This window comes from Aeromonas sp. R1-2, assembly GCF_040908505.1.
Taxonomy (GTDB): Bacteria; Pseudomonadota; Gammaproteobacteria; order Enterobacterales; family Aeromonadaceae; genus Aeromonas; species Aeromonas veronii.
In genome coordinates, this window is record NZ_JBFODU010000038.1 from 1 (window position 1) to 44,276 (window position 44,276).

Annotated in this window: 38 protein-coding genes and 1 pseudogene; 21 read left to right on the top strand and 18 right to left on the bottom strand. The window is 59.6% G+C overall.

Annotated features, from left to right (window positions below):
- Nucleotides 1-416 precede the first annotated feature (416 nt).
- Nucleotides 417-1,292 carry a TIR domain-containing protein gene (locus tag AB5Y76_RS14685; RefSeq protein ID WP_201946631.1) on the top strand — a complete coding sequence of 292 codons (876 nt, stop codon included), beginning with the start codon at nucleotides 417-419 and terminating at the stop codon, nucleotides 1,290-1,292.
- 391 nt (nucleotides 1,293-1,683) lie between these two features.
- Entirely contained in the window at nucleotides 1,684-2,169 is a 486-nt protein-coding gene (locus AB5Y76_RS14690) for a GNAT family N-acetyltransferase (protein WP_263719147.1), read from the top strand.
- Nucleotides 2,170-2,292: 123 nt separating this feature from the next.
- Here AB5Y76_RS14690 and eno read toward each other — a convergent pair whose 3' ends face one another.
- The 5 genes from eno to rlmD form a co-directional block, all read right to left on the bottom strand.
- Complete coding sequence (gene eno / locus AB5Y76_RS14695) at nucleotides 2,293-3,594, bottom strand: phosphopyruvate hydratase (protein WP_005335583.1); 1,302 nt, start codon at nucleotides 3,592-3,594, stop codon at nucleotides 2,293-2,295.
- 89 nt (nucleotides 3,595-3,683) lie between these two features.
- A complete protein-coding gene (pyrG, locus tag AB5Y76_RS14700) occupies nucleotides 3,684-5,321 on the bottom strand; it encodes a glutamine hydrolyzing CTP synthase (RefSeq protein ID WP_005343329.1) in 1,638 nt (545 codons plus the stop codon).
- A gap of 141 nt (nucleotides 5,322-5,462) precedes the next feature.
- On the bottom strand, nucleotides 5,463-6,260 hold the full coding sequence (gene mazG, locus AB5Y76_RS14705) for a nucleoside triphosphate pyrophosphohydrolase (RefSeq protein WP_021229536.1): 798 nt from the start codon (nucleotides 6,258-6,260) through the stop codon (nucleotides 5,463-5,465).
- 73 nt (nucleotides 6,261-6,333) lie between these two features.
- Entirely contained in the window at nucleotides 6,334-8,547 is a 2,214-nt protein-coding gene (gene relA / locus AB5Y76_RS14710) for a GTP diphosphokinase (RefSeq protein WP_005335588.1), read from the bottom strand.
- 311 nt (nucleotides 8,548-8,858) lie between these two features.
- Nucleotides 8,859-10,181 (bottom strand): 23S rRNA (uracil(1939)-C(5))-methyltransferase RlmD, encoded by a 1,323-nt coding sequence (rlmD, locus tag AB5Y76_RS14715; protein WP_100652875.1) that lies wholly within the window; start codon nucleotides 10,179-10,181, stop codon nucleotides 8,859-8,861.
- Between the two features lie 153 nt (nucleotides 10,182-10,334).
- On the opposite strand from rlmD, the gene barA reads away from it, so the two are divergent.
- From barA to galE, 7 genes are all read left to right on the top strand, one after another.
- Nucleotides 10,335-13,052, top strand: coding sequence for a two-component sensor histidine kinase BarA (gene barA / locus AB5Y76_RS14720; protein ID WP_263719146.1), 2,718 nt, complete (start codon nucleotides 10,335-10,337; stop codon nucleotides 13,050-13,052).
- Between the two features lie 88 nt (nucleotides 13,053-13,140).
- On the top strand, nucleotides 13,141-13,620 hold the full coding sequence (locus AB5Y76_RS14725) for a DUF1456 family protein (protein WP_058059656.1): 480 nt from the start codon (nucleotides 13,141-13,143) through the stop codon (nucleotides 13,618-13,620).
- A gap of 34 nt (nucleotides 13,621-13,654) precedes the next feature.
- A complete protein-coding gene (locus AB5Y76_RS14730; protein WP_263719145.1) occupies nucleotides 13,655-14,542 on the top strand; it encodes an N-acetylmuramoyl-L-alanine amidase in 888 nt (295 codons plus the stop codon).
- Between the two features lie 155 nt (nucleotides 14,543-14,697).
- Complete coding sequence (locus AB5Y76_RS14735) at nucleotides 14,698-15,165, top strand: Dps family protein (RefSeq protein WP_005362843.1); 468 nt, start codon at nucleotides 14,698-14,700, stop codon at nucleotides 15,163-15,165.
- Between the two features lie 289 nt (nucleotides 15,166-15,454).
- A complete protein-coding gene (hcp, locus tag AB5Y76_RS14740; RefSeq protein WP_263719149.1) occupies nucleotides 15,455-17,104 on the top strand; it encodes a hydroxylamine reductase in 1,650 nt (549 codons plus the stop codon).
- A gap of 111 nt (nucleotides 17,105-17,215) precedes the next feature.
- On the top strand, nucleotides 17,216-18,205 hold the full coding sequence (locus tag AB5Y76_RS14745) for a hybrid-cluster NAD(P)-dependent oxidoreductase (RefSeq protein WP_263719144.1): 990 nt from the start codon (nucleotides 17,216-17,218) through the stop codon (nucleotides 18,203-18,205).
- A 116-nt stretch (nucleotides 18,206-18,321) separates the two neighbouring features.
- On the top strand, nucleotides 18,322-19,335 hold the full coding sequence (gene galE / locus AB5Y76_RS14750) for a UDP-glucose 4-epimerase GalE (protein ID WP_368177746.1): 1,014 nt from the start codon (nucleotides 18,322-18,324) through the stop codon (nucleotides 19,333-19,335).
- A gap of 69 nt (nucleotides 19,336-19,404) precedes the next feature.
- Here the strand turns inward: galE and AB5Y76_RS14755 are convergent, their stop codons facing one another.
- Nucleotides 19,405-20,106, bottom strand: coding sequence for a phosphatase PAP2 family protein (locus AB5Y76_RS14755; protein WP_236353956.1), 702 nt, complete (start codon nucleotides 20,104-20,106; stop codon nucleotides 19,405-19,407).
- 258 nt (nucleotides 20,107-20,364) lie between these two features.
- Here AB5Y76_RS14755 and mpl point away from each other — a divergent pair, with 258 nt between their 5' ends.
- A complete protein-coding gene (mpl, locus tag AB5Y76_RS14760; RefSeq protein ID WP_108573515.1) occupies nucleotides 20,365-21,735 on the top strand; it encodes a UDP-N-acetylmuramate:L-alanyl-gamma-D-glutamyl-meso-diaminopimelate ligase in 1,371 nt (456 codons plus the stop codon).
- A complete protein-coding gene (locus AB5Y76_RS14765; RefSeq protein WP_263719143.1) occupies nucleotides 21,732-22,343 on the top strand; it encodes a flavin prenyltransferase UbiX in 612 nt (203 codons plus the stop codon). Before mpl ends, AB5Y76_RS14765 begins: the two co-directional genes overlap by 4 nt.
- Before the next feature lie 72 nt (nucleotides 22,344-22,415).
- Here AB5Y76_RS14765 and AB5Y76_RS14770 read toward each other — a convergent pair whose 3' ends face one another.
- Nucleotides 22,416-23,030, bottom strand: coding sequence for a TetR/AcrR family transcriptional regulator (locus AB5Y76_RS14770; RefSeq protein WP_042079938.1), 615 nt, complete (start codon nucleotides 23,028-23,030; stop codon nucleotides 22,416-22,418).
- Nucleotides 23,031-23,231: 201 nt separating this feature from the next.
- Between AB5Y76_RS14770 and hpt the strand changes: the two genes are divergently transcribed.
- From hpt to AB5Y76_RS14785, 3 genes are all read left to right on the top strand, one after another.
- Nucleotides 23,232-23,762, top strand: coding sequence for a hypoxanthine phosphoribosyltransferase (gene hpt, locus AB5Y76_RS14775; RefSeq protein ID WP_005335618.1), 531 nt, complete (start codon nucleotides 23,232-23,234; stop codon nucleotides 23,760-23,762).
- Nucleotides 23,763-23,873: 111 nt separating this feature from the next.
- Nucleotides 23,874-24,791, top strand: coding sequence for an ABC transporter ATP-binding protein (locus AB5Y76_RS14780; protein WP_100652864.1), 918 nt, complete (start codon nucleotides 23,874-23,876; stop codon nucleotides 24,789-24,791).
- On the top strand, nucleotides 24,788-25,561 hold the full coding sequence (locus AB5Y76_RS14785; RefSeq protein ID WP_019445351.1) for an ABC transporter permease: 774 nt from the start codon (nucleotides 24,788-24,790) through the stop codon (nucleotides 25,559-25,561). The genes AB5Y76_RS14780 and AB5Y76_RS14785 overlap by 4 nt, the downstream gene beginning before the upstream one ends.
- A gap of 59 nt (nucleotides 25,562-25,620) precedes the next feature.
- Here the strand turns inward: AB5Y76_RS14785 and AB5Y76_RS14790 are convergent, their stop codons facing one another.
- Nucleotides 25,621-27,723 carry a hypothetical protein gene (locus AB5Y76_RS14790; protein WP_263719142.1) on the bottom strand — a complete coding sequence of 701 codons (2,103 nt, stop codon included), beginning with the start codon at nucleotides 27,721-27,723 and terminating at the stop codon, nucleotides 25,621-25,623.
- A 246-nt stretch (nucleotides 27,724-27,969) separates the two neighbouring features.
- On the opposite strand from AB5Y76_RS14790, the gene AB5Y76_RS14795 reads away from it, so the two are divergent.
- The 3 genes from AB5Y76_RS14795 (at nucleotide 27,970) to AB5Y76_RS14805 (ending at nucleotide 29,448) form a co-directional block, all read left to right on the top strand.
- The gene (locus AB5Y76_RS14795) at nucleotides 27,970-28,377 is read left to right on the top strand and encodes a hypothetical protein (RefSeq protein WP_263719141.1); all 408 of its coding nucleotides are present in this window, start codon (nucleotides 27,970-27,972) and stop codon (nucleotides 28,375-28,377) included.
- Between the two features lie 119 nt (nucleotides 28,378-28,496).
- On the top strand, nucleotides 28,497-28,916 hold the full coding sequence (locus AB5Y76_RS14800) for a MauE/DoxX family redox-associated membrane protein (protein WP_100645144.1): 420 nt from the start codon (nucleotides 28,497-28,499) through the stop codon (nucleotides 28,914-28,916).
- 4 nt (nucleotides 28,917-28,920) lie between these two features.
- Nucleotides 28,921-29,448, top strand: a complete 528-nt coding sequence (locus tag AB5Y76_RS14805; protein WP_263719140.1) for a rhodanese-like domain-containing protein — start codon at nucleotides 28,921-28,923, stop codon at nucleotides 29,446-29,448.
- 81 nt (nucleotides 29,449-29,529) lie between these two features.
- Here the strand turns inward: AB5Y76_RS14805 and AB5Y76_RS14810 are convergent, their stop codons facing one another.
- The 10 genes from AB5Y76_RS14810 to thpR form a co-directional block, all read right to left on the bottom strand.
- Entirely contained in the window at nucleotides 29,530-30,897 is a 1,368-nt protein-coding gene (locus tag AB5Y76_RS14810) for a cation:dicarboxylase symporter family transporter (RefSeq protein ID WP_263719139.1), read from the bottom strand.
- Nucleotides 30,898-31,046: 149 nt separating this feature from the next.
- Nucleotides 31,047-31,397, bottom strand: a complete 351-nt coding sequence (locus AB5Y76_RS14815) for a putative quinol monooxygenase (protein ID WP_247823444.1) — start codon at nucleotides 31,395-31,397, stop codon at nucleotides 31,047-31,049.
- A 24-nt stretch (nucleotides 31,398-31,421) separates the two neighbouring features.
- Nucleotides 31,422-32,279 (bottom strand): pantoate--beta-alanine ligase, encoded by an 858-nt coding sequence (panC, locus tag AB5Y76_RS14820; protein ID WP_005335639.1) that lies wholly within the window; start codon nucleotides 32,277-32,279, stop codon nucleotides 31,422-31,424.
- A gap of 201 nt (nucleotides 32,280-32,480) precedes the next feature.
- Entirely contained in the window at nucleotides 32,481-33,275 is a 795-nt protein-coding gene (panB, locus tag AB5Y76_RS14825; protein WP_005335640.1) for a 3-methyl-2-oxobutanoate hydroxymethyltransferase, read from the bottom strand.
- The gene (folK, locus tag AB5Y76_RS14830; RefSeq protein ID WP_263719148.1) at nucleotides 33,272-33,781 is read right to left on the bottom strand and encodes a 2-amino-4-hydroxy-6-hydroxymethyldihydropteridine diphosphokinase; all 510 of its coding nucleotides are present in this window, start codon (nucleotides 33,779-33,781) and stop codon (nucleotides 33,272-33,274) included. Before folK ends, panB begins: the two co-directional genes overlap by 4 nt.
- A gap of 11 nt (nucleotides 33,782-33,792) precedes the next feature.
- A complete protein-coding gene (pcnB, locus tag AB5Y76_RS14835; RefSeq protein ID WP_139462070.1) occupies nucleotides 33,793-35,259 on the bottom strand; it encodes a polynucleotide adenylyltransferase PcnB in 1,467 nt (488 codons plus the stop codon).
- Nucleotides 35,260-35,516: 257 nt separating this feature from the next.
- Nucleotides 35,517-36,425, bottom strand: coding sequence for a tRNA glutamyl-Q(34) synthetase GluQRS (gluQRS, locus tag AB5Y76_RS14840; RefSeq protein ID WP_263719138.1), 909 nt, complete (start codon nucleotides 36,423-36,425; stop codon nucleotides 35,517-35,519).
- A gap of 111 nt (nucleotides 36,426-36,536) precedes the next feature.
- Complete coding sequence (dksA, locus tag AB5Y76_RS14845) at nucleotides 36,537-36,986, bottom strand: RNA polymerase-binding protein DksA (RefSeq protein WP_005335644.1); 450 nt, start codon at nucleotides 36,984-36,986, stop codon at nucleotides 36,537-36,539.
- A gap of 119 nt (nucleotides 36,987-37,105) precedes the next feature.
- Nucleotides 37,106-37,849 carry a DNA/RNA nuclease SfsA gene (sfsA, locus tag AB5Y76_RS14850; protein WP_263719137.1) on the bottom strand — a complete coding sequence of 248 codons (744 nt, stop codon included), beginning with the start codon at nucleotides 37,847-37,849 and terminating at the stop codon, nucleotides 37,106-37,108.
- Nucleotides 37,846-38,388 carry an RNA 2',3'-cyclic phosphodiesterase gene (thpR, locus tag AB5Y76_RS14855; protein WP_263719136.1) on the bottom strand — a complete coding sequence of 181 codons (543 nt, stop codon included), beginning with the start codon at nucleotides 38,386-38,388 and terminating at the stop codon, nucleotides 37,846-37,848. Before thpR ends, sfsA begins: the two co-directional genes overlap by 4 nt.
- A gap of 178 nt (nucleotides 38,389-38,566) precedes the next feature.
- On the opposite strand from thpR, the gene hrpB reads away from it, so the two are divergent.
- From hrpB to AB5Y76_RS14875, 4 genes and pseudogenes are all read left to right on the top strand, one after another.
- Nucleotides 38,567-41,014: an ATP-dependent helicase HrpB gene (gene hrpB / locus AB5Y76_RS14860; RefSeq protein WP_263719135.1), complete on the top strand. Its 2,448-nt coding sequence runs from the start codon at nucleotides 38,567-38,569 to the stop codon at nucleotides 41,012-41,014.
- Nucleotides 41,015-41,087: 73 nt separating this feature from the next.
- The gene (gene mrcB / locus AB5Y76_RS14865) at nucleotides 41,088-43,406 is read left to right on the top strand and encodes a penicillin-binding protein 1B (RefSeq protein ID WP_263719134.1); all 2,319 of its coding nucleotides are present in this window, start codon (nucleotides 41,088-41,090) and stop codon (nucleotides 43,404-43,406) included.
- Between the two features lie 58 nt (nucleotides 43,407-43,464).
- Nucleotides 43,465-43,866: a VOC family protein gene (locus AB5Y76_RS14870; RefSeq protein WP_005362902.1), complete on the top strand. Its 402-nt coding sequence runs from the start codon at nucleotides 43,465-43,467 to the stop codon at nucleotides 43,864-43,866.
- 123 nt (nucleotides 43,867-43,989) lie between these two features.
- Nucleotides 43,990-44,276: pseudogene (locus AB5Y76_RS14875) on the top strand (IS3 family transposase); the annotation flags it as partial.

Genomic DNA, 44,276 nt, shown 5'->3' on the forward strand with positions numbered 1-44,276 from the left:
GTGTGGCTTGTTTTGTTTGGCGACTAATCAGATCGCACAAACTGGACTGAGTTCCCTTCCTCCAGTGATCTACTATTCGGAACAGTTATTTAGTACTGAACATAGTTCCAAGACTACCTCTTAAGTTAAGAGGGGCGAAGTGTCTGGATCTTCAAGGGGCCAATCTAGCGCTTTCCAAGACTGCGCTGAGCTCTATTTTTTCATACCGTAGTAACGGTGGCGAAAAAAGAGGAAGTTAAGCGAATACGCCCAGCATAAGAAGCAAACGGGTAACATTATGATTTAATAATTATTTTCACTTGGTGGCGATGAAAATGTTACGGAGTTATATGGAATTCTCTGCTAACGGATTAATGCCGCCTTCCATCTAATCACTGTTATACACTAAGAGTGAAATTTAAAGTACGAGGAAAATAATGACTCAAAAACCAACAGTTTTTATAGCTTCTTCAGTTGAGGCGATCTCAGTTGCAGAGGCTGTCAATATTAAAATGGAATACGATGCTCAAGTTAAGCAGTGGGATAATGCTTTTGATTTGTCGTCAATAACAATTATGTCATTGATCGAAAGAGCAAAGAAAACAGACTACGGTATATTTGTATTTCACCCAGACGATAAAACTACAATACGGCAAAATGCATATAGTAGCGTTCGCGATAATGTTCTCTTCGAGTTAGGTTTATTCATTGGCGCTCTTGGGATAGAGAGATGTTTCGTCCTAATCCCAAAATCCACAGAAAGCTCATTCCGAATGCCAACTGATTTAGCGGGTGTCACCACTACTACATACGATGATTCATTAAATGATATGGTTGATGCAGTTACGACAAGTTGTGCAAAAATAAAGCAAGCGATTAAAAAATTGGAGCAAAGCAAGCCTAGTTCTACTCTAAATCCAGTTGACGATTCATTAGTGACTAACCTCCAAACTCAATTAAGCGCTTCACAGTCAAAGATATGGAGTATGGGGCATGAGCTGGAACGAAGTAAGGAAAATGAAGCTCAGTTATTAGAATCAATTAAAAGTCAATTCTTCTCAATAGCAAAACCAGCTACACCAGCAGAAATTAAAAGGTGGGAAGATGGGGCAAAAGAAAGTTATTTACAGGAAGTAAAGATAGATTCACATAATGCTTATTATGTAGATCAAGATATCGTTCTTCCTCCACTTTATGGAGCATCCTCTCTTTCAGTTATTGTAGAAAAAGGCGTAAAAGTACACGGTTTAGGAAAAAATTCACATAATAACATTTACTATTTGGATGGCTTCCGTACCGATAGGCGTGTATAACAAACGCTTCAAGAGGGACAGCCAACGCGCGGCATTTTTACTATGCTTTGGTTTTTGTGGTTATGGTGTTATGCGGAAAGTTGGTAGTAGCGTTGGCAGCCCCTTAAGCGGGCGTTAGGGCAACCCATGCCGTGCGACTGCGCCAATTTATCCAGCTGCGTTAGCTATGGAGAGTCAGAAAAAGACTTTTGTAGCAGTTTTCACCTTATTTCGGAGCGCCCATGGTTGCGTCTACTCGTAGGTTCGAATAGCCCGTAGATTAGCGAAGCGTAATCGGACGTTCGCGGTCACAATATTTCGTGATAGCACCAATTGCCTTTAGAGACCGGCTTTCACGCTGTCTCATTTTTTACCTGTATCTTTGCTGGCGTAACACTCCCCAAGGAGATTTATGAAGCCCGACTTAACCGGCACTCGGATTGTGCTGCGCACCATTGGCCCGCAGGATGCTGCCGATCTGTTCGAGATTTATGGCAATCCGCTGACCATGGAGTTTGCCTCTGATCCCTGCTTTACCTCTCCCGCCATGGTGGCGCAGATGATGGCGAGCGTGGTGCGGCTGGAGCAAACGGGTGAGTCGCTGGAGTGGGCGATTGTCGAGCGGAAGGGCAACAAGGTGATCGGCACCTGCGGCCTGCACAGTTTCAGCGAGGCGGGTCACAGCTGCGAGGTGGGCTGCCTGCTCAATGCGGCCTATTGGCGAAGAGGGTTTATGTCGGAGGCGCTGGGATTGCTGTTCGCCCACGCCACCACACTGGGAGTCACCTGCCTCACCGCAGATATCGATGCAGATAACGTCCGCTCTATCGCCCTGTTTGAAAAACTGGGCTTCCAGGCGCATGCAGGGCGCTATCAGCGCACGCTCCCCTTTGTCTGACCCGACACCAGAGGCATAACCCCCTCGCCTCTCAGGGCGTTGTGGCAAGGATCAGGCATAAAAAAACCGGAACCCAAGGGTTCCGGTTTTTTTCATTCCAGCCGAGGCTGGCAAACCAGCAAATTAAGCCTGGTTTTTAACTTCTTTCAGACCGCGGAAAGGAGCTTTGGCACCCAGAGCTTCTTCGATACGGATCAGCTGGTTGTACTTGGCAACACGGTCAGAACGGCTCATGGAACCGGTCTTGATCTGGCCAGCAGCGGTACCAACAGCCAGGTCGGCGATGGTCGCGTCTTCGGTCTCACCGGAGCGGTGGGAGATGACGGCAGTGTAGCCAGCGTCTTTGGCCATCTTGATGGCAGCCAGAGTTTCGGTCAGGGAACCGATCTGGTTGAACTTGATCAGGATGGAGTTGGCGATGCCGTTGTCGATACCGCGCTTCAGGATCTTGGTGTTGGTTACGAACAGGTCGTCACCCACGATCTGGATTTTCTTGCCCAGTTCAGCAGTCTGGTAGGCGAAGCCTTCCCAGTCAGATTCGTCCAGGCCATCTTCGATGGAGACGATCGGGAACTTGGTGGTCAGGTCAGCCAGGAAGTCGGAGAAACCGTTGGAGGTGAAGACACGACCTTCGCCTTTCAGGTTGTACTCTTTCTTCTCTGCGTCGTAGAACTCGGAAGCAGCGCAGTCCATAGCCAGGGTGATGTCGGTGCCCAGTTTGTAACCGGCAGCGGCAACGGCTTCAGCGATAACTTCCAGCGCTTCGGCGTTGGATTTCAGGTTCGGAGCGAAACCACCTTCGTCACCAACTGCAGTGTTGTAGCCCTTGGACTTCAGCACTTTGGCCAGGTTGTGGAACACTTCTGCGCCCATGCGAACGGCTTCTTTCAGGGTCTTGGCGCCAACCGGCTGGATCATGAACTCCTGGATGTCGACGTTGTTGTCGGCGTGCTCACCACCGTTGATGATGTTCATCATCGGCAGCGGCATGGAGTAAACACCCGGGGTGCCGTTCAGCTCGGCGATGTGGGCGTACAGCGGCATGCCTTTGGCAGCAGCGGCAGCTTTGGCGTTAGCCAGGGAAACAGCCAGGATGGCGTTGGCGCCGAACTTGGATTTGTTCTCGGTACCGTCGAGGTCGATCATGATCTGGTCGACAGTGGCCTGGTCCTTGGCATCTTTACCCAGCAGAGCTTGAGCGATCGGGCCGTTTACGGCTTCGATGGCTTTCAGCACGCCTTTACCCAGGAAACGGCTCTTGTCGCCGTCACGCAGTTCCAGCGCTTCGCGGGAACCGGTGGACGCGCCAGACGGAGCGGCTGCCATACCAACAAAACCACCTTCCAGGTGAACTTCGGCCTCAACGGTCGGGTTACCACGGGAGTCGATGATTTCACGACCGATCACTTTAACGATCTTGGACATGTGTATTTCCTCAGGTTTCGTAAAAAAACAACAAAAATATGCCAAAAAAAGCGGCTGTGGCACAGTGCCCCAACCGCATTTATTTTCAATTACTTCAAATTACGCTTCTGATACTCGCCTGCCGCCTTCACAAAACCGGCGAACAGAGCGTGGCCATCACGAGGAGTAGAGGTGAACTCCGGGTGGAACTGCGCAGCCACGAACCAGGGGTGATCCGGGATCTCGATGATTTCCACCAACTTCTTGTCGGCGGAGAGACCGGTCACTTTCAGACCTGCCGCTTCAATCTGCGGCAGCAGCTTGTTGTTTACTTCGTAACGGTGACGGTGACGCTCGTAAATGGTCGGGCTGCCGTACATCTGACGCACTTTGGAATCTTCGACCAGGTGGCAGAGCTGGGAGCCCAGACGCATGGTACCGCCCAAATCGGACTTCTCGGTACGGGTCTCGATATTGCCCTCTTCATCCACCCACTCGGTGATGAGGCCGACGACCGGATACGCGCAATCTTTCTTGAATTCGGAGGAGTGAGCCCCTTCCATGCCCGCCACGTTGCGAGCGAATTCGATCATGGCAACCTGCATGCCGAGGCAGATACCCAGGTAGGGGATCTTGTTCTCGCGGGCATACTGGGCAGCCAGAATTTTGCCTTCCACACCGCGCTCACCGAAGCCACCCGGCACCAGGATCGCGTCCAGACCTTCCAGCAGCTCGGCGCCACGGGTCTCGATGTCCTGAGAGTCGATGTACTTGATGTTGACGGAGTGACGGGTCTTGAGACCACCGTGCTTGAGCGCCTCGTTGACGGACTTGTAAGCGTCCGGCAGGGAGACGTACTTGCCGACCATACCGATGGTCACTTCACCAGTCGGGTTGGCCTCTTCGTAGATAACCTGTTCCCACTCGGACAAATCAGCTTCTTTGCACTCCAGACCGAAACGCTCGGTGAAGTAGGAGTCCAGATTCTGGGACTTGAGCAGTGCCGGGATCTTGTAGATGGAGTCGACGTCTTTCATGGAGATGACGGCGCGCTCGGGCACGTTGCAGAACAGGGCGATCTTGGCGCGCTCGTTGGCCGGAATGGCACGGTCGGAGCGGCAGATCAGCACATCCGGCTGGATACCGATGGAGAGCAGCTCTTTGACGGAGTGCTGGGTCGGCTTGGTCTTCACTTCACCGGCAGCAGCCAGGTAAGGAACCAGCGTCAGGTGCATGAACATGGCGTTGTTGCGGCCCACTTCGGCAGCCAGCTGACGAATGGCTTCGAGGAACGGCAGGGACTCGATGTCACCTACGGTACCGCCCACTTCGACGATGGCAACCTGATGGCCTTCGGCACCGGCAATCACCCGCTCCTTGATGGCGTTGGTGATGTGCGGGATAACCTGAATGGTGGCGCCCAGATAGTCACCACGACGCTCTTTACGCAGTACGTCGGCGTAGATACGGCCGGTGGTAAAGTTGTTGCGACGGGTCATCTTGGTGCGGATGAAACGCTCGTAGTGGCCCAAATCCAGATCGGTTTCGGCCCCGTCCTCGGTTACGAACACTTCACCATGCTGGGTCGGGCTCATGGTGCCCGGATCCACGTTGATGTACGGGTCCAGTTTCATGATGGTCACATCCAGACCACGGGCTTCCAGAATGGCTGCCAGAGAAGCTGCGGCAATGCCTTTGCCGAGGGATGAAACAACGCCACCAGTAACAAAAATATATTTGGTCGTCATGCTGAACCTGAAAGAAGTTTAGGGAATTTTAAGGGGTGCTTCGGGGATGAAGCAGGACGGGGAAACAGTATACCAAAAACCCCTCTCCCAAACAATGAGCAAAAATCTATCAGGCTCACCGCCCCCCCATCTTGCGCCAAATCAACTTTGCTCGGTTTCCTTCGCCTTATCCCAGGCGGCATCGAGCTTTTCGAGGGTGCAATCGGTCATTTTCAAGCCTTCCGCGGCGATTATCTGCTCAACCTGACGAAAACGACGTTCGAACTTGGCATTGGCGCCGCGCAGTACCTGCTCCGGATCCTTGCCCAGATGGCGCACCAGATTGACGGTGGCAAACAGCAGGTCACCGAGCTCATCGCTCACCCGCGCCTCGTCCACATCGGCCATCAATGCCTCTTCCATCACCTCGTCGATCTCCTCGTGGATCTTGTCCACCACAGGCCCCAGCGTCTTCCAGTCAAAACCGACGGTGGCGCAGCGTTTCTGAATTTTGGCGGCGCGAGTCAGGGCAGGCAGCGCCTGCGGGATATCGTCCAGCACGCTTTCTTTGTCGAGGGCCGCCCGCTCTTTGGCCTTTTCCGCCTCCCAGTTCGCTTTTACCGCCTGCTCGTTGGAGAGATCTGCATCGGAAAAAACGTGGGGGTGACGACGAATGAGCTTTTCACTCACCGTATCCACGATATCGGCAAAGTCGAACAAGCCCCGCTCTTTACCCAGCTGGGCGTAGAACACCACCTGAAACAGCAAATCCCCCAGCTCCCCTTTCAGCCCCTGCCAATCTTCGGTCTCGATGGCATCGGCCACCTCGTAGGCCTCTTCCAGGGTGTGCGGCACTATGCTCTGGAAGTCCTGTTTCAGATCCCAGGGGCAGCCGTTTTGCGGGTCACGCAAACGAGCCATGATGTCGAGCAGTTGAGGCAGATCGTAACGTTGAGACATGAGATATTCGCTTTCGATTCGTTCAAAAAGGGTCGGAAATGCAGACCGGCCACTGGGGCCGGTCGGTTCGATATCAAAGCCGCTTGGCGCTGATCACGTCGTTAAGCTGACTGAGCTTGGCCAACGCCCGGTTGAAGGCGTTGATGTTGTAAATCTCCAGCTCCATGTCGATCTCGGCGGTCTGCTCGCGCACGTTGGAGCGTGAGCGCACCCCCATCACATTGATCTTCTCGTTGGCCAGCACGGTCGTGATATCACGCAGCAAGCCGGAGCGATCGTTGGAGATGATCCGGATGGTGAGGCCGTAGCCGCCGGAGTAGTTCTCCCCCCACACCGCATCGATCAGCCGCTCCGGATTGCGCCGTGACAGCTCCTTGAGCTGCTCGCAATCTTCCCGGTGAATGGACACCCCGCGCCCCATGGTGATAAAGCCCTGAATGGAGTCCCCAGGGATCGGCTGACAGCAGCGGGCGATATGGGTCATCAGATTGCCGACCCCTTCCACCACTATGTGGTCTTTGGGCTTGTGGCGCATCGGCGCATTGGCCTTCTGCTCCAGCTTCTCCAGCAGGCGGCGATCTTCCTCTTCCGCCGTCGGCTTGTTGTAACAGGTGTCGAGATAGTTGAGCACCTGATTGATGCGGATATCGCCGCTGCCGATACCGGCCAGCAGATCGTCGGTGCTCTCCAGATTGAAGCGACGCAGCATGTTGCCCTTGTCGATCTTGGACATGCTGAGGTTGTGGCGATCCAGCTCCTTCTCGAACAGCTCGCGACCGGCCACGATATTCTTGTCCCGATCCAGTTTTCTGAACCAGGTCGCCACCTTGGCCCGCGCCCGGCTGGAGCGCAGGAAGCCGGCGTTGGGGTTCATCCAGTCGCGGCTCGGGTTCGGCTCTTTCTGGGTGATCACCTCCACCTGATCGCCGGTCTGCAGCGCATAGGTAAACGGCACGATGCGGCCGTCAATCTTGGCGCCGATGCAGCGGTGACCGATCATGCTGTGGACGTGATAGGCAAAATCGAGCGGGGTTGCGCCTGCCGGCAGGTCGATGACATCCCCTTTCGGGGTGAATACGTAGACTCTGTCCTCGAACACCTGACTGCGCAGGTCTTCCAGCAGGGAGCCGCTCTCGGAGAGATCCTCCTGCCAGGCGAGCAGCTTGCGCAGCCACTCGATCTTGTCTTCGAAGGTGTTGGCCTTGCCGCCAGCCTGCGCCCCTTCCTTGTAGCGCCAGTGCGCCGCGACGCCGAGTTCGGCATCCTGATGCATCTGGTCGGTACGGATCTGGATCTCGACCGTCTTGCCCTCAGGCCCCACCACTACGGTGTGGATCGACTGATAGCCGTTGGGTTTGGGGTTGGCGACATAGTCGTCAAACTCGCGAGGAATGTGGTGGAACTGGGTGTGGACTATGCCGAGCGCCGCATAGCAATCCTGCAGCCGCTTGGTCACTACCCGCACCGCGCGCACGTCGAACAACTCGTTGAATTCGAGGTGCTTCTTCTGCATCTTGCGCCAGATGCTGTAGATGTGTTTCGGTCGGCCGTACACCTCGGCGTCAACTCCCGCCTCTTTCAACCCATTACGCAGGGATTGCACAAACTCGCGGATGTAGCGCTCGCGGTCGAGCCGCTTCTCGTCGAGCTGCTTGGCGATCTGTTTGTAGGTATCCGGGTGCAGGTAACGGAAGGCGAGATCTTCCAGCTCCCACTTGAGCTGGCCGATGCCCAGACGGTTGGCGAGCGGCGCATAGATATTGGTGATCTCCTGGGCCATCAGCACCCGGGTCTCTTCATCTGCCGTCTTCGCTTCCCGCAGGCAGGCGATCCGCTCCGCCAGCTTGATCACCACGGCGCGCACATCCTCGACCATGGCAAGCAACATGCGACGCACGTTGTCGACCTGCTCCGGCGAGGTTTCGCTGCGATGGAGGGTCTGCAGGGAGCGGATGGCTTCCATCTCCAGCACCCCTTCCACCAGCTTGGCGATCTTGGAGCCGAAATCCTCGTCCATCCGCTCCTGGCTGATGAGACCGGCTTCGACGAAGGGGTAGATGATGGCCGCTTTGAGGGTACCGATATCCATGCTGAGCATCTGCAGGATGCCCACCATTTCTATGCCGCGTACCAGCAGCTTGCTGGTCAGCGCCTCGTCACCGAGCGTCAGACAATACTGGTAGACGGTTCGCAGCTGATCCTTTTCACTGTCACTCAAGGAGAGCGAGCTGACCCACTCTTCCAGGGTGAAGTTGTCTTTCAAATGAATATCGCGAACCGCAACCATGGTATCAATCCTTTAAATTATCGGGCCGAAAGCTGTCACTTTCTCCCCTCATGAGATTGCCTCAAATGGGGATATCCAGCGCACTTTTCAAGGCATATTGTCCAGAAAGACAATAGAGCGCGCCAACAGGCCCTGCCGAACGACGAGGGTCTAGATTACCCCAATCACATCAGCTCAAACAGACGCAGACATGCCAGATTACACATCCGCATCGCCGTACCGATGAGCAGGATTACTTCATATACACACCAGCTCAAAGAGTAACGAACATGCCGGATGACCTATCCGGCATCGCCGAACTGATGAGTCATTTACTCCCGTTCAAACAGCGCCATGGACTCCAGATGACCGGTGTGAGGGAACATGTCGAGCATGCCGAGGCGCACCAGACGGTAACCCCCTTTCACCAGTACCTGACTGTCCCGCGCCAGGGTGACCGGGTTACAGGAGACGTAGACCACCCGCTTGGGTGAAAGTTTCACGACGTGTCCCATCACTTCCAGCGCGCCGGGGCGAGCCGGATCCAGCAGCACCAGATCAAACCCTTCCCGCGCCCAGGACATGCCGACGATGTCATCGCTCAGGTCGGCCTTGTAGAAACGGGCATTGGTGATGCCGTTGCGACGGGCGTTCTCTTCGGCCCGCTGCACCATGGCCAGTTCACCTTCGACACCCACCACTTCGCGAGCCTGACGGGCCAGCGGCAGGGTGAAGTTGCCGATACCGCAGAAGAGATCGAGCACCTTGTCATCCTTGCTCGCCCCGAGCCATGTCAGCGCCTGCTCAACCATGCTCTGGTTGATGGGGCCGTTGACCTGAATGAAATCACCGGGAGCAAATGCAAGAGACAGGCCATCCAGCGAGTAGGATGGGGAAAATTGTTGCTGCAGCGCTTCGATGCGATCATCGGCAGCCTGCAGATAGAGGTCGATCCCCTGCGCTTTTGCAAACTCCACCAGCAGGGCGCGATCCGCCTCATTAGGGCGGCCGGTGTGACGCAGCAGCATCATGATCCCCTGCTCGGCCTGGATTAGCTCCGCATGGCCCAGCTCGCGCTGGCTCTTGAGGCGATTGAGGCATTCACGCAGCGGGGCAATCAACGCAGAGAGCGGCTCAGCCAGCACAGGGCAACCGTCGATCTCCACCAGATCGTTGCTGTTGCGGCGGCGGAAACCGACCCGGGTGCAGCGACCGTTCTTGTCAAATTTGATGGCCAGACGACAGACCCGGCGGTAGGCACGATCTTCACCGGTCAGTACCGGCTCCAGCGCCGGCGCCTTGATGTTGCCCAACCGCTCGAACAGGCTGACCAGTCCGGCCGCCTTGGCGGCTTGCTGATCGGCAACCGACATGTGCTGGGCACTGCAACCGCCGCACTCGCGATAATGGCTGCAAAAGGGAGCGATACGATTGGCCGCCGGGGTCACCACCTGTTGCAAGGCGGCGTGACCATACTGTTTTTTCTCTTCGGTGATGCGTGCCTTGACGGTCTCGCCGGGCAGTGCCCCTTCGACGAAGATCGCCTTGCCCTGATGGCGACCGATACCGACGCAGTGGTGATCGAGGGTGTCTATCGTAAATTCAATGCGTTGGAGCTGGGTGGACTTCTTTTGGGGCTTGAAAAACTGGGCCATAAAACTTGGTGCCTATAGGTGGCTATGTCATGATTGTGGAATCTGCTGCCGGGTATTGTCCCACAAGAATAATAGTATGACCAAATACGGCCACAGAGCCCGTGTATTGCCATCAACCCTATCGCCAACCCTGTTCACTGGTGGCCTGTTCGTATGACCAAATATGGCCTGAGAGCACGCGTTCTCGCCTTCACCATCCTGCCGACCCTGATCATCGGTGGCCTGATGGCCGGTTACTTCACCTTCCACCGCTACCAGCAGCTGGAAAACAACCTCATTGATCAGGGGATCAACATCATCGAACCGCTGGCGATCGCCAGTGAATACGGGATGACCCAGCACAGTCGCGAATCCCTCAAGCGGCTGATTGGCCTGACCCATCGCAAGAACTCCCCCTTCATCAAGTCCATCGCTGTCTTCACCCAAGACAACCAGCTGTTCGTTACCTCGAACTATCACCGGGATTTCACCCGACTCAGACTGCCCGATGGCGAGCCCATTCCGGATCTGACCAGCGTGACGTTTCAGGGGGACGACATCATTTTGCGCACCCCGATCCAGGCTGAAACCAGTCTGGATGGCTTCCCGCTGCCCAGCGATGTAGAGCCGCCGATGATCGGCTACATCTCGATGCAGATGGCGACCGACAGGGCCATGTTACTGCAGTACCGTGACACCTTCTTTGCGGTGATCATGGTGCTAATCGGGGTGGCCTTCAGTACCCTGTTTGGCTTCCGGCTGGTCAAGAGCGTAACCCAGCCCATCACCAACATGGTGCAGGCGGTGCACAAGATCAGGGAGGGGCGGCTCGATACCCGGGTCAGCGGCCAGCTCACCGGCGAGCTGGATATGCTGAAAAACGGCATCAACGCCATGGCCAAGGCGCTCTCCGAATATCACGAAGAGATGCAGCAGAATATCGATCAGGCCACCTCTGACCTGCGCGAAACGCTGGAGCAGATCGAGATCCAGAACGTCGAACTCGACATGGCCAAGAAGCGGGCGCAGGAGGCGGCGCGGGTCAAGTCGGAGTTTCTGGCCAACATGTCCCACGAATTGCGAACCCCGCTCAACGGGGTCATCGGCTTTACCCGCCAGCTGCTGAAAACCAGCCTGACCCCGAGCCAGACCGACTACATGCAGACCATCGAGAAGTCGGCGCGCAACCTGCTTGGTATCATCAACGACATCCTCGACTTCTCTAAGCTGGAAGCAGGCAAGCTGCAGCTGGAGCATATCCCGTTCAGCCTGCGCGACACCCTCAACGAAACCATGCACCTGCTCGGCCCCAGCGCCCACGACAAGCAGCTGGAGCTCTCCCTGCGGGTGGATGCCGATGTGCCGGACTACCTCACCGGCGACCCCATGCGTCTGCAACAGGTGCTGACCAACCTCACCGGTAACGCCATCAAGTTCACCGAGCAGGGCAACGTCGATGTCCATATCGAGCAGACCGGCAGTGGCAACCACAAGGTGAGGCTCAACGTCCAGATCCGCGATACCGGCATCGGTATCTCCCAGGAGCAGCAACATCAGCTGTTCCAGGCCTTCAATCAGGCCGACTCATCCATCTCCCGCCGTTATGGCGGCACGGGCCTGGGCCTCGTTATCACCCAGAAGCTGGTGCAGCAGATGGGCGGCCAGATCCGCTTTGAATCGGAGCTCGGCAAGGGCTCCATCTTCTCCTTCAGTCTGGATGTAGAGGTCTCCCCCCTGCCCCAGACCGATCAATTGCCACTGGATCGGATCCGTGGCAAACGGCTCTGGCTGCTGGAACCGGATCCCTTCGCGCAAGCCTCCCTGCTCGCCCTGTTGGCGGAGTGGCACCTCGATGTGCACCCACTGACCAGCGATGATCCCTGGCCCGAGATGAGCGAGCAGGAGATGGTGATCATCGGCAGCAGCACCCTGCATACGCCGCAGCAGGTGATCGGCCGTCTCGACAGACTGAGCGGCCAGCAGCAGAACACCATAGTGCTGCTCAGCAGCCACGAGCCGGCGCTCTATGAAGCGATGCTGGCCCATGGCGCCCAGCACTGTCTCTCCAAACCGGTCAACCACCGCAAGCTGCTGCACGCCCTGCTATCGCCGGAATCGAGCCGCCAGAAGCTGCCTGCTCAGCCTGCGCCGCGCCAGTTGCAGCCAATCAAGGTGCTGGCGGTGGACGACAACGCCGCCAACCTCAAGCTGATCGCCGCCATGCTCAAGGAGATGGTCAGTCAGGTGGTGGTGTGCAAAAACGGCAAGGAGGCGGTCAAGCAGGCCCAGAGCCAGCCGTTCGACATCATCTTCATGGATATCCAGATGCCGATCATGGATGGCATCAGTGCCACCCAGGCGATCCGCAACCAGTCCCTCAACACCACCACCCCGATCGTGGCGGTGACCGCCCACGCCATCCCCGGAGAACGGGAGCGGCTGATCCGCCAGGGGATGGACGACTATCTGGCCAAGCCCATCGACGAGAGCATGCTGGCCCAGCTCATCACCGACTTTGCCCATCGCCGTCACCAGAATAATGGTGCCCAACAGATCGACTGGGCACTGGCGGTGCGACAAGCGGCGGGGAAAGAGCATCTCGCCAGAGAGATGCTGACCATGCTGCTGGCCAGTTTCGACGAAGTGGAACCTGTGCTGGATAGCGCGCTGGCTGGCGAAATTGAAGATAGCGAGGTGCTGGCCCAGCTCCATCGCCTCAACGGTGGCTGTGCCTATTCCGGGGTGCCGGGACTGCAACGGCTGCTCTCCCAGCTGGAGCAACAGCTGCGTGACGGCGTGCCGGTGAGCGAGCTGGAACCCGAGCTGCTGGAGCTGCAAGATGCGCTGGAACTGGTGCGCCAGGAGGTGCCCCGCTATCTCGGCAAGGCTTGATGAGCTTGACCTGAACTGTATCGGCCCCGCTTTTTCTGACGCGAGGGCTGCCAGATGGTAAAGTTGCGCCGTTTACACAGGAGTCAGCATGACCAACAACGATATTCTGCGCCGTCTGCGCTACGCCCTCACCATCAGCAACGACCAGATGGTCGAGATGTTTGCCAAGGGCAACCTGACGGTCACTCACGCCCAGCTGCACAGCTGGCTGATGAAAGAGGCGGCGGAAGGTGAAGAGCAAGAGGCAGGCTATGTCGCCTGTCCCGACTCGGCCCTGAGCCAGTTCCTCGACGGTTTCATCATCGCCCGCCGCGGCGTGCGGGAAGATGCCCCGGCCCAGATGATCCCGAACCGTATCAACAACAATATGATCCTGCGCAAGCTGCGCATCGGTCTCAACTTCAAGGAAGAGGACATGCTCGGTACCCTCAAGCTCGCCGACTTCAACCTCTCCAAGTCCGAGCTCAGTGCCCTGTTCCGCTCCAAGGATCACAAGCACTATCAGGATTGCGGGGATCAGATCCTGCGCAACTTCCTGATTGGTCTCACGGCCAAATACCGCGGCTGACCAGCCGCGCGACTGACCAGACAGAGCCTTCGACATGTGCCAGCGACTCACTCCTCCAACGCTCAGCAGCCTGGCTGCGGCAGGGGGATGGCGCTGGCGCTGTCTTCTTCCCCTCTTTTTTCTGCCACTGGTTTTGCTGCTGGGTGGTTGTACTCCGTCCGAATATCAGCTCTCAACCCGCTATCAGAGCGCCAACCAAAATGAGCGGATCGCCTTTCTGATCCTCCACTACACCGACGAAGACGATGCCAATTCCCTGCGCCTCTTGACCGAGCCGGAGCACAAGGTAAGCGCCCACTACCTGATCCCCCGCGACAGCCACGAGACACCGCTCACCGTCTATCAGCTGGTGCCGGACAACGCGCGCGCCTGGCATGCGGGACGCAGCCGTTGGCACCAATATGCCGGGCTCAATGCCAGCTCCCTTGGCATCGAGATCGTCAACCTCGGCTATCCAGCGGAAGATGAGCCGCTGGCCCCCGATGCCCGCCGCTGGCAACCCTATACCCCGCAGCAGATTGCCGCCATCGGCGCCCTCAGCCGGGAGCTGGTCGCCCGCTACCAGATTCCACCGACCCAGGTGCTGGGCCACAGCGATGTCGCCCCCGAGCGCAAGCAGGATCCCGGCCCCCACTTCCCCTGGCGCCAGCTCTATCTGACGTACGGGGTCGGCGCCTGGCCCGATGAAGGTCGGGTGGCTGAGTTGCTGGCCAGCCCCTTGCCCGACTGGGATGCAGCCATGTGGCAGCAGCAGTTGGCCCGCTATGGCTACGGCCTGCCCCGGAGCGGCCAATGGGATGAGCAGAGCCGCGCCGTCATGGGCGCCTTTCAGCTCCACTTTCGCGCAAGCAAGGTCGATAGCAAACCGGACCGCGAGTGTCAGGCCATCCTGATGGCGCTGCTGGAAAAATACTTCCCCTAATACTCATCCATTGCCCCCGTTGCTGCGTACTGTTTGATAGCCATTAACTATCAAACAGTTAGGCACAAGCAATTGTCCCTGCATTTTGCAAGGCGTTACTCTGACTGCGTTCCGAAAGAGAATTTAAAACCGATTTCCAAATCTGGAGGTGAATGATGAAAAGCCCGATTGGTCTTGATACTGCTCAATCACAAGCCCTGGCAGCCGAGTTGAACAAATTGCTGGCCAGCTACCAGATCCTCTACATGAACGTGCGCGGCTTCCACTGGAATATCCGTGGCAACCAGTTCTTCGAACTGCACCTGAAATTTGAAGAGATTTACAACGACCTGCTGCTGAAAGTCGATGCGCTGGCCGAGCGGATCCTGACCCTGGATGGCGTGCCCATGCACAGCTTCAGCGACTACCTGAAAGTCTCTGCCATCCCCGAGCAAAAAGGACTGCACGATGGCCGCGCCTGTGTCGAATCCCTGCTGGATAGCTTCCGCGAACTGCTGGTCGCCCAGCGCCGTATTCTGGGCCAGGCCGCCGAAGCCGGTGATGAGGGCACAGCCTCCATCCTCTCCGACTATGTGCAGCAGCAGGAAAAACTGGTCTGGATGCTGCGCGCTTATCTGGCCTGATAGTGAACCAAGCCAGCTACAGCGTACGTATGCTGGCTTGAGTAAGTACCGGGCCGGAAGCACCTGACCAGACCACGGCCCAATCCGTCTGATTGTTATGTTCTGTTGCAAACCTGAGTTGTCTCTCCTTTTATCCACCCGCTTGCCGCCCTGTTTGGGCGGCTTTTTTTGTTTTTGATCTGCATCAAGGGAATCTTAATTGGCAAATTGAATGCCTATTAAGTTTTTCGCGAGAGGAATAGAATCGCCACAAAACAGACAACTGAAATGTCCAATTAGGAGAGGCATGATGTTTTGTGTGCAATGTGAACAGACAATTCGTACCCCGGCAGGCAACGGCTGTGCCTACGCACAAGGTATGTGCGGCAAAACGGCGGAAACCTCGGATCTGCAGGATGTGCTGATCTACACCCTGCAGGGGCTCAGCGCCTGGGCGCTGGCCGCCCGCGAGCAGGGCATCATGGATCGCGAGGTCGATGCTTTCGTGCCCAAAGCCTTCTTCGCCACCCTCACCAACGTCAACTTCGACTCGAATCGCATCGTGGCCTACGTCAATCAGGCCCTCGCCTATCGCCAGCAGTTAGCCAATCGTCTGACCGCCATGGCGGCGCAGGTCAACGACTTGCCACAGTCCGCTTACTTCGAACCCGGTGCCGAACTGCTGGAACAACTTGCCCATGCCGCGCCAGCCGCCCCCAATCGGGGCAAGAGCAAGGTGAACGAGGACATCATGGGGCTGCGTCTGCTCTGTCTCTACGGCCTCAAGGGCGCCGCCGCCTATATGGAGCACGCCCGGGTGCTGGATCAGCAGAGTGACGAGGTGGCCGCCGAATTCCACCGCATCATGAGCTGGCTCAGCACAGATCCGAGCGAAATGGGTCGGCTGTTCAGCTGTGCCATGGAGATCGGTCAGCTCAACTTCAAAATCATGGAGATGCTGGATCTCGGTGAAACCAGTGCTTTCGGCCACCCGGAACCGACCCGGGTCAGGGTCACGCCGATCCCCGGCAAATGCATTCTGGTCTCCGGCCACGACATGATGGATCTCAAGCTCATTCTGGAGCAGACCAAGGGGACCGGCATCCATGTCTACACCCACGGTGAAATGCTGCCCGCACTGGCCTACCCCTTCTTCAAACAGTACGCCCATCTGGTGGGCAACTACGGCTCCGCCTGGCAGAACCAGCAGAAGGAGTTTGCCAACTTCCCGGGCGCCGTGGTGATGACCTCCAACTGCATTATCGACCCGAACGTGGGCAACTACAGTGACCGCATCTTCACCCGCTCCATCGTCGGCTGGCCGGGCGTAACCCATCTGGAGGGGAATGATTTCTCCGCCGTGATCGCCAAGGCGCAAGCGCTGGAAGGCTTCAAGCACACCGAGCTCGAGCACTTCATCACCATCGGCTTTGCCCGCAACGCCCTGATGCAGGCTGCGCCCGCAGTGATTGAGAAGGTCAAAGCCGGGGAGCTCAGCCACTTCTTCCTGGTGGGTGGCTGTGACGGCGACAAGGCCGAGCGCGCCTACTTCACCGAGTTTGCCAAGGCGGCGCCGCGCGACAGCCTGCTGCTCACCCTGGGTTGCGGCAAATACAAGTTCAACAAGCTCGACTTTGGCGACATCGGCGGCATTCCGCGCCTGCTGGACGTGGGCCAGTGCAACGATGCCTACTCCGCCATCCAGTTGGCGCTGGCACTCTCCGAGGCGTTCGAGTGCGGGGTCAACGATCTGCCGCTGACGCTGGTGCTCTCCTGGTTCGAGCAAAAAGCCATCGTCATTCTGCTCACCCTGCTCTCCCTCGGGGTGAAGGACATTCGTACCGGCCCGACCGCCCCCGCCTTCCTAACCCCGGCCCTGCTCAAGGTGCTGGAAGAGCAGTTCGGTCTGAAAGGGACCACCACGGCCGAGGCTGACTTGGCCGAGATCCTGGCGGCCTGATCGGCATCTCATGTTGTAAGCGTTTGGCGAGCCGCCCGGCTCGCCTTTTTTCTGGATCCGGCTTTTTCACCAGACGTTTTTCGAACCGTTTCAAACCTAAGGAGCCTTGTGATGACCTCTCTCACGCTCACCTGCATTGGCCGCCAACAGAACACCCACGACGTAGTGAGCTGGCAGCTGGTGCCGTTTTCCGGCAGCCTCCCTCCCGTACTGGCTGGCCAGTGCATCACCCTGCACACCGAGATCGACGGCCAGCCGGAGTGCCGCGCCTATACCCTCTCCTCCAGCCCACAGGATGCATGCTGGCAAGTGACTATCAAGGATGTGGGACGGGTCTCCCACCATCTGCATCAGACCTTGCAGGTGGGAGACAAGATCCGGGTGGATGGTCCGTTCGGCGATTTCAACCTGACCGCCTTGCCTTGCGAACGGCCACTGCTGCTAAGCGCCGGTTCCGGCATCACCCCCATGTGGGCCATGCTGCGGGACGAGCTCGCCAAACGGCCGGATGCCGATATCCGCTTTATCCATAGCGCCCGCTCGCCAGCAGATGTGATCTTCGCAGACGAGTTGGCTACTCTGGCTGCGGCTAATTCAGGCGTGCTCCATGCCCTGATACTGGAAGAGGCGCCAACGGCTCATCCCTGGGTGGGCCGACTCACCCCCGCCATGCTGGCCGAACTGGCCCCAGATCTGCGCGAACGCCATGTCTATCTCTGCGGCCCGGCCCCCTATATGGCGGCGGTCAGCGCCATGCTGGCAGAGCTGGGATTGCCGCCGGAGCAACTGCATCAGGAGTCCTTTGGTCTTCCTCCCGCAGAGCCCGCCGTTACCACCAGCGACCACTTCTGGCTGACCCTGAAAAAGAGCGACAAAAAGGTGAAGATCCTGCCGGGTCAGACCCTGCTGGCGGCACTGGAAGCAGCGGGCGAAACCATGATGGCGGCTTGTCGCGCCGGGGTATGTGGCAGCTGTCGTTGCACCACCACAGGTAACATCGAGCGCCAGAGCGTGATGACCTTGAGTGCTCAGGATCTGGAGAGCGGCGTTGCTCTGGCCTGCTCCTGCACCGCGAAAGGGGATATCAGTCTCGATTATTGAGGCGTGGTGCAGGCTTTTGTGAGGTGCGGTGAAGGCGTCATCGGTATCCCAACCTTTTCCCAAGTAGACAGGGGCGCTAGACTCTGCCCCAGTTTCACCAGAACACGGGATAAAAAATGACAATACTGGTCACAGGGGGCGCTGGCTATATCGGCTCCCACACCCTGGTTGAGCTGCTCGGCGCGGGGCAGCAGGTCGTGGTACTCGACAACCTATCCAACTCCTCACCGGAGTCACTCAAGCGGGTCGAGCAGATCACCGGCAAGCCGGTCACCTTCATCGAAGGGGATGTGCTGGACAGAGCCTGCCTGCAGCAGCTGTTCGCCAACCACCAGATCGAATCGGTGATCCACTTCGCCGGCCTCAAGGCGGTCGGAGAGTCGAGCCAGATCCCGCTCACCTACTACCAGAACAACATCAGCGGCACTCTGGTGCTGTGCGAAGAGATGGCCAGGGCCGGGGTTTTCCGCCTGGTATTCAGCTCCTCGGCCACCGTCTATGGCGATCCCGCCTCGGTACCGCTGCGGGAAGATTTCCCCACCAGCGCCACCAACCCCTACGGCCGCTCCAAGCTGATGGTGGAGGAGATCCTGCGCGATCTCGCCAAATCCGCTCCCCGCTGGGCTATCGTACTGCTGCGTTACTTCAACCCGGTCGGCGCCCACGAGAGCGGCCTGATTGGTGAAGATCCCAACGGCATCCCCAACAACCTGCTGCCCTATATCAGCCAGGTGGGTGTCGGCAAGCTCAAGGAGCTGGGGGTATTTGGCAACGACTACCCGACCCCGGATGGCACCGGCGTGCGCGACTACATCCATGTGGTGGATCTCGCCATCGGTCACCTGAAAGCACTGGCACGCATCAAGAGCGACACAGGTGTCTTCACCTACAACCTTGGCACAGGTCAGGGCTACTCGGTACTGGAGATGGTCAAGGCGTTTGAAGCGGCCAGCGGCCGACCCATTCCCTACCAGATCAAACCCCGTCGCCCGGGCGACATCGCCGAGTGCTGGGCAGAGCCAACGCTAGCCCGTGCCGAGCTGGGCTGGCAGGCAGAACGCGGTCTGGAGCAGATGATGGTCGATACCTGGCGCTGGCAAAGCAACAACCCGAACGGCTATCAAGGCTGATCTCTCGCGGGTGGATAACAAAACGCCCCGACATTTTCATGTCGGGGCGTTTTATTTTGCGACGTTCAATCAGTGGGTCTGACTGCGCAGCAGCGGCACACGGGCCAATCGGGGGGCGATGCGGTCTATCAACCGATCCGCCAGCGGGGTCAGCAGCAGCCAGGGCAGGCAGAGGGTCGCCAGCCCCAGCGCACCGACATAGACATCGGTAAACCAGTGGGCGCCCGCCAGAATGCGCGGTGCGGAAAAGATCGGCACCATCAGCAATGCGGTAATACCCGCCCAGCGCGGCAGATAGCGCAAGGCGTAGCCCGCGAAGACCATCAGGAACAGGGCGTGATCGCCGGGGAAACTATCGCCAGAAGAGTCCTTGGTCGGAATGCCGCTGATCTGGGTGACCCGCAGCGCATCGGCCACCATCAGGGTCGGGCTGGGTCGCTCCACCGGCAATCGGTGACCAAGCTGGTTGATCACCAGTGCACTTAGCAGCATCACTATGCCCATCGCCACCAGCTGGCGACGACCCGCCAGATCCCGTGCAAAGAAGCAGCGGACCAGAATCAGCCCCATACAGGCCAACACCGCCAGATCGAACAGCCGGTTATTGGTGATGGCCACCAGATCGGCCCACAGAGCCGACTGCCCGAGCCAGCCGTTGACGGTATGAAAAATCGCGAGGTCCCACTGATCCCAGGGACCATGAGCGGGCAGCGCAGCCCAACTGATGGCCACCAGACCACCGACCAGATAGCAAAGCAGGAACTTGCCCATGGGGACTCTCCTTTGGAAAAGGGCGATATCGTAAAACTGTAGAGTGCGTCACAAAACCGAAGAATTGTAAGAAAGTGCGACACAATATCAAGTCTCAAATAAAGCCTACCAGCCCATTCCAATCTCGCATATCCCAACAGCGCCAAGATTTCTGCCTCCGGTGCTGCATCTGTGGGCCTCTCACCATGAGTGCGGCTTGTGCCACCACCGCAACACCCCCTAGAATGCGCACTTCCCTTTACTGCGAAAGGAAGCGGTATGCATATTCACATTCTCGGGATCTGCGGCACCTTTATGGGTGGTCTGGCGGTGTTGGCAAAACAGCTTGGTTACCGGGTGACCGGTTCGGATGCCAACGTCTATCCCCCCATGAGTACCCAGCTCGAGCAACAGGGCATCGAACTGACCGAAGGCTATGACCCCTCCCAACTCGATCCGGCCCCGGATCTGGTGGTGATTGGCAACGCCATGAGCCGCGGCAACCCCTGTGTTGAATATGTGCTGGACCGCAATCTGCCCTATATCTCCGGCCCCCAGTGGCTGCTGGAGCACGTGCTGCAGGATCGCTGGGTGTTGGCCGTTGCCGGCACCCACGGCAAGACCACCACCGCCAGCATGCTGGCCTGGGTGCTGGAGTACGCCAAACTGGAACCCGGTTTCCTTATTGGCGGCGTGCCGGGCAACTTCCCGGTCTCCGCCCGTCTCGGCTCTGCCCCCTTCTTCGTCATCGAAGCGGACGAGTATGACTGCGCCTTCTTCGACAAACGCTCCAAGTTCGTCCACTACCATCCGCGCACCCTGGTGATGAACAATCTGGAGTTCGACCATGCGGATATCTTCCCGGATCTCGCCGCGATCCAGCGCCAGTTCCACCACCTGATGCGCACCGTGCCGAGCAACGGCCGGGTGCTGTTCCCGCAAGCCGATGACAACCTCACCGCCGTGCGCAAGATGGGCTGCTGGAGCGAAGTAGAGCTGGTCGGTCAGGACGATGCCAAGTGGAAAGCGGTCAAGCTGGCCGATGACGGCTCCGCCTTCGAGGTGTGGCTGGACGGGGTGAAGCAGGGCGAAGTGCACTGGGAGTGCATCGGCGAGCACAACGTCAACAATGGTCTGATGGCCATCGCGGCCGCACGCCACGCCGGTGTCATGGTAGAGCACGGCATCGCCGCCCTCTGCCAGTTCAAATCCCCCAAGCGACGAATGGAACTCAAGGGTGAGGTAGCGGGCATCAGCGTCTATGACGACTTCGCCCACCACCCCACCGCCATCGAGACCACCCTCGGCGGCCTGCGCGCCAAAGTGGGCGAGGCCCGCATTCTGGCGGTGCTGGAGCCACGCTCCAACACCATGAAGCTGGGGGTTCACAAGGAGGAGCTGGCTGGCTGCTTCGATGGCGCCGACGAGGTGTTCTTCTTCCAGCCGCCCAACATCGGCTGGGATCTCGGCGAGGTGACAGCCCATATGACCCGTCCGGCCAAGGTATTCAACGATCTGGAGACCCTGATCAATCGGCTGGTGGCCGAGAGCCGTGATGGCGACCATATTCTGATCATGAGCAACGGCGGCTTCGGTGGCATTCATGACAAGCTGATCGCCCGCCTCAAGGATTACCACGGCGAACTATGAACAAAACGATCACCCTGGCGCTGACCGGTGCCTCCGGCGCCCCCTACGCCCTGCGCCTGCTCCAGTGTCTGGTGCAGGCGGACTATCGGGTCTACCTGCTCGCCTCATCGGCGGCTCGTGTGGTGCTCAAAACCGAGCAGCAGCAGGATTGGCCGGGCTCGCCGAAAGAGCTCTCTTCCTATCTTTGTCGCCAATATGGCGCCAAGGAGGGGCAGATTGTCGCCTGCGGCAAGGAGGAGTGGTTCTCGCCGGTGGCCTCCGGTTCGGCCGCCCCCAAACAGATGGTGGTCTGCCCCTGCTCCATGGGCACCGTCTCGGCCATTGCCAACGGCACCTCGGACAACCTGCTGGAGCGGGCAGCGGATGTGGTGATCAAGGAGCGCGGCCAGCTGATCCTGGTGCCCCGCGAAACCCCCTTCTCGGCGATCCATCTGGAGAACATGCTGAAACTGGCACGGCTCGGAGTGACCATCATGCCTGCCGCGCCCGGTTTCTATCATGAGCCGAAAAGCATCGAGGATCTGGTGGACTTTATGGTCGCCCGCATCCTCGATCATCTCGGTGTCGAGCATGAGCTGACCCACCGCTGGGGCTATGGCCACCAGTGAAGTGACCGCCATATTCGGCCATAAAAAAACGGCGCCACTCAATGAGTGACGCCGTTTTTTCGTTAAGTCGTGTTAGCGAGCCTGAATTGGCGCCGTCACGTACTTGAACAGGAAATCAGTCACCTCTTGGCGCGCCGGGCGCTGAGGTTGATTGATCATCTGCATCATCACATAGCCAAAACCGGTCAGAGAGCGGGCCAGATCCTGTGCTGACAGCACGCTGGTGATCTCCCCTGCATCCATGGCGGTTTGCAGCTCGCTGGCGATCAGCTCAAGGCAGTGATCGAGCAGCCGGGTATAGCGGGGCCATACCTCTTCCCGAACCGATGAGCTCCACTCCAGCCAGATACCGGCATAATCCGGTTGATCGTAGGCGGCATCGACAGAGAGGCGTACATGACGCTGGATCTTGTCGAAAATGGAGCCCTGGTCACCGTATGCCTGCGACAGCATTTGGTTCACAAAGCGTTCGATCTCGGCCAGCACCTCATCTACCAACTCCTCGCGGGTGTTGAAATAGTTGAAGACGGTAGCCACAGAGACCTTGGCCTGTTCGGCTATCTCGGCGTGACCGGCGCGGCCAATGCCGCGACGGGAGAACACCTCGATGGCACATTCCATCAATTGGGAGCGACGAGCTTCCGGCGACAGCCGGGTACGACGTCTTATTTCTGCGCGTGGTTCCATAGTTTTTATCATCTAATAGTTATTGATTATGGTGTTTATAGTATTTTAACTAATCATGCCTGAGTGCCTGCTAACTCTATCAATTAAAATAAGCCGATAAAAGCACCACGTATCTCTAGCACCCTTCAACATGAGTGGTAGAATCATCGGTTTTGATATTCATGAACGGCCAAATCCCCTTTGGCCTTATGGGAGTAAGTGATGAAACACACCGTCGAGGTGATGATCTCCGAGGCTGAAGTAGCCGCCCGGATCGCCAAATTGGGTGAAGAGATCACCGCCCGCTATCAGGGTTCTGACGAAGTCGTGATGATTGCGCTGCTGCGCGGTTCCTGCATCTTCCTGGCCGACCTCTGCCGCCAGTGCCAGCTGCCCATCACCCTGGACTTCATGACCGCCTCCAGCTACGGCTCCGGCATGCACAGCACCCGTGACGTCCGCATCCTCAAAGACCTGGACGACGACATCAAGGGCAAGGATGTGGTGATCGTGGAAGACATCATCGACACCGGTTACACCCTCAACAAGGTGCGCGAGATCCTCTCCCTGCGCGAGCCGAAATCCCTGGCCATCTGCACCCTGCTGGACAAACCCTCCCGCCGCGAAGTGCAGGTGCCGGTCGACTGGATTGGCTTCGCCATTCCGGACGAATTCGTGGTCGGCTGTGGCATCGACTACGCCCAGAAGTACCGCAACCTGCCGTTTATCGGCAAAGTGGTACCCCAGGAGTAAGCCAGGTTCAGGAATATCACGGGTGAAGCGGCCTTGCGCCCTTTACTCTGTGCAGGCGGCCTTGGCCGCCTTTTCTGTATCGAGCCGGATTCAACCATCACAGAGGTTGCAATGAACGCACTGGAAATCAGCGGCCTGAAAAAGACCTATCAGGGGGGCGTCGAAGCCCTTAAAGGCATCGATCTTACCGTCAGGCAGGGAGATTTCTTCGCCCTGCTCGGCCCGAACGGCGCGGGCAAATCCACCACCATCGGCGTCATCAGCTCGCTGGTAAACAAGAGCGCCGGAAAGGTGAAGGTATTTGGCTACGACATCGACAGCGATCTGGAACAGGCCAAGGCCCAGCTCGGGCTGGTGCCGCAGGAGTTCAACTTCAGCCAGTTCGAGAAGGTGATCCAGATTGTCACCCATCAGGCCGGTTTCTACGGCGTGCCCAAGGCGGAAGCCAAGATCCGCGCCGAGAAGTACCTGCGCCAGCTCGATCTGTGGGAGAAGCGCGACATGCCTGCCCGCACTCTCTCAGGCGGCATGAAGCGTCGCCTGATGATCGCCCGCGCCCTGATGCACGAGCCCAAGCTGCTGATCCTCGATGAACCGACCGCCGGGGTCGATATCGAGATCCGCCGCTCCATGTGGACCTTCCTCAAGGATCTCAACGAGCAAGGCGTCACCATCATCCTCACCACCCACTATCTGGAAGAGGCCGAGATGCTCTGCCGCAACATCGGCATCATCGACAAGGGTCGTCTGATCGAGAACACCAGCATGAAGAATCTGCTGGGCAAGCTGGGTCGCGAGACCTTCCTGCTCGACCTTGCGCCAGGTTCTGCCGTACCTGAGGTGCCGGAGTTCAACGGCCGCATGCAGGATGAACGCACCCTTGAGGTGGATCTCGACAAGAGCCAGTCACTCAACAGCCTGTTCGAGCAGTTGTCCAACCAGCAGGTGCAGGTCGTGAGCATGCGAAACAAAGCCAACCGGCTGGAAGAGCTGTTCGTCAATCTGGTCGAAGAGGGGAGAAAAGCATGAATCTGGCCATCTATTACATCGCCTTCAAGAGCATTCTGGCCAAGGAGGTGAGCCGCTTTACCCGGATCTGGATCCAGACCCTGGTGCCACCGGCCATCACCATGAGCCTCTATTTCGTCATCTTCGGCAACCTGATCGGTTCGCGCATCGGTGACATGGGCGGCTTTACCTACATGGAGTTCATCGTGCCCGGCCTCATCATGATGTCGGTGATCACCAACTCCTACTCCAACGTTGCCTCCTCCTTCTTCAGCGCCAAGTTCCAGCGCAATATCGAGGAGATGCTGGTGGCGCCGGTGCCCAACTACGTCATCATCGCCGGTTACGTGGGCGGAGGCGTGGCACGCGGCCTCTGTGTCGGCCTCATCGTCACCCTGGTGTCGCTGTTCTTCGTGCCGCTGCAGATCCACCATCTGTTCAGCGTCTGCTTCACCGTGCTGCTCACCGCGATCCTCTTCTCGCTGGGTGGCCTTATCAACGCGGTGTTTGCCAAGACCTTCGACGACATCAGCATCATCCCCACCTTCGTGCTGACACCCCTCACCTATCTGGGCGGGGTGTTCTACTCCATCAGCCTGCTGCCCCCCTTCTGGCAGGGCGTCTCCCAGGTGAACCCCATCATCTACATGGTGAACGCGTTCCGTTACGGCTTCCTCGGCATCTCCGACGTGCCGCTCGGCACCGCCTACCTCATCATCATCGGCTTTATCGTGGCCCTCTACGGTATCGCCTGGTGGCTTATCTCCCGCGGCACCGGTCTGCGCCACTGATTGCCAAAACGGGCACCTCGCGGTGCCCGTTTTCATTGTCCTGCCAGCCTCGGGATGACCTAGACCCGGATGGCGTGATCCTTTAGCAGCCGGGCGGTGAGCTCAAGCTTCTCGTTGCGCTCGGCAGCCCGCTCGGGAACCGTGACGCCCCCCTGCTCATCGACCCGCTCCTGACCGAAAGCATCGTCGATAGCCTGTGCCATGGCGGTGCGACCAGCCGCGAGATCGGGATCGATCAGGCTCTCCTGCATCCGGATCCGGTTCTCGCTGGCCGCCAGCTGCAGTTCCTCCAACTGGGTGGCGAGAGTGACAATCCGGTTATCGACCCGCTGGGCCAGTTCGAAGAGACGGTTTTCATTCCCTGCAGCCATCGCCAGTCCATCTAGCTGCTCCCCTTTGCGCTGATCAAAATTGCTTACCGCACAAGCGGCCAGCTCCAGTGCATAAGCCTTGGTGGCCATGGCGTTGACTCCGCCCTCCCAACCGACATCTGACCCCACCCCCAGTGTCACGCCAAGGGTAGTATGAAACTTGGCTCCCTGTGGCCCGAAAGCCGCAGTGGCACCGGCCGATGCACCGACCCCCAGATTGGCGGAGGCGCGTACCTTGGCCGAAAGGCTATAGGCATCCGCATACTGGCTCTTGAGCAGATTGAGCTGGGCACTCCCCTCAGCTTTCATACCAGCAAAGGCCGAGGCGCTGGCCGTCACGCTGACCACTGGCCCATTGGGGGTCATGATAGCCGCAGCACCGGCCTCCAGCTTGGCATTGGCGACCACCTCGGCAGAGCCTGCCAGCTTGGCGTTAAGCAGATTGCCGATAGTCCAGCTCCCCTCCACCGACAGCCCCAGCCTGCTCACCAGCTCGGCACTGGCCCCGATGCGCAGCAGACTAAGGTCATGGGGGCCCGGGGTGTAGCGCGATCCATCGGTATCATTGACGATCTTGTTCACCGGATTGAATACCAATGAGCCCTCCGCCTTGCCAATCACCAGCTCGGCCTTGGCACTCGCCTTGTTCTCCTGGGTCAGAGCCACCTTGTCGGCAAACTCTCCTACCGGTGTGTCGCGACGCCCCTCCCACTTGCCAATCTCGATCTTGGCGAAAGCCTCCACCAGCGCACTGGCACTGACCAGCCCGAGCCCGCCAAAGGCCTTCTGGCTCACAGGCTCACCCGGTTTCAGTTCCTTGCTGGCAGCAGAGAGAGGGCTCTTGAGCTCGGCCCGCACGCCACTCTGATAGTGCTTGCCTGATGCGGCCTCTCCCTGCCAGAGCGCCTTCTCCTGCGCCTCGCGCTCAAGCCAGGGTTCATCCAGTCCATCCACCAGCGCGGTCAGCAGCTCGGTCCTGAGCAAGCCAATCTCCCCCTGCTTGCTCACCTGCTGCTGAATGCTGAGATCCAGAACCTCCTTGAGGTGACCGAGCTCCAGTAGCTGACTGTGGGTCAACAGGATATCGCGACCATTCTCCTCGGCAGTGGCTTGCGGCTTGAGCTCACCCAGTGCGGGCAAAGCCTGACGCAAGGTCCCGCAAAACAGCTGCCACTCGTGGCTTGCTGCGACCTCTTCACGGGTCGGCGCCCGCTCCAACCGTCGCGCCATCATCCCCTCACTCACCCCGAACATCAGGTCTAGCCCCCCTTGCAGCTCCCGCTTGAACAAGTCGTTGGCCCCCTCCTGTTGCAGGCGAGCCAACTCGCTGCACCACTGGCGGATCTGCTGGTTACTCTCGATAGGCTGATTGATCCTCCCCTGTTCGTTGCAGACCCACGCCAGCTGAAATGAGGGAGGCTTGCCACCCTGTGCCAACGCCTGACGGCGGACAGCGATGTCATCGACCAGTTTTTGCAACACGGGATCCTGCTGACGGGAGCGGTTCTTGCCCGAGTCGATCCAGAACTGCAGCGCCTGTTCGATCTTCGCCAGCCCGGCCAGTGAAGGCGTTGGCTGGGCCTGATAGTACCGTACCGCCTGCTTGACCGCCTTGAGTTCCGGGCTCTGCCGATGGCCAACACCGCGGCGGATCCCCCTATCGAACTCCCGGCTACCAGCATCCAGCAGCCGTAGTCTGGCGTTGCCAAGGCGAGCAGTAGCAGGAGGTGTAGCATCAGGGGTTGTCTGCTGATGACGGCTTACATCGATATCCGGGGAGGCAATTTTCATGGCAAGAAACCTGCGTTGATGAGAGAGAAGATACTCAGCGTACGCCGCCCCCCCCTTGTAACCCTGTCAGCGATGGTCCCGCTTTTTTAGGATTCGGACTGACCCGTAAAAGATGTCTGTCAGCTCACAATTTCGGCATAACCACTCGCCCCTCCGACCAAAAACGCTAAAAAAATGACGACAAGTGATAAGCAGCCACCGATCAGCCGCATAGGGTGTCACTCTCCCCCTGCCCGAGGTTTGGCCATGTATCACGCTCTCATCACCGCCCTGTACACACAACTTGGACTTCCGCTTCCGGTGGCCGGACAGACAGCCACCACCCTGACCATCAACGACGAACTGGTGCTAACGCTGGCAGAGGATGAGGGCCATCTGGTGATCTATCTGCTGCTACCGGGCCACGCCATGCCCAACACGCCCCTGCTCAACCACCTTGGCGACGAGCCAGTGTTTCTGCTGGATCAGACCGAGCAGGGAGAGACCCTGATCTGGACCCGCGAGTGGCTCGATCATCTGACGGTCGACAGCCTGCTGCTACTGCTCGAACGGGTCATCGAGCTGGCTGCCGAACTGCTGACCCACCAGCACGACCGGGAGCAATCGACACAGCCACAGCATCCCGCCTCCACAACCGCCACCATCAGGGTCTAGCGCCCCCATTCTGGTCACTGCCCCGCAAAATCGAGATTTATCTTGTCCGGCATGGGTTTAGTCATTGCGGCTCAATCGGGAATTGTTAGAATTTACCCCTCTCTATAAAGAGGTAGAACATGCCTGCGTTGTTGCGCATGCTGGCCAATCTGGCTCTGGGAGGATTCTTCCTCGCCTCCGCCGGGTTCAAGCTGGTCTCCCCCGCCCTGTTTGTCGAACAGATCGCGGCCTTCGGGCTGATCTGGCCGTCACTGATCCCGCCAGTGGCCTGGGGGCTGATCGCCCTTGAGCTCTGCGCCGGGCTTGCAGTCATCGCCAACCGGCGCTGGGGACTGTGGCTGGTGATCGGGCTGCTCGCCCTGTTTATTCCGGTGTTGGGCTATGGCGTTGCCATCGGGCTCGACATCTCTTGCGGCTGTCTGGGCAGGGCTGATCTCAGCTCGCTGCCGGAGGCCATTGTGCGGGATCTGCTGCTACTGACGCTTGCGGGCGCCCTGCTGCGAACTTCCCGCCCCGTTTTTCCCGTTCCAAAGGAGTAGTGACATGATGACATTGCGATCCCGCACTCTGGTAGCCTCGCTGATCGCCGCCAGCTTTGCCCTCGCGGGCTGTGGCGACAACCAGTTCGAGCAGGAGGTGAAGCTTGAGCAATCGGCTGTACAGCTGGCACAGGAGGCGCAGCAGGGGGGCTATCAGCTGCTGACCGTGGCCGAGCTGAAGACCCGGATGGACAAGGGCGAGGAGCTGGTGATCATCGACACCATGCCCTATGAGGACTCCTACAAGAAAGAGCACATCCCGGGCGCCAAGAACTTTGTCTTCGTGAAGGAGGCCAAAGCTGGCGACAACTGGAGCGAAATCGTCGAGGGGAGCGGCACGGCGGAGCAGTTCCAGGCGCTGCTGGGTGAAGACAAAGCCCGCCCCGTGGTGATCTACTGCGGCTTCGTCAAGTGCGGTCGCAGCCACAACGCCGCCGCCTGGGCGGTGACTCAGGGCTATCAGCAGGTCTATCGGGTGCCGGGCGGCATCTTCGCCTGGAAAGGCGCCGGTTACCCCGTCTCTGCCGAATAACTGCGTCTGCTCACAAGACAACACTGTCGACATAAAGAAGCCCGCAACTGCGGGCTTCTTTCATATTGGGGAACGCTGGGGTTAGCTGGCGGCCTGCTGCTCCAGCACCTGCGTCTCGGCCAGCTGCAGTTTGCCCAGCAACCGCTTGGTGATCATGGCCGCCATGATGGAGCCGTTGACGTTGAGAGCGGTGCGGCCCATATCCACCAGCGGCTCAATGGCGATCATCACCCCCACCAACGCGATGGGGAAGTTGAGGGTGGAGAGCACGATCAGCGCGGCGAACGTCCCACCACCGCCAACGCCAGCCACCCCGATGGAGCCCAGTGCAATCACCGGCAGCAAAGTCAGAAGAAACAGGGGATCAAAGGGGTTGATGCCGAGCATGGGGGCGATCATCGCCACCATCATGGCCGGATAGATGCCGGCGCAACCGTTCTGGCCCAGATTGGCACCGAACGAGGCGGCAAAGTTGGCGATGCTGGCGGGCACCCCAAGGCGCTGCTGGGTCTCGATACTGAGCGGGATGGAAGCCGCGCTGCTGCGGGAGACAAAAGCGAAGGTGAGCACGCCCCATACTTCCCGCAAATAGTGCAGCGGGTTCTGGCCGATCAGCAGCAGGATCACCATGTGCACCGCAAACATCGCCAGAATGGCGACGTAGCAGACCAGAATAAAGCCGAGCAGGCTGAGGATCTCGCTCAGGGGATAGTGGGCCACCACCCGGGCGATCAGCGCCATCACGCCATAGGGGGTGAGCGCAATCACCACCCGCACCATCTTCATCACCCACAGTTGCAGGGTGTCGATGGCCACGGCGGCGCGAGAACCCGCCTGTGGATGCTCCGCCTTCAACTGCAGCAGAGCAACCCCCGCCAGCACGGTGAAGATCACCACCCCGATCACCGAGAGACCGCGGCTACCCGCCATATCGGCGGCAAAGTTGGTGGGCACCAGCGAGAGCAGCAGGGCCGGCAGGGTCTGGGCACTGTCGATGGTGCTCATGCTCTGTTGCAGGGTGGTGCTGTCGCTACCGTGGCTCAGCAGCCCGGCTGCGGTGAGACCGCTCAGATGGGTCACTGTCATCCCCACCACACCGGCGATCATCACCAATGTCAGCATGGAACCGATCAGCACGGCGCTGATCTTGCCGAGGGACTGGGCCTGCTCCAGCTTGTTGATGGCGGAGAGGATGGAGGTGAACACCAGCGGCATCATCACCACCTTGAGCAGGCTGACATAGCCACCGCCAACGATATTGACCCACTCCAGGGTCTGCTGAACGTCGGCATCATCGGCGCCCCAGCCCAGTTGCAGCGCCAGCCCGAACAGGGCACCAAGCAACAGACCCGCAAGTACCTTGCGCGAGAGCGGCAAACCGGTAGGCAACCGGGTGAGAGCAAAACAGAGCAGACAGAAAACAAGCGATGCAATCAGGACAAACATCATGAATACCTGTAGCGGCCATCAGGCCGAAAGTGGATAGAAACGAAGGGAAATGCGGGCTGGGCCGCAGAACAAAACGCCGGAATGCAAGAGAGTGCAGGCGTGAAAAAGCAGCGGACGCCCGAGGGGGCGTCCGCTGGCAATCAGGGGAATTACTTCTTTATGGGGGCGTCGTACTGTTCGGGTTCGTCGCTATAGACGCAGACATTCCACTTCGCGGCCAAACCATCTTCCGCCAGACAGTAACGCTCGAAGAACGCGGTGATCTCGGCACGCTGGCAGTGGGCTTCGAAAGCCGCCATATCTTGCCAAATCTCGTTGAACACGATGGGGAAACTCTCCCCCTCGGCAAAGGGGCTCGCGATGTGGCGGGTCACCCGATATTGCAAGCAACCATCCTCACGCAGAGTGTTGGGCTCGAGCGCCTGTAGCACCTGAAACAGGGCTTGCTCCTGACCGGGTTTGGGCAGGAATTGGGCAATGCAGTAAACCTTCTTGGACATGGGGTCCTCCTGGTTGTGGCGGGCTCAGGCTTGCTGCAGCGTGACCACTTGATTGTCGATAAGGCGGGCCTTGCCAAGATAAGCAGCCATCAGGATCACCAGCTGCGCGCTCTCGTCTGTGGCTGATTCGAGGGTAGCGGCATCGACGATGTCGATGGCATCGGTACGAAAACCGGCGTTGTCGAGGCGTTGGCTGGCCTGCGCCACCAAGGAGGGCAGGTGGTGGTCACCCGCTTCAATCTGCTCGGCGATCCAGTTCATGGTGCGCGCCAGCTCGGGGGCAATGGCCCGCTCGGCGGCAGTCAGGTAGCCGTTGCGGGAAGAGAGTGCCAGCCCGTCTTCGGCCCGCACGGTGGGCACACCGACGATCTCGATGGGCATCGCCATGTCGGCCACCATCTTTCGAATAAGCGCCAACTGCTGGTAATCCTTCTGGCCAAAGCAGGCCACATCCGGCTGTACCAGATTGAACAGCTTGGTAACGACTGTGCTGACCCCGCGGAAGTGACCCGGGCGCAGCGCTCCCTCCAGCAGATTGGAGAGGCCCGGCACCTCGACGAAGGTCTGGCTGGCCAGCCCCTGCGGATACATGATCTCCGGGGTCGGGGTGAACACCATATCGACGCCGGCCGCTTCCAGCGCAGCGCAATCCTGCTCCAGGGTGCGCGGATAGTTGGCAAGATCCTCGGCCTTGTCGAACTGCATCGGGTTGACGAAGATGCTGACCACCACCTTCTCGGCGTGGCTGTGCGCCTCTTTCACCAGCGTCAGGTGGCCCTGATGCAGGTTACCCATGGTGGGCACAAATGCGATGGCACGCCCTTCACGGCGCCATTGGCTTATCTGCTCACGCAGAACGACGGGATTATTTACGACCAACATCAGCAGTTCACCTTCCGATAAATCAAAAAGAGAGACGGGTTGCATCCACAGATAGCGCTCGGGCGGGATGGTGCACGAACATGGCTATCAGCAGTTCACCTTTAGATGAATCAATAAGATACTGATTAGCTATACGGATTAACTGCGCGAGGCTGAGAAGCAGAGACGGGGGCCGCAGCCCCCATCATGCAACCGCCAGGATCAGTTGAAGCAGTGCTCCGGGCCGGGGAAGCTCCCCTCGCTCACCTGCTGGACATAGAGGCGGATGGCGGCACGCACATCGCCGGTCTCGGCCAGGAAGTTCTTGGTGAACTTGGGCACATAGCCGGAGGTGACGCCAAAGGCATCGTGCATCACCAGAATTTGACCATCGGTCGCGGGGCCGGCACCAATACCGATCACCGGGATGCGAAGCGCCTTGGTGATGCGCTCGGCCAGCGCAGTGGGCACACACTCGAGCACCAGCAGCTGGATACCGGCCGCTTGCAGTTCGAGGGCCTGGCGATAGATCTCCTGCGCCTGAAACTCGTCACGCCCCTGCACCTTGAAGCCGCCAAAGACATGAACGGATTGCGGGGTGAGGCCGAGGTGACCACACACCGGCACCCCGTTGCGGGTGAGGTGGCGGATGGAGTCACAGAGCCAGTCGCCCCCTTCCATCTTGACCATGCGGGCACCGGCCGCCATCAGGCGGGCAGCGTTCTGGTAAGTCTGCTCGGGGGTGGCGTAGCTCATGAACGGCATGTCGGCGACCACCAGTGCCTTGCTGGCACCGCGCGCCACACAGCGGGTGTGATAGACCATCTCATCCATGTTGACCGCCAGGGTATCCTGACCCCCTTGCAGCACCATGCCCAGTGAATCGCCGATGAGCAGCACGTGTGCCCCCTCGTCGTCGAACAGCTTGGCAAAGGTGGCATCATAGGCGGTGATGGCGGTGAACTTTTGACCCTCCTGCTTCATCTTCAGCAGGCTGGCGGTGGTGATCTTGCTCATAAAGGCTCCTGTACGTCTGCACGCGGCGCAATGATGGCGAGATCATTGCCCGGGCAGCGGGCAACCAGTCGGGCGAGCGGGGTGCCACAGGGCAGCACCAGAGCAGGCGCAATTTCGGCAAGGGGCAGCAGCACGAACTCCCGCTCCTTCATGCCGTAGTGGGGTACGATCAGACGCTCATGGTTGATCACCCGATCCCCATAGAGCAGCAGGTCGAGATCCAAGGTTCTCGGCCCCCACCGCTCATCTTTGCGCACACGTCCCTGTTCCAGCTCGATTTTTTGTAATTGATCCAGCAGCGCCAGCGGCGTCAGCAGGGTATTGAGCCGGGCCACGGCATTGACGTAGTCCGGCTGGTCAGCAGGGCCCATGGGGCGGCTGCTGTAAAACGACGAGGCCTCCACCAGCACAGATTCCGGCAACCTTGCCAAGGCGGCAACGGCGCGACGAGCCTGACCCAGCGGATCAGACAGGTTGGAACCAATGGCGATGAAGACCTCGGTCATCACGTCTGTGGTCACTCGGCCACTTTCGGTTTGCGGCGACGGGGGCGACGACGGTTGCGGCTGTTGCTGCTGCGCTTCTCGCCATCGTGGCTACGGGCCTCGCCGCGCTCACCGCTGGCCGGGCGACGGGTCGCTTCCCGTTGCAGTTGCGGGCGCACATCCGGATTGGAGGCAACATAGCGCTCCCACCAGCTGGCCAGCTCACCGAGACCGCGCTCGACCCGGTTGCGCAGCAACAGGAAGTCGAACGCCGCGCGGAACTTGGGATGCTCCATGGCGCGCTCGGGGTGCTTGCCCTGACGACGGGTCAGACGCTGTTGCAGTGCCCAGATATCGCGGACATCTGTGGTGAAACGGCGGGGAACGGCGATGATCCGCACCTGATTGTCCAGCACCTCGTTGATCGCCAGCATGAAGGCGTCATACCAGGGCAGGCCGCTCTCGTTCTCCAGCACCCGACCACGGGCCTCGACGCAGCCCCACAGCAAGGTGGCGTAGAGGAAGGCGGGAGTGACGCGCTTGTCTTCGCGGACGCGGGTGTCGGTATCGATCAGCGCCTGCTCGATAAACTGCTCGTAGGGCGAGTTGCCGTGCGGGGTAAACAGCGCAGCCACTTGTGGGAAGAGCTGCTGGAACAGACCGAACTCGCGCAGCAACTTGTAGGTTGCCAGACCGTCGCCAGCCAAGAACAGCTTGAGGGTCTCCTCAAACAGGCGGGCAGCAGGGATGTCTTGCAGCAGTGGCGCCAGCTCCTTGATGGGGGCGGCGGTACGCGGGCTGATGGTCATATCCAGCTTGGCGGCAAAGCGCACGGCGCGCAGCATGCGCACCGGATCTTCACGATAACGGGTCTCGGGATCGCCGATCAGCTCAAGCTTGCGCTCAGCCAGATCTTCCAAACCCCCTTCGAAATCGTGCAGGGTGAAATCTTTGGCGCTGTAGTAGAGGGCGTTGACGGTAAAGTCGCGGCGCTCGGCATCCTCTTCGATGGTGCCGTAGACGTTGTCGCGCAGCAGCATGCCTTCATCAGACTGGGCCGACACATGTTTGCTGGTATTGACCTGATGGTGGTGACCCCGGAAGGTGGCCACTTCGATCACGTCACGACCAAAGACAATGTGGGCCAGGCGGAAACGACGGCCAATCAGGCGGCAGTTGCTGAACAGCGCCTTGATCTGCTCCGGCGTCGCATCGGTTGCGATGTCGAAATCCTTGGGCGTCTTCCCGAGCAGCAGATCCCGGACTCCGCCGCCGACCAGGTAGGCCTCATAGCCCCCTTTGTTCAGGCGATAGAGCACCTTGAGTGCATTCTCGCTGATCTCTTTGCGCGAAATAGGGTGCTGATCACGGCTTAAGGTACGACGTTGACCGGCGACACGGGCTGGAATGGGGGATTCCACCGACTGCTCGCCGTCTTCCTTGCCGAGCACCTTGCGGCAAAAGTTTGCGATCTGGGAAAAAATGGTACACCTCTTCATGACTTCTAAATTGACGGGAGGCCAAAAAATAGCGGCCTATCATAGCTCACGCCTAACCAAATGAAAAACCGTGCTGACAATTGATCCCGCATGAAACCGTCTGCCAGCGAAAATAGCGGTCTACCTGTGCATAGCTCACGCCTGACCAAATGAAAAACCGTGCTGACAATTGATCCCGTTTGAAACGGATCATCCCGGTAAAATCACAATCAACAGCGGCAATTTACGCTCAATCAAACAAAAATCACCTGGTCGACTCAGCAATCCGCTAGCGGGATCTTCTCGCTGGCTGGCACCCGTTCGAGCCGCCAGTTGGCGATGCCCCACTCGATGATCTCGTCGATCCGGCTTTCCATCAGCTCGGGCGGTGGGCACTGGCCGAGGAAGTGCAGCGCCTGCCACAGGGCCGGTCGCACCTCATCAAGCGCCAGCGCAGGCGCATGGTTCTGCTTGGAGAGCTTGTTGCCATCTGCCAGCACCGCCAGCGGCAGGTGCACCCAGTCGGGCACCGGTGCCCCCAGGGTCTGGTAGAGGGCAATCTGGCGCACCGTGGGCTCCAGCAGATCGGCACCGCGCACTATCTCGGTGATGCTGCTGTCCATATCATCCACCACCACCGCCAGGTTGTAGGCGTAGAGCCCGTCGCGGCGGCGGATAATGAAATCCTCCTCGGCGAGCGCCGTAGGGACCGCGATATGGCCCTGCAAGCGATCGTCGAAGTGGTAGACCGGATGGTGCTGTCGCAGCCGGGCAGCGCAACCTTCGGCCGCAAGCCCGAGGGTGCGGCAGTGGCCACTGTAGAGACCGCCCGCGGCCATGATTTCGCGCCGGGTGCAACGGCACCAGTAGAGATCCCCCGCACGATAGAGCTGGTCGATGATCTCGTTATAACGGCGGTGGCGCGCACTCTGGAACATCACCTCCCCATCCCACTCGAGGCCATATGCCTCAAGAGTCTTGAGGATCAGGGTCGCTGCCCCTGCCATTTCCCGCGGAGGATCGATATCTTCGATGCGCACCAGCCAGCGTCCCTGCTGCGCTCTGGCCTGCAAAAAGCTGCCGAGGGCGGCGATCAGCGAACCGAAATGAAGCGGGCCTGAGGGTGAGGGGGCAAAGCGGCCGACATAGGGGCGTGCAAGGGGTGAAGACAGGGGATTCACTGGCATGGCTGTTCGGGTAAGCGATTCATTGAGGCTGCATTCTGGGGCGCGACCGCCAAAAGCTCAATAAAAAAGGGAGCCCGCGAGCTCCCTTTTTCATATACCAGAGGGTCGGGATCAACCGGCCATCTGTTTTTCCTTGATCTCGGCCAGCGTCTTGCAATCGACACAGAGGTCTGCAGTCGGACGGGCTTCCAGACGACGGATACCGATCTCGATACCGCAGTGTTCGCAGTAACCGAAATCATCGTCTTCAAGCAGCTGCAAGGTCTTCTCGATCTTCTTGATCAGCTTGCGTTCACGGTCGCGGGTACGCAGTTCAAGAGCGAACTCTTCTTCTTGCGCGGCACGATCCACGGGATCCGGGAAGTTGGCAGCCTCGTCTTTCATATGGTCGACGGTACGATCAACTTCCTGCATCAGTTGGTTGCGCCAGGCACCCAGGATCTTGCGAAAATGCGCCTTTTGTTGGTCATTCATGTACTCCTCACCCGGCTTTTCCTGGTAAGGCGCGACACCCGCAATGGCCAGGGGGCCCAGAGATTTCCTGTTTTCGCCTGTTGGCATGCCCTGTCTCCTAATTCAGCACGCTACCCGTGCCATCCATAAATTGAGGGCGACATCTATAGCAGAAGGGTAACGGGTAAGCAAACGAGCCGTACCAATAATGTTACCCACTCCAATATTTATGCACTCCCCTCGGGTAACAGGTGACCAGATTCAAACGGGATAAACCCTTGAGCCACCATGCCTTGCACCCCAACATGGGGCCGATAGCATAAAATTTCAACCCCCGCCGCGATTGCCTGCTCAATTAGCAGACTATAGTGCGGATCTATATGGGTTGCAGGGCGCATCCGGCTTATTCCGGAGTGCAACACCATAAAGAGCAGCACGGCCCTGTGGCCCGCCGCTTTCATCGCCATCAACTCGCGCAAATGCTTGGCACCACGGGCGGTGACCGCATCGGGGAAGTAGCCCATGCCAGCCTCCTCCCGCTCGTCGAGCAGGGTGACCGATTTTACCTCGATGTAACAATTTCCCTTCTCGTCATCTTCCAGCAACAGATCGATGCGACTGTTCTCTTCGCCATACTTCACCTCGGTGCGCAACCGGCTGTAACCCGCCAGCGGAGCGATAGCCTCCTGCTCGATCAGCTCCCGGGCAATCTGGTTGGCGCGCGCCGTGTTGACGCAGATAAAGTGGCCCGCCGGGCTCTCGGCGATCTCCCAGCTGTTGGGCAGCTTGCGCTTGGGGTTGTCGGAGGTGGAGTACCAGACCCGGGTGCCCGGATCGGCACAACCGGTCATGGCACCGGTATTGGCGCAGTGGATGGTGATGACCTCGCCGTTATCGAGTTGCACATCGGTCAGAAAGCGCTTGTAGCGGGCCAGCAGCTGGCCCGATTGCAGGGGGGGATCAAAAATCACGGGTTAGCCCTCCGCGCGTCTTCTTTTACCCGGGCGCGCAGCGGCCAGCAGGCAAGCGGCTCGTAACGCACCCCGTCCGGGGTCGAGATGGATTGATAGAGGCAGAACTCATCAGCCTGCAGCAGAAAATTTGGGACAGGCAGGATGGCTGGCGCCTCACCCGCCTTGCGCGACAGGGTGACATGGGGGCGATAACCCTGCTCGCCATTGCCAAGACGCAACTTCTCGCCGTGGCGGCGCAACGCCTTGGCCAGCACGGTCAGCTCGTTGGGCCACTCCTTCGGGCCAATCCAGGCCGCCTTGGCCCGGCTGAACCAGCCGGTCTCATCCAGCCTGATGGAGAGCGGCGGACAGTGCTGACGCTCCACGGCGGCGATCAGGCGGCGGGTGGTCAACTCGTCCGCCTCACCCAGAAATGCCAGGGTCAGATGAAGGTTGGCTTGCGGCACCGGCTGACCGGGCCAGGGCAGCTGATCGCGCCAGGCGATGAGCTCGGGAGCGAGCTCCTTGACGGGCAGGGCAAAGAAGAGTTTGGCCATGTGGTGATAATGCCTTTTTCACGCTCATTGGATGGGCCCATTCTATGGCAGCTATCCGGCCATGTCTCGCCAGCCTCCCGCCCGAGTGGCCATATCCGCACATCCACTCACGGTGGCGCGGGCGGCTGTGGCAGAATAGGCGCCGTTTTACCGGTTGCCACAGAAGGTGCTCATCGCTTTGTCCCAGCTCCCCATCGTTTCGGTATTGCCCGAACTCTTTGCCGCCCTCGACAGCCACACCAGCGTGATCCTGCAGGCGCCACCCGGCGCGGGCAAATCGACCCTGCTGCCGCTGGAGCTGGTGCGTCAGAACCGGCTGCCCGGCCGCATCATCATGCTGGAACCAAGGCGCCTCGCGGCGCGCAATATCGCCAGCTTTCTGGCGCGCCAACTGGGGGAGAAGGTGGGCGAGCGCATCGGCCTGCGAGTGCGTGGCGAGAGCCGCAGCAGCTCAGCAACCCGGCTCGAGATCGTCACCGAAGGGGTGCTGACCCGGATGTTGCAGCAGGACCCTGAGCTGACTGGCGTCTCGCTGGTCATCTTCGATGAGTTCCACGAACGCAGTCTGCACGCCGATACCGCGCTGGCCTTCGCTATCGAGAGCCAGCAGGGATTGCGCGATGATCTCAAGCTCCTGGTGATGTCCGCTACCCTGGATGGCATGGCACTCGAGACCTTGTTGCCGGATGCCCCTGTGGTTCGCTCCGAGGGGCGTGGTTTCCCCATCGACTACCACTACCGCCCCGCCAATCGCCAGCAGTGGCTGGAGCCGCAGGTCGGCGCCGTGGTACTCGAAGCGCTGGCCGATCAAGATGGCAGCCTGCTGGTCTTTCTGCCGGGACAGGGTGAGATCGAGCGGCTGGCGCAATGGCTGGCAGACAAACTACCGGACGACGTGACCCTCGCCCCCCTCTACGGTCGCCTCGACATGGCGGCGCAGCAGGCAGCCATCGAACCGGCGCCTGCGGGCCGCCGTAAGCTGGTGCTCACCACCAATGTGGCGGAGACCTCCCTCACCATCGAGGGGATTTCGGTGGTGATCGACAGCGGGCTGGAACGACGGGCTTCCTTTGATCTGAAAAGCGGCGTCACCCGACTGGAAACCCGCCAGATAGCCAAATCCTCCGCCACCCAGCGGGCAGGCCGCGCCGGTCGTCTCGGCCCCGGCGTCTGCTACCGGCTCTGGAGCAGCGAGGTGCAAGAGCGACTCGCTGAACAGAGCCCGCCAGATATCCTCACTCAGGAGCTGACCGGCCTGCTGCTGGACGCCGCCCAGTGGGGGGCAAAGGTGGAAGATCTGCCGCTGCTGGACATGCCCCCAGCCGCTGCGGTGGCCAGCGCCCAGCGGTTGCTGGTGGCCCTTGGCGCCATGAAGCCGGAGGGTGAGCAACAACTCACTCCCGCTGGTCGTGCCATGGCGGCCTTCGGTACCCACCCTCGTCTCGCCCGCATGCTGCTGCGCGCCCGCGAGCTGGAGTCAGAGGGTCTGACAGGGATTGTCGCCGATGCCGCTTATCTGGTGGCGTTGCAGGAAGAAGATCTGCGAGGATCGGAGCGCCTCTCTGTGCTGTTCCACCGCCGTCAAAACGCCCTGCGCCAGAACGCTGCCCGCTGGTTTGAACGGCTTGGCGCCCGCCCTGCCAATGCACAGGGCCAGTGGCTGGGGCTGCTCTGTGCCCTCGCCTGGCCGGATCGCATCGGCAAACTGCGTAGCGGCAGTCGCTATCAACTCAGTGGTGGGGTGAGCTGCGATCTGGTAGAAGGTCATCCCTGTCAGGGACAAGGGGCGCTGATCGCCATCGAGATGGGGCAGAACGATCGCGGCAGCCGCATTTTTATCGCCGAACCGGTCGAGCTGGACGAGCTGGTACGCCTGCTGCCGGAACTGGTGAGCGAACGGCAGTGGTTCGACTGGGATGAGCGGGAAGAGCGGGTGCGCGCCGAACGCCAGCAGGTGATCGGCGAGCTGGTGCTGAACCAGCGACCGCTGACCGAACTCTCTGACGAGCAGAAAGGGCGCTGCCTGCTGCAAGGCATTCGCCGCAAGGGGCTGCATGTGCTGCCGTGGGACGAGAGCAGCGAAGGGCTGCTGGCCCGCATGCGCTGCGCCCGCGACTGGCTGCCCGATGAGGGGTGGCCCGCGATGGATGACGAGAGCCTGCTGGCCACCCTCGAACAGTGGTTGCTGCCAGCGGTGAGCGGCATGACCCGGCTGGAGCAGTTGAAAAAGCTCAACCTCGGCGACATCCTGCGCCAATCCCTGCCCTGGCCGTTGCCCAAACGGCTGGACGAGGCGCTGCCGAGCCACTTTGCGGCACCGACCGGCAGCCGGGTGCGGATCCGCTATCAGCCTGGGCAGGCACCGGTGATCCCAGTGCGCATTCAGGAGATGTTCGGTCAAGGTTCGACCCCCTGCGTGGCCGATGGCCGGGTGCCGCTGGTAGTGGAGCTGCTCTCCCCCGCCCAGCGACCGCTGCAGATCACTGCCGATCTGGCCGCTTTCTGGGCAGGATCCTACGAACAGGTGAAGAAAGAGATGAAGGGGCGCTATCCCCGCCACTACTGGCCGGATAATCCGCTGGAAGCGATGCCGACCAAAGTCACCAAAAAGAAGATGGGCATCTAGGTTCGGCGGGTTAATCCCGCTCGAACGTTCGCGAATGCGACATAACAAGTAGAAAGGAAAGCAAAGAGGATTTATGGCAACCCAACGACGCAAGCGTGCCCCCAAGAAGGCAGCGCCCAAACGCACCATCTGGCGCAAGCTGTTCTGGCTTGGCTTCAAGCTCTCCCTGGTGGTGGCGGCTTTTATGGTGGTGTTTGGCATCTACCTCGATACCAAGGTGCGCGAGCGCTTCGATGGCGAGAAGTGGCAGCTGCCGGTGATGGTCTACAGCCGTCCGCTGGAGCTCTACCCCAGCCAGCGCCTGTCGCGGGACCAGATGCTGCGCGAGCTCAACATGCTGAGCTACAAGCAGGTGCGCCAACCTCACACGCCGGGTGAATACACCATCAACGGCAACCGCATCGAGCTTATTCGCCGTCCGTTCGAGTTCTATGATGGCGCCGATGGAGCCCGCGGCCTGCGCCTCACCTTCAACGGCCCGCGCCTTGAGGGGATCCAGTCGCTGGAGAACCAGCGCCAGCTCGGTTACGCCCAGATGGACCCGGTGCTGCTCGATCGCCTCAATACCGAAGATCGGGAAGATCGCCTGCTGGTGCGTATCGCCGAAGTGCCCGACAGCCTGCTGGTGACCCTGCTCACCACCGAAGATCGCGACTTCTACCAGCATGGCGGCGTCTCGCCGGTGGCCATCATGCGCGCCATGTTCGCCAACCTGATCGCGGGTCGCACCGTGCAGGGGGGCAGTACCCTCACCCAGCAGCTGGCCAAAAACTTCTTCCTGACCCGTGAGCGCAGCCTGTGGCGAAAACTGCAAGAAGCCTATATGGCGGTGCTGATCGACTATCGCTACAACAAGGACGAGATCCTCGAGTCCTACCTCAACGAGGTCTATCTGGGGCAGAACTTCTCGCAAGGGGTCTATGGTTTCGGCCTCGCCTCCTACTTCTACTTCGGCATTCCGGTCAACGAGCTGGATATCGATCAGGTCGCCCTGCTGGTCGGTCTGGTGAAAGGCCCCTCCTATTACGATCCCTGGCGCTTCCCTGAGCGGGCCAAGACCCGCCGTGATCTGGTGCTGAAGCTGCTGATGGATCACGGCAGCCTGACCCAGGCCGAGTATGAACTGGCCAGCCGTCAGCCCCTCGGCATCATCGCCCGCGGCCAGATGAGTTATGGCCGCACCCCGGCCTTTATGGGACTGCTCAAGCGAGAGATCCAGAGCCGCTTCGGTGCCGATCTGCTCAAGCAGTCCGGCCTCAAGATCTTCACCAGTCTCGACCCCATCGCCCAGCATGCGGCCGAGCGGGCGGTCGAATCGGGCCTCGCCGATATCGAGAAGCTGCGCGGCAAGAAGAAGCTGGAGGCAGCCATGGTGGTCTCCGACTGGCACAAGGGCGAAGTAGTTGCGCTGGTGGGTGGCCGCGATCCCCGCTACGCCGGGTTCAACCGGGCGCTCGATGCCCGCCGCCAGATCGGCTCGCTGGTGAAGCCGGCGGTCTACCTCACCGGTCTATCCAACGGCCTGACGCTCGCGACCCCGCTCAAAGATCAGCCGATCCGCATTCGCGGTCAGGATGGTCAGGTCTGGACGCCGCAGAACTACGATCGCAAGTTCCGCCAGAGCGTGCCGCTGATGGATGCGCTGGCCAGCTCACTCAACGTGCCGACCGTCAATCTGGGTCTGCAGGTGGGGCTGGAAAAAGTGGTCGATACCCTGCACAAGCTGGGAGTCCAGCAGGAGATCCAGCCCTATCCGTCGCTGGTGCTGGGGGCGGTGGCCCTCTCCCCGCTGGAAGTGAACCAGATGTATCTGCCCATCGCCAATCAGGGACTGACCCAGCCGCTGTCGGCCATTCGCGCCGTAGTCAACGGTGATGGCAGCCTGCTCTATCAGCATGATCAGACCGCCAAGCGGGTCACCGACCAGCAGGCAAGCTGGCTGACCCTGTTCGCCATGACCAAGACGGTGAGTCAGGGCACGGCCCGCGCGCTCAGTGCCAAGTTCCCCGGCGCCACCATGGCGGCCAAGACAGGCACCACCAACGAGCTGCGCGACTCCTGGTTTGCCGGGATGGACAACAACGAACTGGTCAGTATCTGGGTCGGTCGCGACGACAACACCCCGGCGGGCTTGACCGGTGCCAGCGGTGCTCTGCAGCTATTTAGCGGCTACATGAGCCAGCGCGGCGTCAACAGTCTGGGGCTGAAGATGCCGGAAGGGGTCACCTGGGCCAACTTCTCCCGCGCCAGCGGCACCCGCGTCGCCAGCGACTGCCCGGGCAGCCTGCAGGTGCCGGCCAAAGCCTCCACCATGGGCTCCCCGGCCGGTTGCGCCAACAGCACGACGCCACGCAGTGCGTTGGATGACTGGTTCGGCGGTTTCTTCAACTAGATCTACGACACGGGCAGCGCAGGCTGCCCGTTCACTATGCTGCTGACAAGGAAACACCATGACCTTTCCGCTGTTCGACGCCATCCACCATGTGGCCATCATCGCCAGCGATTACCCACGCTCGCGCCACTTCTACCACGAGGTGCTGGGGCTGCCCATCATCGCCGAGACTCTGCGCGAAGCGCGCCAATCTTGGAAACTGGATCTGGCCCTGCCGGACGGCAGCCAGCTGGAGCTGTTCAGCTTTCCCTCGCCTCCCGAGCGCCCCTCCCGCCCCGAGGCATGCGGCCTGCGCCATCTCGCCTTTCGGGTCAGCGATCTTGACCGGGTCATCGCCCATCTGTTGGCCCATCGGGTCGAGGTAGAGCCGGTACGGGTGGACGAGCTGACCGGCAAGCGCTTTACCTTCTTCGCCGACCCCGACGGCCTGCCGCTGGAGCTCTACGAAGCGCCGCGCTGAGCCGGCATCGACCAAGCAATCAGCCAAACAAAAGCCGCCCGGCGAAACCGGGCGGCTTTTCTTATTGCTTTGTCCCGTCCTGAATATGGTTTACACCTTTCCCCCCAATAAATGGAGAACCCGATGGGACAAGGTGTGAAACGGACACAGCGCGATTACTCGCTGACTTTTAAACTGGCACTGGTCGAGCAGATTGAAAAAGGCGAGCTCACCTACAAACAGGCTCAGGTGCGTTATGGCATTCAGGGCCGCTCCACCGTTCTGGTATGGTTGCGTAAACATGGTCGGCAAGATTGGAGCCAGGGGGCTTCTGTACGCGCCGGCAGGAGCATCACCATGCCTGACCCCGACAACCAGACGCCCGAACAGCGCATCAAGGAACTCGAGCAGCAGCTGGCGCTGATGAGTCA

Bases quoted from the DNA above. Each gene is read 5' to 3' on its own strand.
- AB5Y76_RS14780 (WP_100652864.1), top strand. From the start codon at position 23,874: ATGAACGCACTGGAAATCAGCGGCCTGAAAAAGACCTATCAGGGGGGC.
- barA (WP_263719146.1), top strand. From the start codon at position 10,335: ATGACCAAATATGGCCTGAGAGCACGCGTTCTCGCCTTCACCATCCTG.
- dksA (WP_005335644.1), bottom strand. From the start codon at position 36,986: ATGCCAACAGGCGAAAACAGGAAATCTCTGGGCCCCCTGGCCATTGCG.
- AB5Y76_RS14810 (WP_263719139.1), bottom strand. From the start codon at position 30,897: ATGATGTTTGTCCTGATTGCATCGCTTGTTTTCTGTCTGCTCTGTTTT.
- rlmD (WP_100652875.1), bottom strand. From the start codon at position 10,181: ATGGCCCAGTTTTTCAAGCCCCAAAAGAAGTCCACCCAGCTCCAACGC.
- AB5Y76_RS14790 (WP_263719142.1), bottom strand. From the start codon at position 27,723: ATGAAAATTGCCTCCCCGGATATCGATGTAAGCCGTCATCAGCAGACA.
- mrcB (WP_263719134.1), top strand. From the start codon at position 41,088: ATGGCAACCCAACGACGCAAGCGTGCCCCCAAGAAGGCAGCGCCCAAA.
- eno (WP_005335583.1), bottom strand. From the start codon at position 3,594: ATGTCCAAGATCGTTAAAGTGATCGGTCGTGAAATCATCGACTCCCGT.
- gluQRS (WP_263719138.1), bottom strand. From the start codon at position 36,425: ATGCCAGTGAATCCCCTGTCTTCACCCCTTGCACGCCCCTATGTCGGC.
- AB5Y76_RS14785 (WP_019445351.1), top strand. From the start codon at position 24,788: ATGAATCTGGCCATCTATTACATCGCCTTCAAGAGCATTCTGGCCAAG.
- hcp (WP_263719149.1), top strand. From the start codon at position 15,455: ATGTTTTGTGTGCAATGTGAACAGACAATTCGTACCCCGGCAGGCAAC.
- pyrG (WP_005343329.1), bottom strand. From the start codon at position 5,321: ATGACGACCAAATATATTTTTGTTACTGGTGGCGTTGTTTCATCCCTC.
- thpR (WP_263719136.1), bottom strand. From the start codon at position 38,388: ATGGCCAAACTCTTCTTTGCCCTGCCCGTCAAGGAGCTCGCTCCCGAG.
- AB5Y76_RS14745 (WP_263719144.1), top strand. From the start codon at position 17,216: ATGACCTCTCTCACGCTCACCTGCATTGGCCGCCAACAGAACACCCAC.
- mpl (WP_108573515.1), top strand. From the start codon at position 20,365: ATGCATATTCACATTCTCGGGATCTGCGGCACCTTTATGGGTGGTCTG.
- panB (WP_005335640.1), bottom strand. From the start codon at position 33,275: ATGAGCAAGATCACCACCGCCAGCCTGCTGAAGATGAAGCAGGAGGGT.
- folK (WP_263719148.1), bottom strand. From the start codon at position 33,781: ATGACCGAGGTCTTCATCGCCATTGGTTCCAACCTGTCTGATCCGCTG.
- AB5Y76_RS14770 (WP_042079938.1), bottom strand. From the start codon at position 23,030: ATGGAACCACGCGCAGAAATAAGACGTCGTACCCGGCTGTCGCCGGAA.
- mazG (WP_021229536.1), bottom strand. From the start codon at position 6,260: ATGTCTCAACGTTACGATCTGCCTCAACTGCTCGACATCATGGCTCGT.
- panC (WP_005335639.1), bottom strand. From the start codon at position 32,279: ATGTTGGTCGTAAATAATCCCGTCGTTCTGCGTGAGCAGATAAGCCAA.
- AB5Y76_RS14685 (WP_201946631.1), top strand. From the start codon at position 417: ATGACTCAAAAACCAACAGTTTTTATAGCTTCTTCAGTTGAGGCGATC.
- AB5Y76_RS14765 (WP_263719143.1), top strand. From the start codon at position 21,732: ATGAACAAAACGATCACCCTGGCGCTGACCGGTGCCTCCGGCGCCCCC.
- AB5Y76_RS14870 (WP_005362902.1), top strand. From the start codon at position 43,465: ATGACCTTTCCGCTGTTCGACGCCATCCACCATGTGGCCATCATCGCC.
- AB5Y76_RS14735 (WP_005362843.1), top strand. From the start codon at position 14,698: ATGAAAAGCCCGATTGGTCTTGATACTGCTCAATCACAAGCCCTGGCA.
- relA (WP_005335588.1), bottom strand. From the start codon at position 8,547: ATGGTTGCGGTTCGCGATATTCATTTGAAAGACAACTTCACCCTGGAA.
- hpt (WP_005335618.1), top strand. From the start codon at position 23,232: ATGAAACACACCGTCGAGGTGATGATCTCCGAGGCTGAAGTAGCCGCC.
- AB5Y76_RS14690 (WP_263719147.1), top strand. From the start codon at position 1,684: ATGAAGCCCGACTTAACCGGCACTCGGATTGTGCTGCGCACCATTGGC.
- AB5Y76_RS14805 (WP_263719140.1), top strand. From the start codon at position 28,921: ATGATGACATTGCGATCCCGCACTCTGGTAGCCTCGCTGATCGCCGCC.
- AB5Y76_RS14725 (WP_058059656.1), top strand. From the start codon at position 13,141: ATGACCAACAACGATATTCTGCGCCGTCTGCGCTACGCCCTCACCATC.
- AB5Y76_RS14755 (WP_236353956.1), bottom strand. From the start codon at position 20,106: ATGGGCAAGTTCCTGCTTTGCTATCTGGTCGGTGGTCTGGTGGCCATC.
- galE (WP_368177746.1), top strand. From the start codon at position 18,322: ATGACAATACTGGTCACAGGGGGCGCTGGCTATATCGGCTCCCACACC.
- AB5Y76_RS14815 (WP_247823444.1), bottom strand. From the start codon at position 31,397: ATGTCCAAGAAGGTTTACTGCATTGCCCAATTCCTGCCCAAACCCGGT.
- AB5Y76_RS14730 (WP_263719145.1), top strand. From the start codon at position 13,655: ATGTGCCAGCGACTCACTCCTCCAACGCTCAGCAGCCTGGCTGCGGCA.
- AB5Y76_RS14800 (WP_100645144.1), top strand. From the start codon at position 28,497: ATGCCTGCGTTGTTGCGCATGCTGGCCAATCTGGCTCTGGGAGGATTC.
- AB5Y76_RS14795 (WP_263719141.1), top strand. From the start codon at position 27,970: ATGTATCACGCTCTCATCACCGCCCTGTACACACAACTTGGACTTCCG.
- pcnB (WP_139462070.1), bottom strand. From the start codon at position 35,259: ATGAAGAGGTGTACCATTTTTTCCCAGATCGCAAACTTTTGCCGCAAG.